This window comes from Pseudoalteromonas sp. BZK2 (assembly GCF_014349195.1).
GTDB lineage: Bacteria > Pseudomonadota > Gammaproteobacteria > Enterobacterales > Alteromonadaceae > Pseudoalteromonas > Pseudoalteromonas simplex.
In genome coordinates this window covers 1-57671 of record NZ_JACSOG010000006.1, presented here as the reverse complement: position 1 = coordinate 57671, position 57671 = coordinate 1, and the positions used below count along the sequence as shown (strand labels likewise).

The window sequence follows — 57671 nt, the reverse complement described above, 5'->3', positions numbered from 1 at the left end:
CATTAAAAGCAGCGATTGCTGAGTGTCGTACCAAAATAGATGAGGTACTGGCAAGCAAATCATACACATGGAATGATTTGGTGCTTCCGCTTGAAGAAGCTGATGACAAGTTATCACGCTTATTTTCACCGGTATCACATATGAATTCTGTCGTTAATAACGACGAGCTACGTGAAGCCTATGAGCAATGTTTGCCGTTGTTATCTGAGTATTCAACCTTTGTTGGTCAGCATCAAGGTTTGTACGATGCTTACAACGCGCTTCACAACAGTGACGAATTTAAAACACTAACGACTGCCCAGCAAAAAACCATTACTAATGCACTGCGCGATTTTGAGCTATCTGGTATTGCTCTAAAGCCTGAACAACAAAAGCGTTATGGCGAAATCAGTGCGCGTTTATCTGAGCTGGCCTCTAAGTTTGGTAATAATGTAATGGATGCCACGCTTGCTTGGCAAAAGCATATTACAGATGAAATCGAACTGGCTGGTTTACCAGAGTCTGCGTTAGCACTAGGTGCTGATACAGCTAAAAGCAAAGAGCTAGAAGGCTGGGTATTCACGCTAGATTTTCCATCTTACTTACCAATCATGACTTATGCTGATAACCGCGAGTTACGTGAAGAGTTTTACACTGCGTTTGTGACGCGTGCCTCTGATCAAGGCCCTAACGCTGGTGAATTTGATAACTCAGCTATTATGAGCGAAGAGCTTGCCCTGCGTCATGAACTTGCCGAGTTACTTGGTTTTAACAGCTACGCTGATATGTCATTGGCGACTAAAATGGCAGAAACGCCAGAGCAAGTTTTCTCATTCTTAGAAGATTTAGCTGCTAAGTCTAAGCCACAAGCTGAGCAAGAGCTTGCTGAGCTAACAGCTTACGCAAAAGATAAGCACGGTGTGACTGAACTGGCTGCGTGGGACTACGCTTACTACGGCGAAAAGCTCAAGCAAGAGAAGTACGCGATTTCTGATGAAGTGCTGCGCCCATATTTTCCAGCCAATAAAGTTCTAAGTGGCTTATTCACTACAGTTAATCGTTTATTTGGTATTAGTGTTAAAGAAGTGACAGAGTTTGATACTTACCACCCTGATGTACGTTTCTTCGAAATTTACGATAACAGCAACACGTTACGTGGTCGCTTTTATCTAGATTTATATGCCCGCGATCGCAAGCGTGGCGGTGCTTGGATGGATGACTGCATGGGTCGAAAAGTACGTGCAAACGGCGAATTACAAACCCCTGTTGCGTACTTAGTGTGTAACTTTAATAAAGCAGTGGGTGATAAGCCTGCTTTGTTTACGCATAACGAAGTGACTACGTTATTCCATGAGTTTGGTCATGGTATTCACCATATGTTGACACAAGTTGATGCTGCGCCAGTGGCTGGTATTAACGGTGTTGCATGGGACGCGGTTGAGTTACCAAGTCAGTTCCTTGAAAACTGGTGTTACGAAGAAGAAGCGCTGAGCTTTATTTCGGGTCATTACGAAACAGATGAGCCATTACCAAAAGAGTTACTAGATAAACTTCTTGCGGCGAAGAACTTCCAATCAGGTATGCAAATGCTGCGTCAGCTTGAGTTCTCGTTGTTTGATTTTACTATTCACCATACTTACAAAGCGGGTGAGCCATGTCATATTCAAGCAACACTTGATGAGGTACGCAGTAAAACGGCTGTTGTTAAAGCGCCAGCGTTTAATCGTTTCCAGCATGGCTTTAGCCATATTTTTGCAGGCGGTTATAGCGCAGGTTATTACTCTTATAAATGGGCTGAAGTACTCTCGGCCGATGCGTTTTCTAAATTTGAAGAAGAAGGCATTTTTAACCCAGCAACGGGCGAAGCTTTCTTAAAGAACATTTTAGAAAAAGGGGGGAGCGAAGAGCCTATGGAGCTATTTAAAAAGTTCCGCGGACGCGAACCACAAGTTGATGCACTACTAAGACATAGTGGTATTGCAGCATAATACACATTACTTAAACTAAAGCGCCGTAAGGCGCTTTTTTATTAATAATTCTTAGCAAATTCAATCTTGCGTACTATTCTTTTTAAAAACAGTTGCAGGAATTAAGTATGTCAAAACTTGTATTAGCCATTGATGATGATAAGTATGTCCATCATGTGATTGAAGAATCACTATCGGGCTTTTGCACGTTGATCCATGCTAAAAATGGTGAAGAAGGATTAAGACAGGCGATAAAGTACAGCCCAGACATTATTTTACTTGATGTTGAAATGCCTGCTAAATCAGGGTACGAGGTGTGTAACGAATTAAAAGCTAACCCGCAAACTAAAGATATTCCTGTGATGTTTTTATCGGGTAAAGCGGACTTACCAGACCGTGTAAAAGGCTATAACGCAGGTGCAGCTGATTACATTGTAAAACCATTTAATGCTGAAGAGCTGATGGCACGTATTCGCGTGTTATATCAGTACCGGCAGCATTCAAAAAAATTAACCAGTGATGTTGAGCGAGCGCAAATAACCGCCGAAATAGCGATGACAGATTCAGGTGATATGGGACGCATCATGCGCTACGTTGGGCAGACTTATCATGCGCATGATATCAAAGCGTTATCTGAGCATATGTTTGAGTTTTTTAACCCGATGGAGCTTGATGTCGTGCTGGCGTTTTGGTATCACGATGTCGGCGTGTTTTGCTGTGCCGAAGGTGGAGTATGTCCTTTAGAGCAGGAGTTACTAGAAAAACATCGTGATGCGAATCGCTTTGTTGATTTTAGCCACCGCACCATTATTAATTACCCTAAAGTGTCAATGTTAGTCAAAAACATGCCACTTGATGATGCCCAACTTTATGGTCGTTATAAAGATTTATTCCCGCACATCCTCGAAGTCACAAACGCAAAAGTTCAAGATATGGAAATTAATGAGCGGGCACTGACTCAGGCACAGCAAATTGGGAATGCCTTTAATGAACTATCTCAACAAATGTATCAAAACAGTGATTCACGCGAACGAGCAGTTGAAAAGCTAGCTGCGCAATTGGATGAGTTAAATAAGTCAGTCGCACAAAGCAATTTGTCGAGTAGTGATGAAGTAACTTTTCATCTACAGCAACTAGAGCAGACTAAGTTATTATTTTCTTCGCTCAATGATGATTTAGCGTTTATAAAATATCAGTTAAAACACATTATTGAAGCGCGTAGTGATCTTCTCGCCAGTTTACAAAAAATGGCAGAGCCTAGTCACACTGAAGATGTCACTTCACAAACGGATATCGAGCTATTTTAAGCCATGCTATACTGACGCCGATTAATATAGCTCGGAGTTTTGTGTGGTAATTCATTGTCCTTTTAAAGAAATGCGTCCTTATTTAGATGCAATAGAGTTGCGTTTTGGTTTAGCTAAGTGGGCTGAGCAGAATGCGGGCTTTTCGCTTCATTATGACGACCAAGGTCTTAGCTTGAAAAAAAAGGACGAACCTAAGCTGGGTGCAATCCACGTTGATTTTGTAACGGGTGCTGCTGCTCACCGCCGTAAGTTTGGTGGAGGTAAAGGGCAAGCTATAGCAAAGGCTGTAGGGTTAAATAAAGGTGCCACACCAGTGGTTCTTGATGCCACCGCAGGCCTTGGTCGTGATGGCTTTGTACTGGCATCACTAGGCTGTAAAGTGATTTTACATGAGCGCCATCCAGTAGTTGCCGCGCTATTATTTGATGGCCTAGAACGCGCCTATAACGATGCAGAAATTGGCCCTTGGATGAAAGAAAACATGAGCTTAGTGTTTGGCTCTAGTCATACGTTACTGGCGCAGTGTAGTGATACTCCTGATGTTGTGTACTTAGATCCTATGTTTCCTCATCGTGAAAAATCAGCCCTCGTTAAAAAAGAAATGCGAGTATTCCAAGAGCTTGTGGGCTCAGATAGCGATGCCGATGATCTATTAGAGTTTGCTTATCCGCTTGCTAGTAAGCGAGTGGTTGTGAAGCGCCCTGATTACGCGCCATTTTTAAATGACAAAACCCCGAGTATGCAAATCAAAACCAAAAAGAACCGCTTTGATGTATATGTAAAAGCGGCAATGGTTTAAATCTAATGTTTTTGGATGTGTATGGTTTTTTTCGTGTAGTTATTTATGGTGGTATTTCATCATATTGTCATAAAAGGTTAATATTCTACGCGCGCAACGTTACTTGGGAATATCGTTTATGCGCGTGTCATCATTTACTCGGCTATTGGCCGTTTTACTTACTCTCGCTAGTATTTTATTAGCAGCCACTCTGTTTTGGGCAAGTCAAACCTTATTCGGTTTAGAGCAACAAGATAACGCTTATAACAAGCTAAAAAACACCATCATTATTGATTTAAAAAGCTACCTTGATGATTATTTAGAACAAGGTGACAGCCAACACTTAAATAAAGCTTCTACGCTGATAAGTGATGTTAAAAAGCAGCATTTAGCTAAGTTGCCTAGTGATCTTGCAAGTCAGCTTAATAGCCAGCTAACAGCACTCGATAAAGACATCAATGGTAAGTACCGCGCTTTAGGTAAGCTGTCTGGTAACGAAATGGCGCTGCTTGATAACTCGTTAAGACAAATGGCAGGTTCAGCTTCATCATTAATTGGCTATGCAAGTAAAGCCGAGCCGCAAACAGCGCTTGCACTTGAGTATTACCAACTAGCTGCTGACTACTACAGCGAAGTCACTTCACTTGCTTTGTACACTTATAAGTTAGTGATCAACTTTGATCAAGACACTAAAAACAGCCTTAATCAAAGTGTTGAAAACCTAAATGCGCTTGGGGCTAAAATCGATAAACTCGAAAATTTAGGTGTAATGAGCGAAGTGGATGAAGACGCTTTATTTTTTGGCGAAGAAGCAGAAGATTTGGCCGGTGACATAAAAGCTGAGTTAAGTAGCTGGCCCAAACGCTTCCCACGTGATTTAGCATCCACTCTTGAGCAAGCAGAGCAGCGTCAAACCGGCATGCAAGCATTGCGCGAGCAAATAGGCGCCTTGTCTACAACGGTGCTCGGTGCAGAGCAAAAGCTAAAAGATGAACAGAGCGACCTTAAGCAGCAAGTGTTTATCGTGTTTTGTGTAGCCATTGGCATGCTGGTGGTTTTAGCAGCTGGTGTGTATTTCGTACAGCGTAACCAAGTGCTTAACCCGCTGCGTCAATTGCGTGATGGCTTTGCTTTCTTAATTGAGAGTAATGAGCTTAAAAACATTGAGAGTAAAAATCCGAAAACTGAAGTCGGTGAAATTGCCCATTACTTTAATCAATTGATTGAGCGCCAGCGTGGTGAAGCAGAAGAACGAGCACAAATGCTTAAGGTTATTAATGACTTTATGCTAGAGATGAGCGAGCACTTACATACGATTGCCCAGCAAACTGATGCTAGCCACTCTCAGGTTGAACAAAACCAAAGTTTACTTACTGATATTCAAGACATTGGTGAACAGGTTAATAACATCAATGGTCAAGTTGCTGATAACGCCAAACAAACCTTTGGTGCGATGGAGCAGAGCCTAGGCTTTGCAGATAGCATGTTAACCGCAAGCTCTCGTACTGAAGAACGCGTTGAGCAAGGCCTAGATAGCTTAAAAGAGCTATTAAAAGGCGTTGATGATGTGGGTCAAGTTATTGAGGTGATTAAAAATATTGCTGAGCAAACAAACTTATTAGCACTGAATGCAGCGATTGAATCGGCGCGTGCAGGTGAGCATGGCCGAGGCTTTGCGGTGGTCGCTGACGAAGTACGAAAACTTGCCAGACAAACGCAGGGGTCACTTGATGATATTAACAATCAGTTAAACCGCTTAAGTGAAAACTCCACCATGGTATCGGAGCAAATTAGCGCACTGGCTAATGATGCCGAGCTACAAACACAAAATGCCCAAGAACTTAAACGTAACTCCGAAGGCGTAGCTGGCAACGCGCAAGATGCAAATAAGGTCGCATTTGATGCTATGGAGCTGGCTAAACAGCAAAACGCCTTACTCGAAAACTTCAGTCAATCAATGCAAAGCATGAAAGGGCAGGTAAGCGAATCAAACTCTCTGGTTAGTGATATTCAGCATCGCCTACAAGAGCAAATGCATACCATTAAAGCCAGCTTAGGTTTATAACCCTCCAAAGGGCGAGCAATGGTTTACGTTGTTTGTCCTTAAAATCATGCTGTATTCAATTTTTTAGGTATATACTCTGTACTCTTATTTTCTTTCAAGGAATTACGATGATCGAACAAGGCCAAACTATACCTACAGCAACCCTTAGTGAATTAACTAGCGAAGGCATGCAAACCTTAACAACAGAGGCATTATTTGCAGATAAAAAAGTAGTGTTGTTTGCCGTGCCGGGTGCATTTACACCAACATGCTCTAATGCTCACTTACCTGAGTTTATTACCCTGGCCGATAAAATTACTGCTAAAGGCGTTGATGCAATCTACTGTGTATCGGTGAACGATGCATTTGTAATGAAAGCATGGGGTGAAGCTCATAACGCTGAGCATATTCGTATGTTAGCAGATGGTGATGCAAGTTTTACCAAAGCACTTGGTTTAGATAAAGACACAGCTGGTTTTGGTGGTATACGTTCTAAGCGTTATGCAATGATCGTTGAAAACCAAACTGTAACAGGGCTGTTTGTTGAACAAGACAAAGAGTTTGTAGTAAGCCGCGCTGAAGCTGTGCTAGAAAAGCTTTAATAGCAATTCATAAATACAAAAAAGCCGGACGTAAGTCCGGCTGAAAGTCCCTGGGGGTGACTTAGGAGATCAACTATTAAGGTTGATATTGCGCATCCAGTGTAACACCCGAGAAAGTACGGTAAGCATTTAAGCTTAAGTGCCAAGTACCTGCTTGTGGATTACTGAACGTACAAGTTTCTGCGTTACCGTTTTTGTAAGGGCGACAGTCATAGCTTGATGATGTTGGTTGGCTACCAAACTTAACGAATAAGTCTGAATCGCCAGTACCGCCTGATGTCGTTACTGTAAAGCTTGCCATACCGGCAGGAACATCAATAGTGTAATGCTTCCATTGGCCTGCACTTGCAGAGATATCTGTTACTGTGCCACCACCTGCTTGTGGTGAACCTGAGCCTGAACCACCGCCAGAAGTTGTTAAATCACCTACTAGGCTAACACCTGAGTATGCAGAGTAACCATTCAGCATTACATGGTATGTACCTGCTGTTGGGTTATCGATAGAACATACTTCGTTGTTACCGCCTTTATACGGGCGACAATCATAGGTTGATGTTGTTGGTGCGCTACCTGCACGAACGTAAAGGTCAGCATCGCCTGAACCGCCACTCATTGTGAAGGTTACGTTAGTCGCACCTGTTGGAACTTCCATTGTGTAGAAAGTTTGGCTGCTAGCAGAGCCACTTAAACCAGTTAGTGCTTGACCATCTTCTAATACGTTACCCGTTGGTGGTGGCGGTGTTGTACCTGAGGCTGCTGCAACCGCGGCTGCCGCATCAACAATACCTGTACCACAGCTAGTACATGTTGCTGGGAAAGAACGAGTTGTCGATTTTAAGATACTTTCGATTTCATCAGGTGTTGCTGATGGCTTAGCTTGTTTGATTAATGCTGCGACACCCGCAACATGTGGAGCTGCCATCGATGTACCTTGTGAGTAGTGGTATGAATCACTGCTAGGGCTTGAAGAGCCTGAGTTGTGAGTAGATAACACACCTTCAGAGTCATTCGCAAAGCTTTGTGCGCCACCCGGTGCTGCAACGTCAATGTTGCTACCGTAGTTTGAGTAGTATGCACGACCACCGTTACGACCAACAGATGCAACGTTTACAACACCATTACAGTTACCAGGGTTGTAGTTTGCAGAGTTATCGTTGTCGTTACCTGCAGCGATTACAATTACAGAACCGTTGTTACGCGCTTGATTGATTGCATTTTGCGTTGTTGAGCTACATGAACCGCTACCACCTAAACTCATGTTAATAACATCAGCAGGGTTAGCATTTGCTGGTACGCCAGAAACTGAACCACCCGATGCCCAGATGATGCCGTCAGCGATATCAGAAGTTAAACCACCACATTTACCAAGTACACGCACTGGCACTACTTTTGAGTTGTAAGCAACACCGGCAACACCTTCACCGTTATTAGTGACTGCTGCAACAGTACCCGCAACGTGTGTACCGTGCCAGCTTGAGCTTTGTGCACTGTGTGTGTAACCACATTCGTTAGCGCTGATTGCATCACCCGGATCGCGTGCATCGCTATCACGACCACCGCCGTCGTTCGCTACAGACACGTTAGAGATCATGTCATAGCCTTGAAGAATGTTAGCATTTAAATCAATATGAGGGCGGTAACCAGTATCAAGTACCGCTACAACGACACCGCTACCCGTTGCTGTATCCCAAGCAGTAGGAAGGTTAAGACCGCCCGCTTGCTCGTAGTAGTGCCATTGGTCGTCATAACGAGGGTCGTTAGGCGTCGCAAACGGCTTTAACATTTGGTCGATTTCGATGTATTCAACATTACCAGAAGCGACCATTTCTTGCATAAATTCTTGGGTTTCTTCAGCTGATAGTTTTTTATCAGCACGCATTACGTGGTGATTACTCATCGCCATTGCACGAACGTATTGTGCTTTTACTTTACCTTTTTTGCTGCTGAAGTTTTTAATAAAGCCTTTTGCTTTTTTGTTCATCATAGTCGGCGTTTGTTCTGCTGCCGACATGGTCATCATTTCATCACTATTGTTTTTATACTTGATGATAAATTGAGTACCGAAGCCTTCTTGGCCTTGTAATTTAGCTGCAGTTTCCTGCATAGATGGTGACATAAGTTGATCTGGAGTAGCCATAGCTGCTGTTGTTCCAAACAACGCAGTCAAGCTCAGTGCAATTGCGCATTTCTTCAAGTTGTTGTTAGTTGTCATAATGATCCCTAGATTGTTATGTAAATCTCCACGATGTTTTTCGTGAAGGGGGACAAAGGTAAAATATATGTTAATTTAGTTAAAATATCGTTTTATTATGGTTGTCTCTATTTTGGTTATAACTAAATGTATAGACGTCTAAATCAGTCTTTTTATGGTGTTTTTTGATTGTTTTCTCATAATAAAGTTATAATTTTATGGTTTTGAGTTTTTGCTTTATTTCGTTTTTTGGATTTATCTTTTTTGTAAAAACATCTCTGAGTTAACACTGCGACGACAATAACTTGTTATAATCAGCTAAATTTTTTTAGTGAGTATGATTAATGACCCAAGTAGATGTAATTGTGATTGGCGCCGGCGCCGCAGGTTTGATGTGCGCTGCACAAGCAGGCTACCGTGGTCGCAATGTTACTGTGCTTGATATGGGCAAGAAGCCGGGCCGTAAAATATTAATCAGCGGCGGCGGGCGTTGTAACTTCACCAATGAAAACGCAAGCCCAGACAACTACTTATGTGGCAATCCTCACTTTGTAAAATCGTGTTTAAGCCGTTATACCCAACATGACTTTATAGAGCTGGTGGACCGTCACGGCTTGGCGTATCACCATAAAACGCTGGGTCAGCTATTTTGTGATAACAGCGCACAAGATATCGTTGACATTCTTTTAACTGAGTGTGAGTGGGCAGGTGTTAACATAGCGCTGCGTAACGAAGTACTCAGCGTGACAAAAACCGATGCGGGCTATGAAGTTATTACCGAGCAAGACAGCTATCAATGTGAGTCGTTAGTTGTCGCATCGGGCGGATTAACCATGCCTAAGCTCGGTGCATCACCAATTGGTTATAAAATTGCCGAGCAATTTGGTTTAGCAGTGCTACCAACCATGGCGGCATTAGTGCCATTTACGTTGCACCAGCATGATAAAGATCGCTTTGATGGGTTATCGGGGATCAGCATTCCTTGTCTGGTTACTAGTGAAGATGGCACCCAGTTTAAAGAAAACATCTTGTTTACTCACCGTGGCCTTTCGGGCCCAGCTATTTTACAAATCAGCTCTTTTTGGCGTGCAGGGCAAACTGTGTACATCAACTTGTTACCCGAGCTCGATTTAAAACAGCAGCTTGAGCAGTGGCGTCAAAGCCAAGGGCAAAAGTCACTAAAAAATACCCTTGCGACAATTTTACCAAAACGCTTTGTTGAAATGCTGCACGACACGAAAGCGATCCCAGATTGCAATGTAAACCAGCTAAGCCATGCGCAAATCGACGCATTACATGACTACATTCACAATTGGCAAATTAAACCTAACGGCACAGAGGGTTATAGAACAGCCGAAGTAACGCTTGGCGGTGTAGACACCGACGAGTTAAGTTCAAAAACTTTCGAAGCGAAAAAGTCACTAGGCCTTTATTTCATCGGCGAAGTCACTGACGTCACCGGCTGGCTAGGCGGCTACAACTTCCAATACGCCTGGAGCTGCGGCTTTGCAGCAGGGCAGTATTGTTGATTTGAGTTGCGAGTTGCTAGGGGAAAGGTGTTAGTGGTCAAGCCAAAGGAGCTAGGCTCTAGGTGCTAGGTTAGCACTTGCTTGTAGGTCCTGCTATAGCGCGTGGCTGTTATTAATGGAGTAATAGATGAATAAAGTATATATATTTTATCCAGAATATGAAGATGAATTTATTACTCCGGTTGATACCTCAGAAACGAGTTTATTATTCTATGAACAGCTTTAAAGCTTACTTATTACTTTGTTTTCTACTGGTGATTACATGTCATTCGCATGCCGACGATGTTAGTTGGCAGTGGCAATCAGATTTGGAAAAAGCGATATTGAAAGCAGATACCTCAGTGCAAAATATAGAGCTTGGTTCTTACTGGGATACACGTTATGGGGCTGCTGTATTTTCTGTTGCAAACTTAATATCAATCGGTTGGTCTAGTAGAGGGTTTAATCCAGAAATATACAATACGGTTTTGAATGATATTTGGAATAATACGAGTCAAAAGCACTTGCTAAATGACAACTTAATTCGCTTATCTTCTTTAACGTGGAGGTTAAACCTTAAGAATAGATGCTTTGATGCTAACGTGAATAAAAGCCGTGCTCGTAAGTACATCATTGAAATGATTAACTCGGATGAGAATGTTTTAAAGGATTCTGCAATCAGTGGGCTCGGGTTATTAGGCGAACGTGAAGATGTTGATATGTTGATTGAGCTATTGATTAACAATCAAAATAACTTTGTTGGATCTTCTGCATTAAGCTCTCTTTTGCTTGTTGAAGGTGATTACGCACTAGAAATGCTTAGGACTAATATACAAAAAGTCTCCAATGATTCTCTAAAGCAGCAGATTAACGAAGAGCTTAGCTTCATACGAGTCAGTGATGATAAGTGCGCTGAATAAAATCTATCGCATTCATAAAAAGTCGAACTATGCTGGTAGCACCTAGCACCTAGCACCTAGCACCTAGCACCTAGTAACTAGTAACTAAACTAGACAACTATTTGGTTACCCATTTATTTTTCATGCATATGATTGGTAACAAGTAGTTAAATAAAACCATTGGGGTTAAGCTAAATTATTTTCTGATGCCATGGGCGAGGTAGTGGCAAAAAGAAAGACCTGACACTATGAGCTCTGGAGTAAAATGATATGACTAATATGCTGAACGTTTATATGGATGATATAGAAGTTATTAGTGATGAAACCCCACAATCATTTGATAAGCTTAAAAAAGGTGTATTATCTGATGATAGTGAAATAAGACAAAGATCATTTTCTAAATTGGCATGCTTTGAGTATACCGAAGAAATTAAAAATATTTTTAACAGAGGATTATTAGATAGCGATGAACTTATTCGCTCTGATTGTATAGAATTTCTCGCTGAACTTGATTTACTTGATAATTTAGAAAAGATTTGCGAATTATTAGATGACCCAAGCCATTATGTCGTTGATTCATGTGTAATTAGTCTAGCTGAGCTAAATTCTAAAAATGAAAAAGTTATTAAACTTTTGATTAATAAGTTAAAAGATAAGCAGCTTAAGAGTGGAACAGTTTTAAGTATTCACTATGCGTTATATAAACTTGATCCAACATACTCAATTGGGAACCTATTAGTTTGCTATTCTGATTCCAGAGATTATCGAGATAGGTGCGCTATTTTAAACTTATTAGCAGAGGGAATCCGAGAAGAGGATATCCCTGTGATAAAAGAGAAACTAGATAAAATTGTAAATCCTAATGATTTTAGATCTGTTCTATCTAAATATGATGAACTTTTAGCTTCATTAGGTTGATCAGAGATTTAAATCCAAAGCCTCGCACTAGCGGGGCTTTGTTTTTTCTAGCTGTGGTGGCTTGGATTTTGTTTTCAAGACTGGCTAAGCTGCTCAATGAAAAGAACCGCTTGCTGGCATGGGTGAGGTAGTGACAAAAAGCAAAACCTGCTCCCATGTGTTTGAAGCGCAGTAAAAGGAGCATGATTTATAATGACTGAAATTACAAAAACTCAAAGATTGGTCTGTAATGAATTTAATGCTGACTTTGTATCATCTCCCGAATATATGAAAGTTGGGATTTCTCGTAACGTCAAGCAAGGGGTTATTCCTATTAATGGACTAAGACACTCCCCTGAAGGAGATACAACAGGTTGGTACATTTGGGGTGGAGAAGAGTTTTCTGAAGAACCTGATTTTTTCGTTCCTCTTCATGTTGCTCATTTAGGTGAGTGGTGTCCTGATATCAAAAAATTTCTTGCGCTACCTCCGGGTTATAGGTTTTTAATCGCAGGAGATTATGTTGATGTTTGGTTTGATGAGTCTTTATTAAATATTTGACGACATAGTTTGAATTCTAAGCTTCACACTCGCGGGGGGTTTTTGTTGTTTTCAACTTTGATGATATTCTCGATAGATTAATTAATTGTGTGGTATCCAATTTAAGATGAAAGGAATAACTCATCTGCTAGAAGTTCAACAGAAGTGTTGTGAACACTATAGTGCACAATATACACCAGTTGACGAGGAGCAAATGGTAGTAATATCTGACGGTGTATATGAGGGGCTGCCTTTAGAAGGAGTTCGTTACCCTTCACCGGACCATATGAGCGGTTGGTGGTTAACCACTGACGAATATAATGGAGATATTTCGAGTTTAAAAACGGTTCACTTTACTCATATTGTAAAATATAGACCTGAAGTAGCTATTTATATGGCTTTGCCACCTGGTTATCGATTCATGCTGGGTGGAGAGCAAGAACAGGTTTGGTTTGATGAAGAAGTAGCAAACGACGAATAGATAATATCTTTTTAATTCAGAGCTTCGCACTCTAGGGTTTCGTTCTTAATAAACAGTGACTCAAAGAAGAAACTCGATATCTTATATTTGCACCTAGCTCCTAGCTCCTAGCCCCTAGCCCCTAAACTAGACAACTATAAGGTTACCCATTTATTTTTCATGCATATGATAGGTGATAAGTAGTTAAATAAAACTATTGGGGTTAAGCTAAATTATTTTCTGACGCCATGGGCGAGGTAGTGGCAAAAAGCAAAAGCCCATGTGTATGTAAACACCTAGATCAGTAAGTATAAAGCTTGAAGAAAATGATTATTGAAATTACGAAGTGGTCCACGGGCTTTAGAAAAATATCTTTTAATAAGGTATTGCGTCGAGAGTTGAAAATGACGATTGCAGAGGCAAAGACCACTGTGAATGAAATTCTTGTGGGAAATACTGTAAGGCTGCCATATACAAAAGAGTTGGAACTTGAGGTTAAGAAAGCAGAATTATCTTACGATCTTATTGATGATTAAAAATTAAGAGGATTCTACCTTAGTTTGAATCCAAATATTTTCTAACAGGAATCTGGGTTTGTTTTCAAAAAACAGCGACTCAAAGAAGTTACTGGATATCTTATATTTGCACCTAAAACCTAGCACTTAGACTTGCCACCATAAATAGCAACCAACATTATCGAACTTATAGCTAACATCTAATGTTACTGTGGCTTCATGCTATTGAGTAATGAGCTGAACTCGAGTGCCTGTAAATCTTAAAGTGCTCTGATAACTCGATTTGAAATAAAAAAGCCGCTAACTTAGCGGCTTTGTTGGTTGCGAAAATATGATACCAATCGACTTAACACGATTGATATAGGGTTAACGTAGGTCGAAGCGATCTAGCGTCATTACTTTAGTCCACGCTGCTACGAAGTCTTCAACGAACTTCTGTTTAGCATCGTCAGAGGCATACACTTCAGCAATTGAACGTAGCTCTGAGTTTGAACCGAAGATTAAATCTACTGGTGTTGCTGTCCACTTAAGTTTGCCTGATTGACGGTCACGGCCTTCGTAAACACCTTCCTCAGAAGACTTAGACCACTTCGTTGACATATCTAATAGGTTAACGAAGAAATCGTTACTTAATGTGCCAGGTTTTTTCGTGAATACACCGTGTTTAGTTTGGTCTGTATTCGCGTTAAGGGCACGCATACCACCTAGTAGTGCAGTCATTTCTGGTACTGATAAGCTTAGTAAATCAGCACGTTCAACTAACATTTCAGCCGGTGATTTCCATGCTGAGCTGTAGTAATTACGGAACGCATCTGCCGTCGGCTCAAGTACTTCGAATGATTCAACGTCAGTCATTTCTAATGACGCGTCCATACGGCCTGGTTTGAACGGTACTGCGATAGAGAAACCCGCGTCGCTTGCTGCTTTTTCGATTGCAGCCGCACCACCAAGAACAATCATATCAGCTAGTGAAATCTCTTTACCGCCAGATGCTTTTTTGTTGAACTTAGTTTGGATTTTTTCAAGTTTGCTAAGTACTTTAGCCACTTCTTTCGGGTTGTTTACCGGCCAATCTTTTTGCGGAGCAAAGCGAATACGTGCACCGTTTGCACCACCACGCATATCTGTGTCGCGGTAGCTTGCTGCAGATGCCCAAGCAACTCGAACTAGCTCAGATACAGATAAACCTGAATCTAAGATGCTAGCTTTAAGTGACGCGATATCTTTGCTATCAACTAGTTTGTGATCAACCGCAGGGATGTAGTCTTGCCAAATTAATACTTCTTCTGGCACTAAGTCACCTAGGTAACGAGCACGTGGGCCCATATCGCGGTGGTTTAGTTTGAACCATGCTTTAGCAAATGCCAGTTCGAACTCTTTCGGGTCGTTTAAGAAACGCTCTGAAATCTTACGAAACTCAGGATCTGCTTTTAACGCGATATCAGTTGTGAACATGATAGGCGCATGACGCTTACCTTTAATGTGTGCATCTGGCACTAGGTTAGACGCTTGACCATTTTCAGGGATCCATTGAGTCGCACCTGCAGGGCTCTTAGTTTTAACCCATTCAAAAGCAAATAAGTTTTGTAGGTAGTTGATTGACCAGCGTGTTGGTGTCACTGTCCATGCACCTTCAAGACCTGAAGTGATGGTGTCTTCTGAGTGACCTTTACCACATTTGTTTTTCCAACCTAAACCTTGCTCTTCGATACCGGCTGCTGCAGGCTCTTTGTCTAAGCAGGTCGCTTTTTTCGCACCGTGTGCTTTACCAAAGCTGTGACCACCGGCGATTAGTGCAACGATTTCTTCATCGTTCATTGCCATGCGGCCGAATGATAAACGGATGTCGTCTGCTGCAAGTAGTGGATCAGGGTTACCGTGAGGGCCTTCTGGGTTTACATAGATTAAGCCCATCTCAACTGCCGCTAATGGGCCTTTAAGTTTGCCTTTTTTGTCACGACGTTCGTCAGTTAACATTTTGCCTTCAGGGCCCCAGTATACGTAATCTGGTTCCCAATCGTCTTCACGACCACCGGCATAACCAAAGGTTTTGAAGCCCATTGATTCAAGCGCAACGTTACCTGTTAACGCCATCAAGTCAGCCCAAGAAATGCTGCGACCGTATTTTTGTTTTATAGGCCAAAGTAAACGACGTGCCTTATCAAGGTTTGCGTTATCAGGCCAGCTATTTAGCGGGTCGAAACGTTGTTGACCACCGCCTGCGCCACCACGACCATCAAACGTACGGTAAGTACCTGATGCGTGCCACGCCATACGGATGAAGAATGGACCATAGTGACCGTAGTCAGCAGGCCACCAATCTTGAGAATCAGTCAATACTTTCTCAATATCAGCTTTCACTGCGTTTAGGTCTAACTTTAAGAATTCTTTTTTGTAATCAAAGTAAGGACCCATAGGATCAGACTCTGCACCATGGGCACGAAGTTGGCTAAGATCTAATTGCTCTGGCCACCAGAATTGGTTTGATTTGATGTCGTTTGTAGCTTGTACGCCTGTTGCCACCAACAGTGATACCGCAACAGCTACTTTAGACAAAGCTGACGTTGATTTTTTAAACATTGTGTAGTCTCCAGTTAGAAGTTGGGTGAAATATAGATTTGTTCAGGTTAACTTTCCACTTACAAACTGGGGTTTAAATCGATTGATAAAATCGAAAAAACAGATGGTTTAATTGATTTTATAGAACAAAGCCAGCGAAAATGCTGGCTCTAGGGGAGGTGTGCAGTAAGCTTAAATTCAGCTTGTTGCTTATTCTTCAATAAAGGGTACGCCGTTTTTGATCCACTCAGCGGCTGGTTTGCCTTTTAAGTAGTGATCAAAATATTCCATCATGCGTACTGAGAAATCCACTTGGTTAGGGAATTTCTTCAGGTGATGTGGTTCACCTTCGTATTGTAAGAAGGTGGCATCTTTACCCGCACGACGAAGTGCTAGGTAGTATTGAACACCTTCGTGCCATGGCACAGCATCATCTTTGTCGCCAAACATAATCAGAATTGGGGTATTCACTTTATCAGCGAAGAACACCGGTGAGTTTTCGATGTATAGCTCTGGCGCTTCGAATAACGTTTTACCAATGCGGCTTTGCCCTGTTTCGTATTGGAACTGACGAGCAAGACCTGATTTTAAGCGAATACCGCTGTATGCACTGGTCATGTTAGATACTGGCGCACCCGATACAACCGCCTTAAACATATCTGTCTGCGTGATCATAAAGGCACTTTGGTAGCCTGCCCATGAGTGACCTTGTAAACCAATTTTATTTGGATCAGCAATGCCTAAATCAATCAACTTTTGAGTGGCGTTGATCATCGTTTGGGTTGACGATTTACCCGGATGACCAATTTCAAAACGGATATCAGGTAAGAAAATCGCATAACCATTTGAAGTAAACATCGGGAAGTTAGGACGATGATTTAATTCCATTTTCGGGAAGTCATACATGCGTTGGCTCATATAGCGGTAGAAGTACACAACCACTGGCACCTTATCGCCTTTTTTGTAGCCCGCAGGCTTAATTAATACGCCTTGTAAATCTTCACCATCAAACCCTTTATAGCTAATAAGCTCAGGTTTTTCGCCCCATGCAAAGTTGCTAATTTGTGGGTTGAGGTTGGTAACACGTTGTGGCTTTTTGAAGCTAAAATCAGTTTGGTAGTAATCAGGGAATTGCTGGTATGTTTGTGCAGTAAATAGGTATTTGTCGGCACTTTTCGCCTTTTTCACCACATCATAGCGCTTTTTACCCGAAAGTACTTTACTTACCTTATTGCTTGTTAAATCAAGTTTTGCAATTTCAGTTTGCTTATCTTGCAGATTGGTTGCGCTTAGTAATAATGTTCCGTCTTTGGCAAAGCCCACTTGGTCTTTATCAAGTTTAATAACACGATATTGGGTATTGGTTTCTTTACCTTGAGTTAGGCGCGTTGCTTTTTGTGTTGCGACATCAAAAGCCCAAATATCAAATTTGCTGTAAACCAATACCTGGCTGCTATCGTTTAACCAGCCAGCAAAACCATAACCCGGTTGAGGTGATGGGTAGTCATGTTTATCATCAGCAAAAATAGCGTTAATTGCTTTAGATAAGGTCGAAACCTTGTTGTTACCTAAATCTTTAAGCTGTACTTGGCTGTCTTGGAAAAATGCCGCAAATTGACCATTAGGCGCAAGGCTTGGTCTAAACGGATAGTCGCTGACGATTGCGGTTTGTTTACCGGTTTTAACATCAACACTGAAGTAATCTGCGTAAAAACCACCATACATAATACGTTCTAGGTAAGGTCGGTCTGAATAGCCCAATAGCGCTTCGCGATGAGTATTAAGTGAAACCTCAGGCATATTCGGCGTGCTTAACTGCACAACTTGCTGACCATTTACATGATATACCGCTTGGTAGTGACGAAGCTTATTTGCTTTGTTCCATTGCTGCTCTTCGCGAGGCTTAATTTCAGCGTCTTTGTTGTGCCAAACGTTAAGGCCCTTTTGGGCGCGAATGGTATCGAAATCATATAAAGAGGCTTCATCTTTGTATTCTTTTAGGGCAACTTTTGCAGCGAGTTTAGGGTGGTTTTCAAAGTATAAACGAGCACCATCTTCAGACCATTTTAGCGATGCTGTTTTGCCAATAGTCCAGCTGCTATCTGCAGAATTAATAGTTGAAAGCGCCCCATTTTGTAAAAGCTGTAAGCTGTGGTCACGACGACGAGTATCATCATTCACATAATTACCAATTAACAGCGCTGCGGTATTGCTGTTTGGCTGCCAAGCAATTTTGTTTGCCACAACGCCCGGCTCATCAATCAGTGCACTCGTTTTAAAGTCATTATTAAGCGCAACTAATACAACTTGGTTGTCGGCACCATCACTGTAGCTTTGGCTTGCTAATAACTGCTCACCGGTGCTGCTAATCGCATAGCTGAATACGTTGTTGAGAGTGTGAGTGGTTTTGTCTTGAAGGTTAACAAGCACTAAATCAAAGCTTTTATCTTTTTTGTCTGGCTTGATTTCGCTGCTGTTTTCGTCTTTTTCTTCGCTGTCTTTTTTATCTGCTTTTTTATCGAGTCGGTAAGTAAGCCATATACCATCATCCGATAATGCATAGTCTTTTACATCGTTAAAGGTCTGTTGCTCACCACTTTTAGTATTCACTAAAACAAGGTTGTTCTTTAGCTCATCTTTTTTCTTGGTGGTTTCTTTTTCAAGTAGGGTTGGTACCTGAGTAAAAGCCACCCAGTTTGCTGCTTTATTAATAGTTGGGCGAGTACCGCGCTCAACGCTAGTTAGTAGGGTGTTGTTGTTTAATGTATAAACCTGACCTAGTGCATTACCGCGATAAGGGTCGGCACTAAAGCTAAGAATTTGGCCATCTTCAGAAAGTTGGGTGCCTTTTGCGTATTTAAAATCAAACACGTCTTTAAATTGCAGAGCTTCTTTCGCACTAACCTGTGCACTACCAAGGCTTGTCACCAAGGCTAAACTCAAAAGTGATAATTGCGCTTTCATTCATCTTTCTCGTTGTTTTAAATTGACGCACCCAGTGTAGCGTTTTTAATAAACAATTCGAGTAGAAACGATAAATCGCATATTTATCACGTTGGTTACGTAACTCTAATACATGAAGTTAAAAAGATACTTTAATAGCGAAGCCATCCTGCGTGTCAAAACTACACTTACCACCTAAAGCAAGCACTCGCTCTTCAATAAATAAAAGGCCATAGCCACCAGATTCTGCGTTGTTACGCACTTGCTCACCATTATCTTTAATTATGAGATCTATGGCTTGTTTATTTACACTCAACTGAACAAATAATTGTGAGGCGCTGCTGTGTTTAATGCAATTGGTAACAGCTTCTTGGCAGATTCTGTAAATAGCCGTTTGGTGTTCATCAGCCAAGGTACTGTTGATATCTAAGTTCGTTTGATACTCGATATCAGCTTTATTTAATAGGGATTTTAATTTGCCATTTTTTAGAGCGTGTTCAAGGCCTAACTCGTCAAGCTCTCTCGGTCTCAAATGATGCATAATTTGATATACAGAGTCATACATAGCTTTGGCATTTTCTCTAAGGGTAGCAATGATTGAATTATTGCTGTTTTGTTGTGAGAGTGATAATACTGCTAAATCTGTTTTTAGCGCTGTGAGATTTTGCCCTAATTCGTCATGTAATTCTTGAGACAGATATTTGCGCTCGTCTTCTTGGATTGTAACCATCCGTTTTGCAAGTTGTTTGTTTTTAGCAAGTAATTGAGAAAGTTGTTCATTGCTTTGTTGTAATTCAGCGTTTTTTAATTTGAGTTCATTTGTTGCAGTACCAATTAAAAGCCCAGTAATTGAGTTTGCTAAGATAAATAACTGACTTATATAAGTATTCGTTGCATCTTGTTGGATGCCTGCTTGTACAACAATTAGACTATTGCTGAGTAAAGCACTCAAAATAGCACCTGTTGTAGCAAACTTATAAGAAAACCAAAGAATAGGCAGTAAAGAGAACAAGCGTAGCAGAGAATATAGGTCAGGCCTATGTATATAGGCTGCAAGGTAAACTATGGTCAGGGCTAACAGCGCAATTACGAGTAAATAGTTGTTTAGCGTAATTTTATGTTTATAGCTTGCCTTAATACTTAGCAATATTGGCGCAACGAGTAGTGTCCCCGTTAAATCACCTAGGGTCATATTGAGTTGGTATTGTAATAACTGCTTACCAGCTAACCATGTAGTGAACTCAAAAGCACTAGCAAACAAAAACCACTTGATAGCGGCTGTTGAAGTAGCCAACAAAACGATTGAGATAATGCCGGTATTAGCATCGATCTTGGGTGGCCAACGACTTTCTTTAAAGCAGTGTACTATTATCATGTAGGTAGCTTCTTGCCAAAAGCCATGTAATAAATCGAAGTGCCAAGCATCGTTATAAAACATGCCGATATAAGCAGCGTAAAGCCTTGAGCTAAACCAAAGAATTGGCCAAAACCTAATTGGGAAGATAATAAAAAAAGCGAGCTTAACTCCCGCAGGCAAGAATATGGCGCTACTTTGCGCCACCGTTTCTAAATGATTACTTACCCAAGAAGAAAAGCATAAGGTAACAAAGTAAATAACAGCGACTAGAGCTTGTTTTGTAAACTCAGCAAAAGCTTGGTTCACAGATACATTCACGAAAGGGAAATTATGCCAGTTCATCAAGCGCAATGAGTCCATTATCTATTGCAATTTTGAGTAAATCGAACGAGTTAGATACTTTTAGTTTTTGGTAAATATTAGCCTTATGCACATGAGCAGTTTTAGGCATCATGTCTAACTGTTGCGCCACTTGTTTTGCGTTAAGCCCTTTTGCAAATAGAGGTAAAGCTTCCTTTTCTCTTGGTGTTAGTAAAGCGAGTTTATTAGAAGGGTCTTTAAAGTTAAACTTCACATCTTCACTTATATACCTGCCGCCCTTAATTACAGAATTGACAGCGTCGATTAAGGCTTCTGATGCTGAACGTTTAGAGACGTAACCTTGCGCGCCCAAGCTAAGAGCGTTGCTTACATAAGGCTCGTAGTCATACATGGAGGCAACAATTGTTTTAATTTCAGGGTAGTAACTATTTAAGTAGCTTAAAAATGCTAGGCCAGTTTCTCCTTCATGCATTGAAATATCAACTATAAAAATATCAGGTTGTTCAATTTCAACGGCAAGTTTAGCCTCGCTAACCGTGCAGGCTTCAATAATTACCTGCCACTCCTGTTGTAGTTCTAGTAACTTTTTAAAGCTATCCCTTACTAGTTGGTGATCTTCAATAATACCAATACGCATGTTTCCCTCCATCAAATTTGATTATATCTCTAATTCAAATGGTTATGTCTAGGAATAATTCTTAGAATTTTGTGCGAACTACATCTTCTTTGTTGCTTACTCCATGAGTTTCAGAAACTTGTATGAATCGCTGTATTATTGATCTTGGACAAGGTTGCGACATTGACTCTGTATGTTAGGGTGATACATTGAAATTGAACTGAAATTCTAGCCAAAGGAGTTGCCCATGTTAGGTGAGAAACACTCGTTATTGAATGAATTCCCTGAGTTTAATGAACTAATCCACAGCCTTGCGAAACACGATGCTCATTTCAAGAAAACCATGCAGCGTTATGATGATATGGATAAAGAAATTCGTGAGCTTGAATTGCAAAACTCGCCGATTGAAGATGCGGATATGCATGAAAAAAAGCATCAACGCGCCGTGCTTAAAGATGAACTTTATGACCTTTTAAAAGCCAATGCTTAATAATTGAATCGAAGCTAATGCTCCTGCTTACTGCATTCTTACGGTAGGAGCTTTTTCTCCCCTCTATTTTTACTCTCCAATTGTATTTAATCGCAATATGTCTTGAGTCAATCAAGGTTATGGTAGTCTTAGCGCGATTTTCTAAGGCAACAATGGAATAGTGCTTTGCACTGACTAGGATTAACATGATTAAAAAAAATATGATTACAACTTCATTAGCACTCATGGGTGTTGTCGCTGTCGGTAGCGCGCACGCTGATGAAGGGCAGTGGCAACCGCATCAATTAAAACAATTACAAAGCGAGTTTGACCGCGTTGGTATTGAATTACCGGCATCACAAGTGGCAGATCTTAACCAATACCCACTCAATGCAGTGGTTGGTTTAGGCTATTGTTCAGCGTCATTTGTGTCACCAAAAGGCTTAGCGGTAACTAATCATCACTGTGCTTATGGCGCGATTCAAAATAACAGCACACCAGAAAACAACTTAATTGAAAAAGGTTTTTTAGCAGCTGATTTATCAAAAGAGCTACCTGCAGGCCCGCAAGAGCGTTTGTATGTAACTGAACAAGTGGATGATGTTACTGAGCGCGTACTGGGTAACTTACCTGCAGAACTACACGGCAAAGCGCGTTATGAAGCAATTCAAGCAAATCGCAAAGCTTTGATCAGCGAGTGTGAGTCAGATCCTAACTACCGTTGTACCGTGCGTGATTTTCACCATGGCTTAGAGTACTTCATGATCAAACAACTGATGATCAAAGATGTGCGCTTAGTGTATGCTCCGGCAGAAGCGCTGGGTAACTTTGGTGGCGACATTGATAACTTTGAATACCCACGTCACACGGCGGATTTTACCTTTGTACGTGGTTACGTTGGTAAAGATGGTAAGCCTGCAGATTACAGCGAAGATAACGTACCTTATGAGCCAAAGTCGTTCTTAAAAGTGAATGCAAGCGGCGTAAGCTTAGGTGATGGTGTGCTGGTGGCCGGTTACCCGGGTCGAACTAGCCGCTATAAGCTTGCAGACGAAGTAAATTATTCTGCGAGTTGGTATTACCCAACATTGCTTAATACTTATAACATGACCCTAGACGTAATCGCCAAGCAGAGTAAAGGCGATGAGCAAGCACAAGTTAAATATGCCTCTCGTGTAAAAAGCACTAACAACCGTTTAAAGAAACTGGAAGGCTTACAAGATGGCTTTAAAGTAACGGATATTCCGGGTATTAAAGCTGCGCAAGAGCAAGAGTACCTCGCTTGGTTTGCGCTAAGTGCTGAACGTAAAGCGTACGCAGATTCATATCACGCATTAAAGTCATTATTAGTAGAAGCGCACGCACAGCAACAAAGCCATTTTTACTTTGATTATGCAAAACAGGCGGATCTACTAAGCACCGCGATTCGTTTATATCGCTTAGCAAAAGAGGGCGAAAAACCTAATGCAGAGCGCGAAATGGGTTACCAAGAGCGTGACCTTCCTATGCTTAAAGCGCGTTTAGAGCGCTTACAAAAACAGTTTACGCCTGAGGTTGATAAAGCCTTATGGTTAAGTTACTTAGGTAACTATTTAGCGCAAGACAAAGCAGCGCAAGTTGCGGCATTAAACGACGGCTTAGGTATCACTGATACCACTACACAGGCTGAGCTTGATGCGATTATTGCTTCTTTTTACGCTAAAACAGAACTTACAGATACAGCAACGCGCGTTGGCTGGATAGGTAAATCTGTTGCAGAGTTTGAAGCATCAAACGACCCATTCATAAAGCTTGCTGTTGCTCTATACGAGACCAACATGGCACAAGAAGCTGATGAAAAAGAAATGGCGGGGCGTTTAGCTGAAATTCGTCCGCAATATATGCAAGCCGTGATCGCCTTTAATACAGCCAAAGGTAAGCCAGTTTACCCAGATGCAAATGGCACATTACGCGTAAGCTATGCACAAGTTGATGGTTACCCAGCAGCAGATGCTGTGTATAAAACGCCATTTACATCACTACGTGGTTTAGTGGCTAAACACACAGGTGAAAAGCCATTTGTTGTTACCGATAAAGTACTTGAAGCATACAAAAAGCAAGCGTTTGGCGCCTACTACCGCGGTGACTTAGGTTTGCCAGGTGTAAGCTGTAGCTTATTTAGTTTTGGTTGTGAGCCACAAGCGGCTAAACCTCTTGAAGTAAACTCAGTTCCAGTCAACTTTTTGAGCAGTGCTGATACCACAGGGGGTAACTCAGGTTCGCCAGTCATGAATGGTAAAGGTGAATTAGTGGGTCTTAATTTTGACTCGACTTATGAATCAATCACCAAAGATTGGTACTTTAACGCCAAGATCACCCGTGCTATTCACGTTGATATTCGATACATGCTTTGGTTAATGGAAGAAGTTGATAACGCAGGTTACCTACTTGATGAAATGACCTTAGTTAAATAGCCCTGCTATTTTGAAAATAACCGCAGCAATTGCTGCGGTTTTTTTATGTCTTTAATTTTTGCCAATCTAACGTTTTTAATTTGTTTATTTTCAATACTTTTGTAATGTACAAAACAGATACTTTTACTTGGGAAAAATAATGAGCGCCAAACAAATAATAAAAGCCATTTCAGTGAGTGTTGTGGCAATAACGGCAAGCTTTAATGCCAGTGCAGCGAATACCGAAGCAATGTGGCCGGGCACGGCTTATAATCAGCAAATACCAACATTTAAACAAGTACTCGGATACGATGTAGGTGAGCGTATCACCAATTACAACGATATGCGTCGTTATCTTAGCGCTTTAGAGCAAGCTGCGCCTGATCGTATTAAAGTGTTTAAGTACGCAAACAGCTGGGAAGGTCGTGAACTGGTTTATGCGGTGGTTGGAACTGCGGAGCATATTCGCTCATTAGAAACTCTCGCCGATAACACCCAAGCCTTGGCTGATCCGCGTACCACCTCTGAAAAAGAAGCTAAATCGCTAATTAAAAATTTACCGACGTCTGTGTGGCTTCAGTATGCCGTGCACGGTAATGAAATTAGCTCAACCGATGCTGCATTATTTACTGCATATCACTTGCTAGCAGCCCCGAATGATGCCGTTAACAGCAAAATTTTAGATAACACAGTGGTGTTTATCGACCCATTACAAAACCCTGATGGTCGTGAGCGCTTTGTTACTCGTTATTATGCAACTGTGGGTCTTGAGCACAGTGCAGATAGGTTAAGTGCAGAGCATAATGAGCCGTGGCCAAGAGGCCGAACAAATCATTATTTGTTTGATATGAACCGTGATTGGTTAGCGCTTACTCAACCTGAAAGTAAAGGCAGAGTGGCTGCAATCAATAAATATAAACCACAAGTGGTGGTTGATATTCATGAAATGGGCGGCGACCAATCTTACTACTTTGCACCAGCTGCTCAGCCATTTAATCCGCATATGACGAAAACCCAAATCGCCAACATGGATGCGATTGGGCAAAATCATGCGAAGTATTTTGATGAATTTGGCTTTGATTACTTTACCCGTGAAATTTTTGATGCCTTTTACCCTGGCTACGGTGATAGCTGGCCTGTTTTTTATGGTGCATCAGCATCAACTTACGAAGTAGGCTCTGCGCGAGGCCATGTTTTTGAGAAAAATACCGGTGAACTACTGACGTATTTTAATACTGTAAAGCGTCAGTTTGTGGCCTCAATTTCGACCGCCGAAGGGGCTGCCAACCAACGTGAAAAACTACTAGGTGACTTTTATCAATATCAAGTTGATGCAATTGATTCGGGTAAAGATAGCAAAGAGCGAGTTTATATCTTACCTAATCAAAGCAATCGTGAGGGCACGCACAAGCTTGCTACCCTAATGGCTGAGCATGGTGTTGAAGTTAAACAAGCAACTGAAGACTTCAAAGCCTGTGGCGTTAAGTATAAAGCGGGTAGCTATTTTATTGATACTGCACAGCCACGCGGGGTATTTGTACGTACCACATTTACAGACCAAGTAGATATGGCTGAAGCATTTGTAAAAGAGCAAGAAAGACGTCGTGCTCGTAACCTAGGTGATGAAATTTACGATGTCACAGGTTGGTCACTGCCGATGATGTTTAATGTAGATAGCGATAGTTGTGGTCGCGCAGTTAGCGCAGATAGCAAAGCCGTTCAGGCCGACGACACATTGCTTGGCAAAGTGAATAATCCAGAAGCCTCAGTAGCTTATATTGTTGCTTGGGGTGATACGGCCGCAGCACGCTTTTTAACAGCAGCACTGCAAGCTGGCATTAAACTGAAAAGTGCTGACCAAGCATTTGTATTAGGTGATAAAACTAACTATCCAGCGGGTAGCTTAGTAATCGAAAAGCGCCTAAACGATAAAAACTTACTGACTAAAATTAGCCAAATTGCCGAGCAAACAGGTGCAATAGTTGATGGTGTTGACTCAAGTTGGGTGATTGAAGGCCCAAGCTTTGGTAGTAACAAAACAGTGCCTATGCTGGCACCTAAAGTGGCGATTGCATGGGATGCAGCTACTCGTGAGCTAAGCGCCGGTAACACTCGTTTTGTTATCGAAAGACAGCTTGGCTACCCAGTCACGGCGATTCGCACGCCAATGCTTGCATGGGCTGATTTAAGTGACTATCAAGTGGTAATTTTACCAGAAGGTAATTACGAGCAAGCATTAGGTAAATCGGGCGCAGCTAATTTAAAAAGCTGGGTTGAGGCAGGCGGCGTATTGATTGCCTTAGGTAATGCTAACCGCTTTACTACTAATGCTGATTACGGTTTGTTAGATGTGAAGCGCGAGCAAGCTTACCGAGAAGATAAAGCAAGCAGCAGCGATGATAAAAGTAGTAAAGTGGCAGGGCAGTTATTCGCTTCTCGCGATGATTTAAAAGCAGCGAGCATTGAGCCACATACATCGCCAGACTATGTAGCCGGTGTACTTGCTAATGTTGAAGTAGACCAAGAGCATTGGTTAACCGCTGGGGTTGATAAAGATCTTGTTGCAGTGGCTTACGGTAATGATATTTACACGCCTATAAAACTGAACTCAGGTAAAAACCTAGCGTGGTTTACAGGTAAGGATGATGTGCTAGCAAGTGGTTATCTATGGCAGCAAAATAAAGCACAGCTTGCATATAAGCCATTGCTTGTTCATCAACCGCAAGGCAAAGGCATGGTGATAGGCTTTACACAATCACCAACCTACCGTGCCTACCTTGAAGGCATGAATGTACTGTTAACTAACACGATTTTCCGCGCTGCAGCACATGCTCAGTAAGGTTAAAGTCTAATCAAAAAGCCCGCCGACGTTGCGGGCTTTTTTGTGGGTAAAGTTTTATAGAGTAAAGCTCTAAAGGGAGTGAACAATGAAATAAAAAAGCCCGCAGGGCAAAGGGCGGGCTTTTAGTTTTTCAGGAGAGAAAGTGTTAAGACACAATTCCTAGAGGCTTACCTGTTTGCCAAGCGCCACGGGTAAAGTCTGGAATTGTTTTACTGTTACTTCTATCAGCAACCGATGCCATACTTTGCGGGAAGATTGATGACCATGCTGCGGCATCGTATACATCTTGATCGAGTGGCTCATTATTGCGTAAGCAGTAGATCATGCGCCAAAGCATAATGAAGTCCATACCGCCGTGGCCACCGTTACGTACTGCTTCTTCACCCATGCGTTTCCACAGTGGATGATCAAACTCAGCACGCCATTTTTCCATATCTTGATCCCAGCTATGGAAGTTTTGCATATGTGGCTTACGCCCCTGTGAACCTGCTTTCTCCCAGGCAGCGAGCTCTGCTTCATATTGCTGTTGGTAAATTTTCGCGATGGCTGGTGGCACATCTTCAAGAGCAATACGATTAGGGAATCCTGCAAATGTGCCATTAGTACCTTGAATTAGGTTATGGCGACTATACGGGCGAGGGCTTGTGGTGTCGTGCTGAACCATAATGCTACGACCTTTCACTGTTTTAATAATGCTGGTATTCATGTCGCCAGCAGTAAATTTCAGTGAACGGCGTTCGTGGCCTGCAGGGAATTCACGTTCTGCGTAAGCTGCACGGCCAAGTGCAGGTGAGCTGACTGAGGTAACAAAGTCAAAGCGGTCACCACGGTTGATATTCATATATTGAGAAACCGGCCCTAAACCATGGGTTGGGTATAAGTTACCGTTTACTTTGGTATGCCAATAAGTACGCCATGAGCCTGTGCTGCGGTCAATTTCTTTCATTTGCCAACGCAGGTCATGAATATAAGCAGCTTCACCATGCAGTAACTCACCAAATACGCCTTTACGAACCATGTTTAAAACCATTAACTCGTCACGGCCATAGTTAACGTTTTCCATCATCATGCAGTTCTTTTGCGTGCGCTCTGCGGTGTTTACTAGTTGCCAACACTCTTCCATCGTGGTTGCTGCAGGTACTTCAACAAAGGCATGTTTACCACTTTCCATGGTCTCAACACTCATCGGTGTGTGCCATTTCCAAGGCGTTGAAATGATCACAATGTCGATGTCATCGCGAGCGAGCATATCTAAATAGGCTTTATCTGAACCCGTATAAGCAGTTGGTTTAGGTAAGCCTTTTTCAACAACATAATTAACAGACTTATCTAGCATTAGCTTATCTGTGTCGCAAATAGCTTTGATTTCAACACCTTCAATATGGCAAAGATGTTTCACATGGCCGCTACCACGTTGACCAACCCCAATAAAACCAACACGCACCACATCCATTGCAGGCACAGCTAAGCCCATTACGCTTTTACCTTGTGCTGCAAGAGGTGTGTTTTGATTATCACCTTGTTGGCTTTTCGCACAGCCAGTCACGACTGTCGCGGCGGTAATGGCTGCGGCAGATTTTAAAAAACTACGTCTATCTATTGTCATAACGATACCTAAATCACTGAGATTATTTTAATAGTGGGTTTCAGTTGTTTCTGTTATATCGCAACTAAAAGTTAATTACAATTAAATGCTTTCAAAATCTTTCAAATTGGTAGCTGTATTACCATTAATGCCTTTTTATGGTTTTTTAGGTCAAATTTCAGCTTTGATTTGCACTTTCGTTTTCTTTCATTTTGTTGCGCGGTGTTTCGCTGTGTGCTACTGTAATTTCAAATCACGTATCTAACCTTTGATGTAAGCTGCTTGGAGAGAACCATGAATGCATTAAAAACGATTATTAATAACAATCGAGTAGGGCAAGCGCAGGGAATTTACTCTGTATGCTGCGCGCATCCACTCGTTATCGAAGCAGCGATGTTGCAAGCTCTTAATGATGACACTGAAATTTTAATTGAAGCTACGGCAAACCAAGTTAATCAGTTTGGTGGCTACACGGGTATGAAGCCTCATGACTTTGTTGAATTTGTTTATGCAATAGCCGAAAAAGTGGGTTTAGATACCCAGCGCATTATTTTAGGTGGTGATCACCTAGGTCCTGTGTGTTGGGTGAATGAGCCTGCAGAGGTTGCGATGGTAAAAGCTGTTGAACTTGTTAAAGCCTATGCGAGTGCGGGTTTTAAAAAAATTCATCTAGATGCCAGCATGCCATGCGCTGACGATGGAGAACGTTTAGCTGATGCAGAAATTGCCAAGCGTGCAGCATTGATGTGCCAAGCTGCCGAGTCGGTCTCAAAAGATAACGATATTCTTTATGTGGTTGGTACTGAAGTTCCCCCTCCGGGTGGGGCAACAGAAGAGCATGAAATTATTGAGGTATCCCATGTTGAAGGGGTACAGCAAACAATCGAATTACATCAGGCAGCATTTGCTAGCTTAAACATAAGTGACGTGTGGTCGCGTGTTATTGCTGTTGTTGTGCAGCCGGGGGTTGAGTTTGATAATCATCAAGTTTTTAATTACCAACGTAATGAAGCGCAAAAACTGAAAGAGTTTATCACTACTGTCGATAATCTTGTGTATGAAGCTCACTCTACTGATTACCAGCCAGATCATTGCTATCGCGAGTTAGTACAAGATCACTTTGCCATATTAAAAGTGGGGCCACAGCTTACCTATGCACTACGCGAAGGTTTATTTGCTTTAACTTATATTGAAGATCAGTTAGTTGAACCTGCTAAGCGTTCTAATTTACGTGATGTCTGTGAGCGCATCATGCTAGAAAAACCACATTATTGGAATAAGTTTTACCCATCGCAGGGTGCTGAAGCTAAGCTGTTTAGGGCTTATAGTTATAGCGATCGCATCCGTTATTACTGGCCTGAAGATGAGATAAAACAAACAGTAGAAACGCTGTTTGAGAACTTAGAAGGGCAAATTATTCCACAGACCTTACTTAGCCAATTTATGCCAATGCAGTACAAAGCATTAACTAAGGGCCAAATTAACTCATCACCGCGTGAGTTAGTACTTAACAAAATAATGGAAGTGACGAATAGCTATTCGCTTGCTTGTAATCAATAAGTGGTGTTGAGAGAGAATTTAATATGACACAGTTTTTATCCTTAAACGAAACAGAACTTAAGCAACAGAACGCTTATTGGACCGCAAGAGAAATCACACAACAACCCAAATCATGGTGTAATACGGCAACAGTGATTGATAACAAGCGAGCTGAGATTAATGATTTTTTAGCGCCGATTTTAGCACTTAATAACTTAAAAGTTGTTTTAACAGGCGCTGGTACATCAGCTTATGTGGGCGAGGCTTTAACACCTCATTTAACTGCGAAAACCGATTTGGACGTATGTGCTGTCAGCACCACTGATATTGTCTCAAACCCATATGGTTTTTTACAAAAGGGCACGCCAACCTTACTTATTTCTTATGCGCGCTCTGGAAATAGCCCTGAAAGTGTCGCAGCGGTCGATATTGCAGAGCAAGTCGTTGATAAATGTTATCACTTGGTTATTACCTGTAATGAAAACGGTGAGTTAGCTAAAAGCGCATCAGTTAAAAGCAATAGCTTAAGTGTGATAATGCCAAAAGAAACACTTGATGAGAGCTTTGCAATGACAAGTAGCTTTACCTCAATGCTGATTTCAACACTGTGTATTTTTACTCCAGATAGCGTTCAATTAGAAAAAGTTGTGGCGCATACTAATCAGCTACTCGATACGCAAATTGATGACATTAAGCGTTTTGCACAAAGTAACGTTGAGCGCTTAGTGTTTTTAGGAGCCGGGTCTTTACTTGGCTACGCCAAAGAAGCTGCATTAAAGTGTTTAGAGTTAACAAATGGTGAATTAATTAGTTATTTTGAAACGCCTTTGGGTTTTAGGCATGGCCCGAAAACCATTATTAATACCAAAACTGCCGTACTATTGATGTCATCAGGAAATCTATACAGCAGTTTATATGACACTGATTTATATAATGAATTAGTCAATGAACAGCAATGCCTGCGAATAGAAAAATTATCGGTAGGTACAAAGCAGCAACCGCTGGATGATGTGTGGCAAGGTCTGTATTATATTGTTTATTGTCAGATTTTTGCATTTTTTAAATCAATCTCACTCGGTTTAACACCTGACAATCCTTGCCCAACGGGCGAAGTTAACCGTGTTGTACAAGGGGTAACTATTTACCCGTTAGCTTCTTGTTAGAAAGTGTTAGGTAGAGTATGGCTGTTTATGGACTCGATATTGGTGGAACAAAAATAGAAACCGCCATTTTTAATAATAATTTAGAGCAACAGCAGAGTTGGCGTATTAATACGCCAACTGATGATTATCAGCAATTTTTGCAGGCAATATATCAGCAGGTGCTAAAGGCCGATGAATTAACAAGTAGCCAAGGTGCGGTGGGCATCGGTATGCCAGGTATCATTAATGATGAAGGTAAAGTGCTGTCGGCTAATGTGCCGTGTGCCACAGGCAAAGTGATTGCCAACGATCTTCAAGCATTATTAAAACGCCCTGTTGCGATATTAAATGACACCCGATGTTTCGCTTTATCAGAAGCAAATGGCGGAGCTGGTGAAGGTTATAGCCGAGTATTTGGTGCCATTGTTGGTACGGGGGCTGCGGGTGGTATGTGTATTGATGGCACTTTGTTTAACCAGGGTTTAGGTATGTCGGGAGAATATGGTCATTTACCGCTTTCTGCGTATCTGCAACAAAAATATCAGCTGCCCGTTTTAAAATGCGGCTGTGGTTTAAATGGCTGCGTAGAAAGCTATATTGCAGGGCCTGGCGTACAAACTCTGTATCAACATATTACGCAATCCCCTAAATCAGCGATTGAATGGGCAAACGATATCAAGCGCTCTGATGAGCAAGCTTTAAAGGTGCTCGCTTGTTACTTAGATATTCTTGGCGAAACCTTTGCTGCCATTAGTAAAAGTTTGCATCCAGAAGTTATCGTACTTGGCGGGGGGTTGTCGCTCATTGATGCAATAGTAGAAGAGCTCCCTGATGCGATTCAAACTCATTTATTTTCAGGTTTTGCCGTGCCCGACGTGAAGCGTGCAAAGTTTGGTGATTCTAGCGGCGTAAGAGGCGCTGCAATAATAGGAAGTGTTCATGCTAATTCCAACGCACCTTAATCGTTATTACTTAAAAGCCGCAAAAGTGGTAACTGCTGAGACGGTTTTACTCGATCATGCGGTCTTGGTCGAGCAAGGTAAAATTAGTGCTATTACCACACAAATTGAGCCAGAGATTAAAGTAATCGATTTAGGTGAGCATAGCTTATTTCCGGGCTTTATCGATTTGCATATTCATGGTCGTGAAGGCTGCGATATTATGGACGGCACCCCAGAATCACTAGAGACTATTTCTCGGTCTTTAGCAAAGCACGGCGTAACGGGGTTTGTTGGCACAACGGTGACTGCAGACTGGGACGTCTCAATTCAAGCTTATAAAAATATGGCGAGTGCCTATAAAAAAGGCTTGGCTGGGGCGCAGTTGCTAGGGGCTTATAACGAAGGTTTATTCTTTGCAGAAGCACATAAAGGCGCACATAACGAGTCATTTTTTTTAGAGCTTACTAAACAGCGATTTGATGAAATTTATGCCGCATGTGAAGGTTGCTTAAGCTCATTTGCGTTGGCGCCAGAACTACTTAAATCCCCCGACATGATCCGCTATATCACCGATAAAGGTGTGCGTGTGATGCTGGGTCATACAGATGCTAATTTTGAGCAAACAACACAAGCTCTTGCTCATGGTGCCTGCGGTGGTGTGCATATTTTTAATGGTATGCGCGGTATTCATCATCGTGATCCCGGTTGTACTGGCGCACTGTTGATGGACAGCGATGCCATGGTTGAGCTTATTCCTGATGGTATTCATTTGCACCCGAGCATCATGAACATGGTTTACCGTTTAAAAGGGGCTGATAAAATTGCTCTGATCACAGACTGCGTAAGCGCCGGAGGCTTACAAGATGGTCGCTACCGCTTAGGTGAGCTTCCTATTGTGGTTGAGCAAGGTGTTGCACGAACTGAGAGCGGCTCTTTAGCGGGCAGTACATTAACCATGGAAGTTGGCGTTGAACGCTTTTATAACCTAACCGATGCAAGCCTAGTTGAAGCAACTAAAATGGCCAGTTTAGTACCTGCTGAGTTTTTAAATAAAGCGGAGCAAATAGGCAGTATTGCGGTAGGTAAACAGGCTAATTTTGCCCTGCTCGATAAAGACTTTTCTGTTCAAGCAACGATCTGTGCGGGTAAGCAAATCTTTTAAAAGTTAAGTGAGAATGCAGGCAAAAGTATTCGATGCCATTGTTATTGGCAGTGGCATTACTGGCGGCTGGGCTGCTAAAGAACTGACCGAAAAAGGACTCAATGTACTGCTACTAGAACGTGGCAGACAGGTTGTGCACGGTACAGACTATATCACTGCGTTTAAAGAAGATTGGCAACTGCCTTTTCGTGACAGGCCCAGCCTTCTAGAAAAGCAGAATCAAGCTAAACAAGCACGCACTGGCTATGCCACCAAACAATCAATAAAACACTGGTTTGTGAATGATTTGCAGCACCCTTATCAAGAATCGCAACGTTTTGATTGGATCCGAGGATATCATCTTGGTGGGCGCTCATTAACTTGGGGGCGGCAATGCTTGCGCCTCAGTGATATAGATTTTGCAGCCAACAAACAAGATGGTCACGGCGTTGATTGGCCTGTGCGCTATCAAGATATTGCGCCTTGGTACGATAAAGTCGAAGCCTACATCGGGGTTATTGGCGAAGCGCTGAACTTACCTCAGCTACCAGATGGACCTTACTTGCCTCCTTTTGCGCTTAATGCCGTAGAGCAGCAGCTTAAACAAAGTTTATTAACTCACTACACTAATCGTCACCTCACCATCGGGCGAGTTGCACATTTAACCAAGGCAAAGCCTGAGCAAGGTCGTGCCCCATGCAGCAAGCGCAACCGCTGTATGCGAGGCTGCCCAGCAGGGAGTTATTTTAGTAGTTTAGCCTCGACCTTACCTGCAGCGATGCGTACTGGGCGACTCACTATCCAGACTCACTCCATTGCCAAAGAGATTATTTACAATCCAGATAGCGGACTAGCTACGGGCGTGAAAGTAATTGATGCTGAATCTAAAAAGGAGCGTATCGCGCAAGCGAAGATTATTTTTTGCTGTGCATCAACGGTGGCAACAACAGCCTTGTTATTAAATTCAACTTCTGCACGTTTTCCTAATGGCTTAGGGAACGATAGTGGAGAGCTTGGTCATAACCTCATGGATCACCATTTTAGGGTTGGCGCCACTGGCGAGCCTAGGGGCTTTGCTGATGACTTTAATGATGGCGACAGACCCGTTGGCTTTCATATTCCGCGTTTTCGAAATCTTAATGATGCCGAGCAGCATAGCTTTATTCGCGGCTATGGCTATCAAGGATACGCAACACGCAAAGATTGGCGACGGGGCTTTAAAGAACTTAGCTTTGGTAAGGCTTTTCGAGAAGGGCTTGCCAAACCTGGGCCTTGGCAAGTTGCATTAATAGGCTTTGGTGAATGCCTGCCTTATCATCGTAATAAAATGAGCTTAGATCCGGTATTAAAAGATCAATGGGGATTACCTTTAGTTAATTTTGATTGCCAATTTGCTGAAAACGAGCAACGCATGCGCGAGGATATGAAAACGCAAGCCGTCGAGATGCTAAGCAAAGCAGGTTATCAAAATGTACAAGCATACGATAAAGGCTCAGCGCCGGGGCAAGCCATCCACGAAATGGGAACTGCGCGTATGGGGCATGATGCTACAACCTCAGTGCTTAATCGTTACAACCAAATTCATAGTGTGCGAAACGTCTATGTCACTGATGGCTCGTTTATGTGCTCGTCGGGTTATCAGAACCCTTCGTTAACCTATATGGCATTTACTGCAAGAGCCGCGGATCACGCTGTACGGCATTATCAAAACGGGGTGTTTCATGGCTGATCTACAAAGGCGAAATGCGATTAAATATTTAGCTGCATTATTCGGTGCGGCTATTACGCCAGTGGCTGCGACTCAGTTATTTGATAAAACGGATGGCAATCATTTTGAGGTGCTTAAAGCAGCGGCGCATCGGGATGTGGTCACGCAAATGCAGGCTGTTATTTTAGAACTGGAGCCAAATGAGCAGCTGTATTTTAATTTAGTCGCTTTCACAGATTTAATGCTAGCAAATACACTAACTCTGACTGAACGTACGGCATGTGTAAAAGGCGCTGAGCTGATTGCAGAAGGTGTTCTTTCATCGTCGCAATTAGCAAATAAACTCACAAGTTTATTTACTATCTCTTCGCAGCAGCAACAGCGTATAATAGCGCAGCAAGCCTTACCTTTTTCAGAAGTGAGCCTTGATAAGCGTGACGAGTATTTAATTTATAAGTGTATTTTTGCCGTGCGTGAATTTTTGCTACTGGGCTATTTCACATCAGAAAAATTGCAGGCTAGTTAAAAATTAAAATAACTAAGCCTGCCTATCTCGTTACTTTCGCCAACTTGTTAGTTTGTGACCAATTAGTGCGTAATAAAGAATAAACGCATAGCAAGGGATCAACAGATAGTAAGCTTGTTGTGCATTGCCTGTATATTCTGCAAATACACCGTATACCAAAGGCAATAGAGCGCCACCAGAAATCCCCATAATCAGTAATGCCGCGCCGGTTTGAGTTTTATCGCCGAGATTTGCAAGGGCCATAGGCCAAATGGTCGGCCAAACTAGCGCATTCGATAAGCCAAGTAATGCAACAAATAACACGGTATCTGGAAAACTGTTATCAGCAAGCCAAAAGAGCACTACGTTTGCAATCGCAGTTTGTTGCGGATCAATCAAAATGATGCCAAGTGAAAACACACAACCACTTAACGCGGAAAATATCAGCGCCTGTTGCTGACTAAAAAAACGAGGAATTAACACGATACCTAACACATAACCTAGCACCATAAAGCCCATGGTGTAAGAGGTGAGTTCAGCGAACTGTAATACCCCTTGTTCTTTGCCGTAAAGGCCAATGGTGTCGCCGGCAATGACTTCTGCACCTATGTAAAAGAATAGGGCGATTACACCTAAAACTAAGTGTGGGAATTGCAGTACTGATTTACTCTCGCTGTTGTTGCTAGTTTTTGGTTGCTCAATATCAGGTAATGGAGCCAGCATAATCAACGCAGCTAATATCGCTAACGCAATTGCCATTACAAAGTAAGGCGTTATTAAACGATTAGCCAATTCTTGCAACTGTAATTGCTTTTGAATGCTGTTCAATTGGGCGAGAGCTTCAGGGCTAAAGCTGGCAATGTCGCTAAATACAATCGCAGAGAAGAGCAATGGAGCAACCACACCTGCGCTCTTATTGAGAATACCCATGATGCTAATGCGTACGGCTGCCGTGTCTTTAGAACCAATTAGCACGATGTAAGGATTCGCAGCGGTTTGTAATAAGGTGAGGCCGCTTCCTAAAGTAAATAAGGCAACCAAAAATAACCAATAAGCCTGAATTTGTGCGGCAGGAATAAACAACAACGCGCCAAATGCCATGGTGCCTAAACCAAATGACATACCATGCTTATAACTAAATAATTTCAATATCTTAGCGCTCGGCAGTGCCATGACGGTATAGGCGATATAAAACACCAATGTCACCATGTAAGCTTCAATATGGTTGAGATCACAGACCATTTGTAGAAATGGAATCAAAGATCCATTGAGCCAAGTTATAAAGCCAAATAAGAAAAACAAGCCACCTATGATCAACATAGGTAGTAATTGTGTACGGTTGGTGTGTTCTGTTTGCTCTAATAGTGAGCTTTGTGTTGTCATTTTTGTCACCAATAAGTTAACGGTAGATTAATGATAAAACATTTTTCGTAAGTTTTGAAAGTTTTATTTTATTTCGAAACTAAGCTTGGCTTTGAAACTGTAAATTGTGTAATATTGAACTACGAATTTGAAAGCAGCTATATAAACAACAGGCCAGCTATGCTAACCACAATAGAAAGAAGACAAAAAATCGTTCTGATGACCGAGGAAAATGGCAAAGTAAATGTTAAAGATCTTGCGAAAACTTTTGATATTTCTGAGGTTAGTATTCGCCATGATCTTAACGAACTGGGTAAGCGTGGTCTGGTTGTTCGTTCTCGCGGCGGCGCAATTGCTTGTGATAAATTGGTCAAAGAGTTATCAGTTAAAGATAAGCATAACGAAAATTATGCTGTGAAAGTTCTACTGGCAAAAGCTGTTGCAAATTTAGTTGATGATGGCGATTCACTAATTATTGATTCGGGCACCACAACCGAAGAAGTCGCGAAAGCATTGACCAACAAACAAGACTTAACCGTGATGACAAACGGCCTCAATATCGCACATGTACTAGCTGATATAGACGATGCCAATGTATTTATGCTGGGTGGGCAATTGCGCAAGAAATCAATGTCTTTTTACTCAAATGAAGTTGAACAAGCACTCAGTAAATATAATTTCAAAAAGGTTATTTTAGGAGTGGATGGCATAGATCCTGAAGCGGGGATCACCACCCATTATGAGCCTGAAGCAATGTTAAACCGAACAATGTGCACACGTGCAGATCAAGTGATTGCTGTAACTGATTCAAGTAAATTTGGTAAACGGGCTTTGTATAATGTATTACCACTAAAATCAATCGATGTGCTAGTAACCGATAAAAACATGCCAGCTGAATTTGTTGAGTCATTGGTTGCTTTGGGGATCGACGTAATCACTGTTTAGAGCTAGTAGCATACTGACAAATTACCTAAACCTTAAGGAGGTTATTATGGCAGGAATAAGTGTTTGGCAATTAGCTATTATTGCCGCAATTGTGGTGCTTTTATTTGGCACAAAAAAACTGTCACGGATCGGTGGTGACTTAGGGACATCAATTAAAGGGTTTAAACGTGCAATGCAAGATAAACCCAAAGACGAAGCCTGATAATCTTTGTCTCAAATAATGTTATTACCTTGCTCTGGGTCGCGAGATTGATCTGCTTGTTCGCGGATATCATCGGCATCACTGCTAACATCATCAAGGCTATGGTCGTCGAGTGATTTTGCTGTTTTTAGCTCTGCGCTTACATTATTGTTTGGCTGTTCGGTATCGTTTTCGCTATTTAAAATAATTCGCTCGCGAGCATCATCCGGCATGCTTATTTGCTCTGCTAAATAGGTATTGACCAGCTCTCGCATTAATTGTGAGGCCACTTTGATAGTACTGTGTTCGTTACTATTTACCCAAAAATAAATGGTTAGATTAAGAGTCGCTGAGCCTAATGAATTAATAAGTACTTGGCTTGGCGGATCATTAATAACAGCAGGGTTTTGATTAACCACTTTCATTGCTAATTGTTGGGCATAGCGAATGTCATTATCGTAGCCAATGCCAACATTAAAGTGGCCCCGCATTTTTGGGTTTGCGGTGAGGTTTTTAATAACGCTTTTATATACGGTCGCATTGGGAATTTGAATATGATTACCGTCAAAGTCAACCAAGGTGGTGGCGCGCGCCGTAACCTTTTTAACTACTCCTAAACGACCATCTACTTCAATAACATCATCAATACGAAAAGGGCGCTGCACGCTAAGTAGCATACTTGAGATAAAGTTTTCGGCGATATCGCGAAAAGCAAAACCTAAAATAAGCCCAACTAAGCCAGTGCCACTCATAATAGCCACAGCAAAGCTGGTTAGCCCTGCAAGACGTAAAAATAAGTACACGCCAAACAAGATAATAATAATGCTAAAAAAGCGCCTAGTCACCACATGTAAAAGTTTGCTTTCGCTCACAAAGCCAAGTGGTTTTATTAATAGATAAGATAAAGGGCGGGCCAACAAGTAACAGATAATGATGGCCGCAATACCAAGTGTCAGTGCAGGTAACATTTGCCATGCAGTATGTAAAAACTGCGTAATTTGAAAGTTTAAGTCTTGCCAAGATAAGCTTTCAGAAACTGTTTGAGATGCTATGGAAATTGATGCTTTTAAAACGTTAGCTAGTTGATTTTCAGTAAGTAAATAATAACTCATTGCACCGCTCCATGGATCTTTAAGTTGCTTCAATAAGTTTAGTTCAATGCAATTCAGGCGCCATAATTACTGGCAAGTTGTTTGCAGCATTGTACTTTTCACAGTCATTCTTTGGGTCACTTATGGCGAATGGTAACCGCGGTTTTCAAGCTCGTTCACCGATGGAAATCCCAATTCGAGGTTGGTGGGATATCTGTAAACGGGTTTATCACAACCTATCACAAGACAATTTATCTTTTGTAGCAGCAGGCGTGGCATTTTATGCTCTTTTAGCTATTTTTCCTGCTTTGGCAGCTATTGTATCCGTATATGCCTATTTTGCTTCTCCCACAGATATCCATGATCAGTTAGATAAGGTGATTGCGATATTACCTGCAAGTAGTCGTGACATCATTTTGCTTCAAGTTAGCGATATCACTCAGCAGTCAAATAAGGTATTGAGTGCAAGTGCCATAGGTACCTTGCTATTAACTATTTGGAGTAGCAGTAAAGGCTGCCAAGCACTTATTACCGCCTGTAATATTACTTATCATCAGCGTAATAAGCGTCAGTTCTTTATGGCATTAGTGGTGCGTTTTTTATTTTCTTTGGGTGCTATTGTAGTTGCGCTGGTGGCATTATTGATCATTGGTGTCTTACCGATTGTACTCAACTTAGTTGGCTTAACAGAGCTTATCGACTTAATGATTCAGCTCATTACTTGGCCATTGTTAGCCATTATTTTTAATCTCGCTTTAGCGTTTTTATATCGTTATGCGCCTCATCGAACTCCAGCTAAATGGCGCTGGATCACGCCGGGCTCAATACTTGCTACGTTAATGTGGATCATCGCATCAATTGGTTTTTCATATTATGTATCTCAATTTGCTAGTTATAACGAAACCTATGGATCGCTAGGTGGTGTGGTGATCATGTTGATGTGGCTTTATATCAGCGCATATATCATCATTTTTGGTGCGGCTATCAATGCCAGTACAGAGCAACAAACTCTAGTTGATAGCACTATTGGGCCAGAAAAAGCTGTAGGGAAACGCGGCGCGATCGTGGCCGATAGATTGACAATTAAACAACGAGAAAATGAGCAATAAGACGCAGTCGAGTTACTCCTAGACTTAAGGTAACCCCTAGGCCCTAATTGACATTTTTAGAATTGACTTCTATTAAATATTTAATCCTAAAGTTCGATTTTGGTTTTTATGACTCGTACTGTGATTTTACGTATCAGTAGGTCAGAAAGTTAAATCTGCGATCTCTAGCTGTAATCATATTTATAGGTCATGAAATGCAAAAAGAGCTCCAACTTAATATTAAGCGTTTATCTTTACTTAATTTGGTTGCTGTAATTCTAGCTGGGTTAACGGCTTTGTCAGTTTATTTAATGTATGGCAGTTTAAAAACCATAGAGGCTGAAACTAAAGTTAGATATCAGTCTTATATTTTGGCTGAGCAAGTCAGACAAAGTTCAGATCAATTAAGTTTAATGGCAAGGGCTTATACGGTAACAGGCAATACTAAATTTTTAGACTTTTTTAACCAAATTCTAGCTATTCGCAATGGTGAAGCTCCACGTCCAGAAGATTATCACCGTGTTTATTGGGATATGTTAATGCCTCATAATGGTAAGGCTCCATTTCCTGACGGTGAAAAAAAATCACTCCAAGCTATGCTAAATTCCATTGGTATAACAGATGAGGAGATGCAACAAATCCGGCTTGCAGAAAAAGCATCAAATGATTTAACAAAAATTGAGTACGCTGCTTTTCAAACTTTAGCAAATAAACCTGACGAGAATATGGAAAAGGAGCAAATTGACGCGATTCTGAGTTTGTATAGTGATGATTACTTTTTGGCAAAGTCAGAAATAATGAGTCACATTAATAACTTTTTGTTTATGTTAGATTATCGAACCGAACAAAACCTTGATATCGCGACGCGAGATCACTACTTGATGTCGCTTTTCTCTTTTTGCTGCTTTATTACCATTTTAATTGTGCTGTATTTTATCGGCCGTTTGCGCAAATCACTTAATCATTTATATGTGTCTTCACTTGAAGCTGAAGTGGCAGAAAAAACATCTTCTTTGACTGAGAAAAACGTGCAGCTTAAAGAATCTATGGATTTAATGGCAAAGACTCAAAAATACTTAATGGAAGCAGAAAAAACAGCAGCACTAGGTCGTCTAGTTGTTGGGGTAGCACATGAAGTCAACACGCCTGTAGGTATATGTATAACAGCTGTCAGTTACCTTGAAGATGAAAATAAAAAGATGGGAAAAGTGCTAGCTGATAAACGCGTTAGTAAAGGCTCACTTGAAAAATATGTACATACTTCAGAAGAAATTAGCTTATTACTTCATTCTAATTTAGATCGATTAGTTGAATTGATAACAAGCTTTAAACAAATTGCCGCTGATCAGCATTGTGATGAATTAAGGGTAATTAACTTGAATCCGCATCTGCATGATATTGTGATGTCGTTTAAGTCAGATTCTAAAAATAAAAATGTTGAGGTGATTTTTAACATACCCGATGATTTAAAAATTCAAAGTTACCCAGGAACATTTAATCACGTTATGACAAACTTGTTTTCAAATGTTTTTTTTCATGCGTTTGATGGGCAGATTGAAGGCGCAAAAATAGAAGTTTCAGCAAGTTTTAAACATAATAATGTTTTTATAAGTGTTAAAGACAATGGCTGCGGCATAAGCGAAGATATTCAAGATAAAATATTTGATCCTTTTTTTACTACTAAGCGTGTCCAAAAAAATACTGGTCTAGGGCTTTATGCTGTTATGAATTTAGTTACGCAAAAATTAAAGGGCTCGATTAGTTTCGAATCTGAAGAACAGACAGGCACCACTTTTTATTTAACTTTGCCAAATCTTCCAAACTGAGCATGAAATAACGCAGAGCGATGATAAAGAACCTCTTTAGTATTCGCTTTTACAGAACGTTATATGCTTATTTTACTCATGGTTGTTAGTTAAAATAGCGCCTAAAATCACTTCATACAATTTACGGGAGTAAAGTTATGAAAGTGATTCAACAATTAAATAGCCATGCCACACAAGATGGTGATGGCGTAAACATCAGCCGTATTCCAGGTTTTGATGGCAAGTACTTAGACCCTTTCTTAATGATCGATGAGCTTAAATCCGATGATCATAGTGATTTTATGGGCGGCTTTCCTGCGCACCCTCACCGTGGTATCGAAACCTTTACTTATATCATTAAAGGTGGCTTTGAGCACCAAGATCAAATGGGTAACAAAAAAGCAATTCGTGCTGGCGATGTGCAGTGGATGAGTACCGGTTTTGGTGTGATCCACAGTGAAATGCCATTAGCAGATGCTAAAGAAGGTATGCATGGCTTTCAGATTTGGTTAAATATGCCAAGTGCCGAGAAGCTAAGAGCGCCGCGATATCAAGATACCACTGAAGCGCCAGCACCAACGACTCAAAATGAGCAAGGTGTTGAGCTAAAAGCATTAGCTGGAAGCTGGCAATTTGCCGGTGAAAAGCAGGACTCTAGCCTACAAGATCTCGCCGCTGATGGCATGCTTGCTGATGTGACTTTACCGGCTGGCACGCAGTTTTACCATACACCGCTTACACAAACGAAGGTGATGATCTATATCCATACCGGAGAAATTCATACTGAACAGGGCGGACCAGTTAAAGCAGGTAGCTTATTGATTTTAGAGCCTGGCAGTGACATTGAGTTTAACTCGCAAACGGGTGCAGGGGCGTTAATTCTAGCCGGTGAGCCGCTTAAGCAACCAATCGCTCATATGGGCCCGTTTGTAATGACAACCCAAGCTGAGTTACAACAAGCAGTACGTGACTATCAGCTAGGTAAATTTGGCACACTATAGGAGGTTATTGTGGGATTACTAGTAAATGGCCAATGGCAAGATAAATGGTACGACACCGATAACAATCAAGGTGAGTTCAAACGTGAGGCAGCCCAGTTACGCAACTGGGTTACAGCAGATGGTAGTGCAGGGCAAAGCGGTGATGCGGGCTTTAAAGCTGAGAAAGATCGTTACCACCTTTATGTCTCTTTAGCTTGCCCGTGGGCTCATCGCACTTTGATTTTTCGCCATTTAAAAGGTCTTGAAGATTATATCAGTGTGTCGATTGTAAGCCCTGACATGTTAGAGCATGGCTGGACCTTTGATAAAGACAATCACAGCACCGGTGATGCACTTTTCGATAGCGACTTTATGCATCAAATTTATACGCGTAACAAAGCCGATTACTCTGGTCGTGTTACGGTTCCCGTGCTTTGGGATAAAAAAACGCAGCGTATTGTTAGCAACGAATCTGCTGAAATTATCAGAATGTTTAATTGCGCGTTTAATTCCCTAACAGGTAATGAACGCGACTTTTATCCGCAATCGTTACGTTCTGAAATTGATGAAGTTAATGAGTTTGTTTATCACAACATTAATAATGGGGTGTATCGTGCAGGCTTTGCGACAACGCAAGAAGCTTACACGGAAGCCTTTGATAATCTCTTTGCCGCTCTAGATAAAATTGAGCAACGATTATCAGCTAATCGTTATTTAGTGGGGGACACACCGACTGAGGCCGACTGGCGTTTATTTACTACTTTAATTCGCTTCGACAGTGTTTATGTGGGCCACTTTAAATGTAATTTGCGTACTATCGAAAGCTATCCGGCGATCAGCAACTATTTACGTGAGTTATATCAAATTGAAGGTGTAAGTAAGACCGTTGATTTTTATCATATAAAACGTCATTACTATTTTAGCCACACCATGATCAACCCAACTCAAGTTGTGCCAAAAGGGCCTGATATAGACTACGCTCGGCCTCATAACCGTGGTTAATAAACCTTGATAACTAACAGTTTAATGACTTGATTGAACTGTTAGTTATAACTATCCATGACCTTGCGGATAGTGTCGATGCCAAACATCACCTTTTGAATAAATGACTCAGAACTTTTCACTAAATTAAAATTAGGGTGCTGAGACCAAACTGCTTGCAGTTTGTCATCAAGCAATATGGCTTGCTGATCAGACTCGTTTCTGACTGGGTTATTAGAATGAATACTTTGCCCAGACTTCGCTGCTGTTTCAAAAAAGATCACTGCATCATATTGATTAAGCTCGGTATGTAGGTTGGTATTCAGATACTCAAAAAACTCATCTTGCTCACCGGGCCAGTAGGCAAGTCCATCTAAGCTACCACGATCGCAAAGCATTAAACGATCTGGGTGCATGGTTCGTTGAATATGTTCAAGGTGTTTTTGTAAGCTGAAGATAGCTTGTTGGTGAGCTTTGATCAGGTGAGTTGCATCACCACGTTCTATACCACCGCTGAACAGCATGGTCGCAGATTCTGGTACAACAACAATTTGATTAGAGAATTCACGTCTTAATAGATCGATGGCTGTTGTTTTACCACCGCCAGGGCCACCAGTTAGTACAATCCTTTTCTTCACCTTACATCCTCACAAATTGCTCGTTTGTGTTTAAGGTAATGAAAATAGGTGGCAAAGAGAAGTAAAAAGCAAACATTACATGATAATGATCACAACAAACGCAGTAACCAGCTGAAGCGGCTGACTTGTTTTAGTTTACTGTCCTTGTGGTCTGAGTTATTAAGTGCTTCATAACCCATACCCGCAGTGAAGGCACTGGCAACACCCACTTTACTTACCGCAAAGCGTTTTAAACGGTATTTGAACGCTTGATGGTGTTGACGTTTAAGCTCATCTTGTAAATCCATTTGCTGGCTTAGCTTAGTTACTCTGTGTTGCGGTTTATTAATAAAATAATCAATTAACATCATTCATCCTTACTAATATTCAATAATTGACGAATACTTTTTAGCGTATGATCAAAACCTATTTTACTGCTGACATAACCAATGTTCTTCCAAAGCCATGCAAGACAAAGCAATTGTAATGCAATCAGTGAAATAGCGGCTAACCACAATGATTGGCTAAAGCTGAATATCGCGATACCGACAGTAGCAAGTAAACCAGCCCAAAGTAACACTAAACCACCGGCAAAACAGACAAGTAATATAATAGTTAAGGCGAGTGAACGTGTTGATAAGCGCCACTCAGCAGCTGCAAGCTTTTTGCAAGTCCCAGTTTGTTTGCGATAGTCAATGTATAGCTGTTTGCCGTAGTCAGATAATTTAGCAAGGTGATCTTGCCACTGATCAGCGTTTAATGGCTGATCAGTGGCATCTTGCGTTTTCTCATCTGTAGATTGAGAAGTTTGCATAACAATTACTTACGACGAATAAGTGCAGTTACTAACATGCCTGCAGCAAATGCAATACCTGCTGTTGCAAGTGGGTTTTCTGATGCAAGTTTACGAGTTTTACCACTGTATTCATTAATTTTAGCGCGTGCTATTGCTTGCTTTTCCGAAAGCGTTTGAGCAGAGCTAGATGCACCCTGACGTACACTATGTTCAGCACTAGCTGCGCGTGTTGATAATGCATCTACTGCGTGGTGAGCTGCCTCTGTCGCTTTTTCTGTGAATGGCGCCTCTACTTGAGCCGCGTTCGAGTTTGCACTGTTACTTGCTGCCGTGCTTGAATTCGATTTTGAAGTTGCGGTAGTCATAATCATTCCTTAAAAATTGCCATTTAATTGGTGATTAACTCATCGCAACCTTCATACCAAAATATAAAATCAATAATTTTCAGTTGTTTATTCTTTTTATTGCGTTCTTGGTTAGTGGTTTTTCGTAACTCTTGCAGGGTGATTAAGTAAAAATTACAGAATAAGATAATTTTGTAATTGTTCATTGGTTATTCATTAACCATTTTTCCCCATTAGATTGCCAATAAAATTGGAAAAAAAATTTTTTTCTATGTTTTCCACTTTTTCCCACGTAATTCAGAGGCTTTGCTTGAGGCCTTATTTTTTCTGGCTTTAGAAGGCACTGAAGATGATCTAGTTACTTGACAAAATAGCTTGTCAAGCCCTAAACTGGAGCACTGTGGTAAAAAGTGGTTTTTAGTGGATCAAATTGGATCAGAGATAGTCAGTTACAATAAATAACCTAATTTAAGGCATGTTATGTTTCGGGGTGCGAGCTCACTGAGTTTGGATGATAAAGGACGTTTTGCGGTACCAACTAAGTACCGAGATGCGATCTTGTCTGAAGATCAGGGAACGGTTATTTGCACTGTTGCTTTAAACGAGCCCTGCTTGTGGTTATACCCGTTAGCCGAGTGGCTTGAAATAGAAGAGCGACTATTAAAAATTTCAAATATGAATCCACGCGCTCGCCGCATGCAACGAATGTTGCTCGGCAATGCCACTGAATATCAATTAGATAAAAATGGCCGAATTTTGCTGGCACCTTCGTTAAGAGCCCATGCAGAACTAGGAAAAAAAATCATGTTGGTTGGCTTGATGAACAAGTTCGAAATTTGGGATGAAGATCGTTGGCATGAACAAATGCGCCAAGATACTGAAATTGAACGCCTAGGCGATTTTGAGGCGAATCCTGAGTTCGATAACTTCTCACTCTAACGACACAAAGAAAAAGGCAAATAATAGCTAATGACAGCGCAATTTGAACATGTCTCTGTACTGATGGACGAAACCATAGATGCTTTGGATATTAAACCTGAAGGCATTTACATGGATGGCACATTTGGTCGCGGTGGGCACTCGGGGCAAATTCTTGCGCGTTTAAGTGAACAAGGTCGCTTACAGGCGATTGATCAGGATCCACAAGCTATTAAAGCCGCCGAAAAATTTGCCGATGATGCGCGTTTTTCAATTGCTCACACTCGTTTTTCAAACTTAAAAGCGGTTGCTGAAGATAACGATTTAATCGGTAAAGTTGACGGTATTTTGTTGGATATCGGTGTTTCTTCACCACAGCTTGATGATGCTGAACGCGGTTTTAGTTTTATGAAAGATGGCCCACTTGATATGCGTATGGATCCAACCAGTGGTCGCAGTGCTGCACAATGGCTAGCTGAAGCTGAACTAGAAGATATCACGCATGTGATTAAAACCTATGGCGAAGAAAAATTTGGTCGTCGAATTGCTCATAAGATCATTGAAACACGTGAGCACACTGCAATCACAAGTACTAAGCAGCTTGCTGATTTAGTCGATGAAGCTGTGCCAGTTAAAGATAAGCACAAACACCCAGCTACACGCACATTCCAAGCGATCCGTATTTATATCAATAGTGAGCTTGAAGAAATTCAAACTGCATTGCAAGCCGCTGTTGAGGTTTTAAAACCAGGGGGACGTTTAGTGGTTATTTCGTTCCACTCGTTAGAAGATCGCATTGTTAAGCAGTTTATTAAAAAACAGAGTAAGGGAGAGGCGATACCCAGAGGTCTGCCTTTGACGGACGCACAAATAAACAAAAACCTGACGTTAAAGGCAGTGGGTAAAGCCATTAAGCCGAGTAAGGCGGAGATTGAAGCAAATCCGCGTTCACGTAGTTCAGTGTTAAGGGTTGCGCAGAGGTTGTAATGAAAGCTAAAGCGACACATCGCCAACCAAATTTATTTACAGAAATTTTCAAAGGCCTAGGAGCTAATAAGCTGATCTTGGCCTTGTTGGTTGTGATCCTCGCATCTAGTTTGAGTGTGGTTCAGGTGACGCATCTAGCGCGTCAGCAATTGATTGAACAAGACAAATTATTGCAAGAGCGTGATGAGCTCGATCTTGAGTGGCGTTACTTGCTCGTAGAAGAAGAGTTTTATTCACAGCATGCGCGCATTGAAGAAGTCGCGACTATGCAATTAGAAATGAAACGGCCAACTAGCCAAGACGAACAGGTGGTAATACTGCGATGAGAAGCAGAGGGAAAAAGCCAACAAATACCTTAATCACATGGCGTTTTTTGCTGGTGTGCTCAGTGGTGTTTTTAGTCTTTATGACGCTGGTTGCGCGTGCCGCTTTTTTACAGGTTATTGAACCAGATAAAGCGCGTTCTGAAAGTGATAAACGAACTGTGCGTGTTGAAAAACAACATGTGCAACGTGGCATGATCTTCGATCGCAATGGCAAAGAGTTGGCGGTCAGCGTACCTGTGGTAAGTGTGTATGCGGATCCGAAAGCGCTGCATAAATCACTGATCAGTAAGGTACTGCGTCAAGCTAGAAAAAATGGTGAAGATCAACAAGCACTGGCTGAAAATACGGTTGAGTTAGATAAACGTATTGCCGCTTATTACAATAATGATATTCGCTGGCGTGAACTTGCGGATGTATTACGTATTGACCCAAGTAAAGTTAACTCTCGCCTTCGTGATAATCCAAAGCGTCGTTTTGTCTACTTAAAACGTCAGGTTACCCCTGCTGTTGCTAACTATATTGGTGATCTTCGTTTACCAGGTATCCACTTACTTGATGAGTCAAAACGTTATTACCCTGCCGGTGAAGTAACAGCCCATGTTATTGGATTTACTAACATTGATGGTCATGGTATTGAGGGAATCGAAAAGCTTTACGAAAAGGCGTTAACGGGTGTTGAAGGTCAGCGCACCATTCGTAAAGATGCCCAAGGCCGTGAAGTAGAAGTGCTTGATGAGCGTGAACGTGTTGAGCCTGAAAACATTCATTTAAGTATTGATCAGCGCATTCAAGCGATTGCTTATAAAGCAGTAAAATCAGCAGTTCTAACCTATAAAGCTACTTCGGGTTCAGCCATGGTTGTTGATGTAAAAACCGGCGAAGTATTAGCTATGGTGAATAGCCCATCGTTTAACCCTAATAACTTGAATGATGCCGCACCGCATAAGCGTCGTAACCGTGCTATCACCGATTTGTTTGAGCCAGGCTCTACTGTTAAGCCACTAGCCATTTTAGCTGGTTTAGACTACGGCGCAATTCAACCGGATTCAATTATTGATACTTATCCTGGCTGGATGCGTGTGGGTGGCAGCCTTGTGCAAGATACCCGTAACCATGGTGAGATGACCTTAAGAGAAATCTTAAAGTATTCAAGTAATATGGGTGTAACTAAGGTCAGTCAAGAAGTACCAAAAGACTATTTTGTAGGGCTTTACCAAAAGGTGGGGTTTGGCAGTGATAGTGGTACAGGCATGGTTGGTGAAAGCAGCGGTTTATTTTACCCAAATCGACGCTGGTCAGATCATGAAATTGCTGCATTATCATTTGGTTATAACTTAGCTGTAAGTACCGCCCAAATGGCTCGTTTTTATGCCATGTTAGGCTCTGGTGGCGTTATGCGCCCGCTAACAGTTCTTAAACAAGAGTCAGTACCAGAGGGTGAACGTATTTTCCAACAAAAAGACGTTGAAGCGGTTGTTCACATGATGGAAAGCGTATTCGAAAAAGGTGGTACTGCACAAAAAGTTCATGTTGATGGCTATCGTGCTGCTGCCAAAACAGGTACCTCTAAAAAAGCCGCTGTGGGCGGGTATGGTGACGAATATGTTGGCTATTTTGCTGGTATTGCGCCAGCGAGTAACCCACGTTTAGCGGTAGTAGTAATGATTAATGAACCGGGTGGAGATGTTTATTACGGCGGTGCGACGGCAGGCCCTGCATTTGCAGAGATTGTCTCCAATGCCTTAAGAATTCTAAACGTTGCACCGGACAAAGATGCGGTTGCGTACGTAGAAGGCAAAGATAACGATGCGTGATTTAAAACCGATTCTTAATCAAATTGATGTTGAGGCCAATAGTTTATTGGTTAACCAACTACGTCTTGATAGTCGAGATGTAAAAGCTGGCGATGTGTTTGTCGCCATTAAAGGCCATCAGCTTGATGGCGGACAGTTTATTGACAAAGCCATTGAAAATGGTGCGGTGGCAGTTATTGCTGACCGTTTATGTGAGTTCGAAAGTGAGTTTGAACCACTTTACTTAGTTACCGATTTAGCGAAAAAGCTGCCAGCACTTGCAGCAGCTTTTTACCAGCAACCATCAAAGCAGCTTGATTTAGTGGGTGTGACGGGCACCAATGGCAAGTCAACAACCACAGCAATGATTGCGCACTTAGCACAGCACTGTCATAAACGCGCAGCAGTGATAGGTACGCTCGGTTATGGGCATCCTGATAATCTAACTGAGCTTGCAAACACCACGCCATCGAGCGTTGATTTACAGCGTATTTTATCTGAGCTTGTCGCAGAGCAGAATGATGTTGTGGCCATGGAAGTCTCATCTCATGGTTTAGTGCAGCATCGCGTTGATAATTGTCAGTTTAAAGCAGCAGTATTTACTAATCTTACACGCGATCACTTAGATTATCACGGCACCATGGATGCTTACGCTGATGCCAAGTTAATGTTAATGCGTGACCATATGCCAAAGCTTGTGGTGCTTAATCAAGATGATGCGCAAGTTGAAGCATGGTTAGAAAAATACGACTTCAATAATCTAATTTGTTACGGCCATAAAAACCTCACGCCTGAAAATGCGCGTTTTGTTTATTTTAGCGATGTAACTTATGATAACAGCGGTATTTCGGCGAAGTTTGATACCAGCTGGGGGCTAGCCGAAGTTAATTGCACACTGTTTGGCGAGTTTAACTTATATAATTTAGCCGCTGCTATGGCCACTTTATTAGGTATGGGTTACCCACTTGATTTACTCGTTGAAGGGTGTAAGTCTTTGCAGCCTGTTGCTGGTCGCATGCAGGCATTTAGTGCACCAGGTCAACCGACTTGTATTGTTGATTATGCCCACACTCCTGATGCATTAGCACTGGCATTACAAGCATTGCAAAAGCACGTTCCAGGTGGCGTTAGCTGTGTGTTTGGCTGTGGTGGTGACAGAGACAAAGGCAAACGCCCGATGATGGCAAAAGCTGCTGAAGGTAATGCAGACCGTATTATTGTCACCAGCGATAACCCAAGAAGTGAAGACCCTGACGCTATTATTGCTGATGTAGTTGCGGGGCTTAAGCAGCCTGAACGCGCACATTGTGAAGCAGACCGAGCGCAGGCTATTAGTTATGCCATTTCGCAAGCGAGTGCTGATGATGTCATCCTTATTGCGGGTAAAGGCCACGAAGATTATCAAATTATTGGCGACCAACGAATCGACTTCTGCGATCGTCAATATGTACAACAACAATTAAAAGAAAAATCGCAAGGGGCGCAGTTATGATCCCTATGGATTTTGATTGGCTAGCTAAAGTTCTAGCAACCGATTACCAAGGTGGTAATCAAACGGTAAAAAATATTAACACTGACACCCGTACTTTGTGTGACGGTGAAGTGTTTTTAGCGCTACAAGGGCCTAATTTTGATGGCCATAAATTTGTTGCGCAAGCAAAAGAAAAAGGCGCGATAGCTGCTATTGTAGCGCGCCCTGTTAATGTCGATATTGTGCAGTTTGTGGTTAGTGACACACGTATTGCGCTAGGTCACATCGGCGCAGCTGTGATGGCACAGGTTGCACCGAAAACAATTGCTATTACTGGTAGCGTGGGTAAAACGACCGTAAAAGAAATGTGTGCGGCGATTTTATCTGGTCATGGTGAAGTACTAGCAACAAAAGGCAACTTTAATAATGACATTGGCGTACCACTCACGTTATTACGCCTTGAACCACAACACCAATATGCGGTGATTGAGTTAGGTGCAAACCACATTGGTGAAATTGCTTACACCGTTGCAATGACGAAACCTGATGTTGCTGTGGTATGTAATGTTGCAGCTTCTCACTTAGAGGGCTTTGGCTCATTACAAGGTGTAGCAACGGCCAAAGGCGAAATCTATGATGGCTTAAAGCCTGATGGTGTTGCTATCGTCAATTGCGATAGCGATTATGCCGATTTTTGGCTTGAAAAGTTAACTAATCGCAATGTAAAACGTTTTTCTACTAGCCAACAATTAGATTATTGGGCAGAAGATGTGGTGCTTGATGAACAAGCCCGTGCTTCTTTTGTGCTTTGCAATAAAAATAAAAAAGTACCTGTCACTCTGGCATTACCGGGCAAGCATAATATTGCTAATGCATTAATTGCCACCGCCTTAACAACTGAGCTCGGTGTAAGCCTCGAAAGTGTCGCATCGGCGCTGGCAACCATGGGTGAAGTTAAAGGTCGTGTAAACGTCCTTAAAGTGTCAGACTCATTGACGGTGATTGATGATACCTACAACGCGAATGTGCAATCGGTTAAAGCAGCAATTGATTTATTAAGTGATATGCCGGGGCGTCGTATTTTTGCGTTAGGTGATATGGGGGAGCTGGGTGAAGAAGCACGTTTTTATCATCAACAAGTCGGTGAATATGCACAGCAAAAAGGCATTGATGAACTTTATAGTCTAGGTGTATTAAGTAAATCAGCCAGTGATGTATTTGAAAAGCCAAACCGCCACTTCTCAAGCCGTGAACAATTATTACAACAATTACAAAGTGAACTTGCTCAATCGACGCAAAAAACCACAGTTGTTGTAAAAGGTTCGCGCAGTTCTCGTATGGAGCTCGTGGTCACAGATTTAGTAAATAGCCAGCAAAATGGCAACAATGGAGTATCGTCATGTTAGTTTGGCTGGCCGAGTATTTAACACAGTATTACAGTGGCTTTAATGTTTTTTCTTACCTAACGCTGCGCGCAATTTTAGGTATTTTAACAGCGCTACTTATCTCACTTTATTTTGGTCCTAAGCTAATTCGTGCATTGCAAAAAATGCAGATTGGTCAGGTGGTTCGTCACGATGGTCCAGAATCTCACCTATCTAAAAAAGGTACGCCAACTATGGGCGGCATTTTGATTTTAGGGGCGATTTTTACCAGCACATTACTGTGGGCAGACCTTTCAAATAAATATGTTTGGGCAACCTTATTTGTCGTGGGCTCGTTAGGTGTGGTTGGTTTTATTGATGACTACCGTAAAGTGATCCGCAAAGACCCTAAAGGGTTAATTGCTAAATGGAAATACTTTTGGCAATCAGTGATTGCGTTAGTGGTTGCCAGCGCACTTTATTTTACCTCGCAGCAAGGCAGCGAAACCTCGTTAGTTGTGCCGTTTTTTAAAGACGTGCTACCACAGCTAGGGTTGTTTTATATCGTGATGACTTACTTTGTAATTGTAGGTACGTCGAACGCGGTAAACCTAACAGATGGCCTTGATGGTTTAGCGATTGTGCCAACCATTTTAGTGGCGGCAGCACTTGCTATTATTGCTTATTTAACAGGTAACGTTAATTTCTCAAGCTACCTACATATTCCGCATTTACCGCTCGCCAGTGAGCTTGTGGTTGTGTGTACAGCAATTGTGGGAGCTGGACTTGGTTTCTTATGGTTTAACACCTACCCAGCACAGGTATTTATGGGTGATGTAGGTTCATTAGCACTTGGTGGTGCACTGGGTATTATTGCGGTGCTTGTTCGTCAAGAACTGGTACTTATCATCATGGGTGGTGTGTTTGTAATGGAAGCATTGTCGGTGATTTTACAAGTAGGCTCTTACAAATTACGTGGTCAACGTATTTTTAGAATGGCGCCTATTCACCACCATTATGAATTAAAGGGGTGGCCTGAGCCGCGCGTAATTGTGCGCTTTTGGATTATTTCAATCGTGCTAGTGCTTGCTGGCCTTGCGACATTGAAGATCAGGTAAATGACAGTTATTAACGAGATTAAAAATAAACAAATTTCAGTGCTCGGACTCGGTGTAACCGGTCTGGGCATTGTGCGTTTTTTATTATCTCAGAATATTAAGCCAATTGTTGTTGATAGCCGCACAGCGCCGCCGGGTGCTGATTGGCTAAATGAGCATGCTAGTGAGTTAACGACTCACTTTGGTGATTTAGAACAGGCCGATTTAGCCTGCAATGACATTATTATTATCAGCCCAGGTTTAAGCCTCGCGACACCCGCTGTAGCAAAAGCGATTGATGCTGGTGTTGAAGTGATTGGTGACGTTGAGCTTTTTGCCCGTTTAACCGATAAACCAATTGTCGCGGTGACAGGTTCAAATGGTAAGTCGACAGTGGTCACATTGGCGTTTGAAGTACTGAAAGCGGCCGGTTATAAAGTTGGCCTTGGTGGTAACATTGGTACTGCGGTACTTGATTTACTATCGCAAGAATATGATGTCTATGTACTTGAGCTGTCGAGTTTTCAACTTGATACCACGCATAGCTTAAAAGCGAAAAGTGCCTGTGTGTTGAATGTGAGTGAAGACCACCTCGATCGTTATTCAAGTTATCAAGCATACATAGACTCTAAACAAAGTATTTATAATGGCTCAGAGCTTGCTGTAGTTAATGCCATTGATGTGGCAACACACACTGCAAAGCAGCCCCAAGTAAGCTTTGCGCTCGCCAATGCAGATTTTGCCTTGGTTGAACATCAAGGCGAACAACACTTTGCAGCACACGGTAAACCAGTATTACCAGCAAGCTGCTTAAATGTTGTTGGTTCACACAATCAACAAAACGCTTTAGCGGTGATGGCATTACTGAGCCCGTTTGATATTGCTAAAGAGTATTACCAGCAAGCGTTTAGTGCTTTTACTGGGCTTGCACACCGTTGCCAGTTTGTCGCTGAAATTAATGGAGTGAAATACTTTAACGATTCAAAGGCGACCAATGTAGGTGCAACTATCGCAGCGATTGAAAGCTTAGCTGATCAAGCAAAGCAATTGGTTGTGATTGCCGGTGGTGATGCAAAGGGGGCTGATTTAGATGCCTTAAAACCATACTTAAACAACAAAGTGAAAGCGCTTATTTGTTTTGGTAAGGATGCTAAAGCTCTCGTAGCATTAACCGAAAAAGGCCACCTAACCACCAACATGCATGAAGCTGTGCAACTAGCAAAACAGTTAAGCAGCAGTGGCGATATCGTTTTATTAGCACCCGCATGTGCCAGCATTGATATGTACAACAATTACATGCAACGTGGTGATGATTTTGCGCAGTGCGTATTGGCGGAGGCAGTATGATTGCATTTGCTGACATCCGTGACGCATTAACACCAAAGCAATCGCCACAGCTTTATGATGTGCCGTTATTGTATTGCATGTTGATGTTGATTGGCGTTGGCTTTGTGATGGTAACCAGTGCCTCTATGCCAACAGCAGAGCGATTATTTGATAATCCTTATCACATTATTATTCGCCACGGCATGTTCTTAATTATGGGCTTTTTCTTATTTTGGATTGCCACAAATGTGCCTATGGATTGGTGGAAGCGCAGTAACGCCTATTTATTGTTGCTGGGTTTAGGTTTGCTGGTTTTAGTGCTGATTGTTGGCCGTGAAGTGAACGGTGCAAAGCGTTGGATACCTATTGGCCCAGTTGGCTTTCAGGTTGCTGAAGCCGCCAAGTTGTATTTCTTTAGCTATATTGCCGGTTACTTGGTACGTAAACGTGAAGAAGTACAAGAGAACTTAAAAGGTTTCTTCAAGCCATTAGCTGTATTTGGTGTGTATGCATTTTTGATTTTGATGCAACCAGATTTAGGGACCGTAGTTGTACTGTTTGTGACGACAGTTGGTTTGTTGTTTTTAGCGGGGGCTAAGTTATGGCAGTTTTTTGGCCTTATTTTAACGGGTATTGCTGCCGTGGTAGTGCTAATTATCGCTGAACCATACCGTATGGCTCGTGTCACTGGCTTTTTAGAGCCGTGGGAAGATCCATTCGGTAAAGGTTATCAGTTAGTGCAATCGCTAATGGCATACAGTCAAGGTGGTTGGTTTGGTCAAGGCTTAGGAAATAGCGTGCAAAAACTGCAATATCTTCCTGAAGCACATAATGACTTTATCTTTGCAGTGATTGGTGAAGAGCTTGGCTTTTTTGGCGTATTAAGTATTTTGATTGTGCTTGCTGTGTTTGTATTCAGAGCCCTGTTAATTGGTCAAAAAGCATTGAAATGCGGCAAAGAGTACGAAGGCTATTTTGCTTTTGCTATTGGTATCTGGTTTGCGTTTCAAACCATGGTAAATGTTGGCGCAAGTGCGGGTATTTTGCCAACCAAAGGTTTAACACTGCCGTTTGTTTCTTACGGTGGCTCTAGTTTATTAATTATGACCATAGCAACAGGTGTACTTTTGCGAATAGATTTTGAGACAAAAATGGCAACTAAGCAGGCAACCTCTCGAGGAGGTAAGCGATGAGTAAAAAATTACTTGTTGTTGCAGGCGGTACTGGTGGTCATATTTTCCCGGGTATTGCAGTTGCTGATTTTTTAAAGCAGCAAGGCTGGCAGGTTAGCTGGATTGGCACGCCTGACAGAATGGAAGCAACGGTAGTACCTAAGCACAACATTGAGATTGATTTTATCAATGTGAAAGGTGTGCGTGGCAATGGTATTAAACGTTTGGTCAAGGCACCATTTATGGTGATGAATGCCATTTTTCAAGCACGCAAAATTTTAAAAGCACAAAAGCCCGATGTTGTTTTAGCTATGGGTGGTTATGTGACTGGACCTACGGGCATAGCAGCAAAGAGCTTAGGTATTCCTTTGGTTATTCATGAGCAAAATGCTGTTGCAGGCATGAGTAATCGTTGGCTAGCAAAGTTTGCCAATAAAGTTTTAGCTGCTTTTCCATCGGCTTTTGCAAAAGAACAATGTGAAGTAGTCGGTAACCCAGTCAGAGCAAGTGTCGCTAATGTCACTGTAAAGCAAACAGCGACACCGATTAATGTGCTAGTAGTTGGCGGTTCACTCGGTGCGCAAGTTCTTAATGATACTTTACCAGCTGTATTCAGTGAACTTTCAGCGCTAACAACGCTTAATATATGGCACCAAACAGGTAAAAATAATGAACCGAATGTGACTGCCAGCTATCAACAGTTAGGGTTAACTGAAAATAGTAAAGTCGCTGAATTCATTGATGATATGGATAGCGCATATCAATGGGCTGATTTGGTAATTTGCCGAGCTGGTGCATTAACGGTGAGTGAGATAGCTGCAGCCGGAAGAATGGCCTTATTTGTGCCTTTTCCGCATGCTGTGGATGACCATCAAACTGCCAATGCAAAGTATTTAGTGACTGAGCAAGCTGCGTTAATTATGCAGCAAAGTGAGTTTAACCAAGCGGCGGTTGTTGAGTTATTAACGCCTTACGTAAATGCACCAGAAAAAATTTCAACAATGGCAAGTAAAGCAAAACAGCTTGCTATTTTAGATGCCACAGCCAATGTTGCAAAACGCTGTGAGCAACTAGCAGATAGAAGAGATTAGTAGTGAAAGAAAGCACGATGAAAGAAAACAACACCCGTCCTGCGATGCGTCGTATCGACACCATCCACTTTGTGGGTATTGGTGGCGCAGGCATGGGTGGTATTGCCGAAGTACTTGCTTTTGAAGGCTACCGCATCACAGGTTCAGAC

Annotated in this window: 50 protein-coding genes (1 of these 50 running past the window's edge); 37 read left to right on the top strand and 13 right to left on the bottom strand. The window is 41.9% G+C overall.

The window, feature by feature from the left end; all coding sequences use genetic code 11:
• The 5 genes from prlC to BIZ38_RS05120 form a co-directional block, all read left to right on the top strand.
• A protein-coding gene (gene prlC / locus BIZ38_RS05140; protein ID WP_187489755.1) for an oligopeptidase A crosses the window boundary here: on the top strand, positions 1 to 1967 show its 3' portion. 85 nt of this gene lie to the left of the window's left edge; 1967 of the gene's 2052 nt are visible here — the last part of the coding sequence; its start codon lies beyond the left edge, outside the window; the stop codon is at positions 1965 to 1967.
• Between the two features lie 107 nt (positions 1968 to 2074).
• Positions 2075 to 3253 carry a two-component system response regulator gene (locus tag BIZ38_RS05135; RefSeq protein WP_054552774.1) on the top strand — a complete coding sequence of 393 codons (1179 nt, stop codon included), beginning with the start codon at positions 2075 to 2077 and terminating at the stop codon, positions 3251 to 3253.
• Positions 3254 to 3296: 43 nt separating this feature from the next.
• Positions 3297 to 4052, top strand: a complete 756-nt coding sequence (locus BIZ38_RS05130; protein ID WP_138599257.1) for a class I SAM-dependent methyltransferase — start codon at positions 3297 to 3299, stop codon at positions 4050 to 4052.
• A gap of 118 nt (positions 4053 to 4170) precedes the next feature.
• Positions 4171 to 6096 carry a methyl-accepting chemotaxis protein gene (locus BIZ38_RS05125; protein WP_166338737.1) on the top strand — a complete coding sequence of 642 codons (1926 nt, stop codon included), beginning with the start codon at positions 4171 to 4173 and terminating at the stop codon, positions 6094 to 6096.
• Positions 6097 to 6203: 107 nt separating this feature from the next.
• The gene (locus BIZ38_RS05120) at positions 6204 to 6677 is read left to right on the top strand and encodes a peroxiredoxin (protein WP_054552771.1); all 474 of its coding nucleotides are present in this window, start codon (positions 6204 to 6206) and stop codon (positions 6675 to 6677) included.
• A 76-nt stretch (positions 6678 to 6753) separates the two neighbouring features.
• On the opposite strand, the gene BIZ38_RS05115 is transcribed toward BIZ38_RS05120, so the two are convergent.
• Positions 6754 to 8889, bottom strand: a complete 2136-nt coding sequence (locus BIZ38_RS05115; protein WP_054552770.1) for a S8 family peptidase — start codon at positions 8887 to 8889, stop codon at positions 6754 to 6756.
• A 323-nt stretch (positions 8890 to 9212) separates the two neighbouring features.
• Between BIZ38_RS05115 and BIZ38_RS05110 the strand changes: the two genes are divergently transcribed.
• The 6 genes from BIZ38_RS05110 to BIZ38_RS05085 all read left to right on the top strand — a co-directional run bounded on the left by BIZ38_RS05110 (position 9213) and on the right by BIZ38_RS05085 (position 13708).
• Positions 9213 to 10397, top strand: a complete 1185-nt coding sequence (locus BIZ38_RS05110; RefSeq protein ID WP_187489754.1) for an NAD(P)/FAD-dependent oxidoreductase — start codon at positions 9213 to 9215, stop codon at positions 10395 to 10397.
• Positions 10398 to 10609: 212 nt separating this feature from the next.
• Entirely contained in the window at positions 10610 to 11296 is a 687-nt protein-coding gene (locus BIZ38_RS05105; protein ID WP_187489753.1) for a hypothetical protein, read from the top strand.
• A 249-nt stretch (positions 11297 to 11545) separates the two neighbouring features.
• On the top strand, positions 11546 to 12193 hold the full coding sequence (locus BIZ38_RS05100) for a HEAT repeat domain-containing protein (protein ID WP_187489752.1): 648 nt from the start codon (positions 11546 to 11548) through the stop codon (positions 12191 to 12193).
• Between the two features lie 192 nt (positions 12194 to 12385).
• On the top strand, positions 12386 to 12733 hold the full coding sequence (locus BIZ38_RS05095; RefSeq protein WP_187489751.1) for a hypothetical protein: 348 nt from the start codon (positions 12386 to 12388) through the stop codon (positions 12731 to 12733).
• A 193-nt stretch (positions 12734 to 12926) separates the two neighbouring features.
• Complete coding sequence (locus tag BIZ38_RS05090; RefSeq protein WP_228290550.1) at positions 12927 to 13193, top strand: hypothetical protein; 267 nt, start codon at positions 12927 to 12929, stop codon at positions 13191 to 13193.
• 296 nt (positions 13194 to 13489) lie between these two features.
• On the top strand, positions 13490 to 13708 hold the full coding sequence (locus BIZ38_RS05085; protein ID WP_187489749.1) for a hypothetical protein: 219 nt from the start codon (positions 13490 to 13492) through the stop codon (positions 13706 to 13708).
• Between the two features lie 345 nt (positions 13709 to 14053).
• Here the strand turns inward: BIZ38_RS05085 and katG are convergent, their stop codons facing one another.
• The 4 genes from katG to BIZ38_RS05065 form a co-directional block, all read right to left on the bottom strand.
• Positions 14054 to 16267, bottom strand: coding sequence for a catalase/peroxidase HPI (katG, locus tag BIZ38_RS05080; protein WP_187489748.1), 2214 nt, complete (start codon positions 16265 to 16267; stop codon positions 14054 to 14056).
• 189 nt (positions 16268 to 16456) lie between these two features.
• Positions 16457 to 19210, bottom strand: coding sequence for a prolyl oligopeptidase family serine peptidase (locus BIZ38_RS05075; protein WP_187489747.1), 2754 nt, complete (start codon positions 19208 to 19210; stop codon positions 16457 to 16459).
• 118 nt (positions 19211 to 19328) lie between these two features.
• Positions 19329 to 20888, bottom strand: a complete 1560-nt coding sequence (locus BIZ38_RS05070) for a histidine kinase (RefSeq protein ID WP_187489746.1) — start codon at positions 20886 to 20888, stop codon at positions 19329 to 19331.
• Complete coding sequence (locus tag BIZ38_RS05065; protein WP_187489745.1) at positions 20875 to 21504, bottom strand: response regulator transcription factor; 630 nt, start codon at positions 21502 to 21504, stop codon at positions 20875 to 20877. Before BIZ38_RS05065 ends, BIZ38_RS05070 begins: the two co-directional genes overlap by 14 nt.
• 226 nt (positions 21505 to 21730) lie before the next feature.
• Between BIZ38_RS05065 and BIZ38_RS05060 the strand changes: the two genes are divergently transcribed.
• The 3 genes from BIZ38_RS05060 (at position 21731) to BIZ38_RS05050 (ending at position 27223) form a co-directional block, all read left to right on the top strand.
• Positions 21731 to 21973, top strand: a complete 243-nt coding sequence (locus BIZ38_RS05060) for a YdcH family protein (protein ID WP_054552759.1) — start codon at positions 21731 to 21733, stop codon at positions 21971 to 21973.
• 185 nt (positions 21974 to 22158) lie between these two features.
• On the top strand, positions 22159 to 24405 hold the full coding sequence (locus BIZ38_RS05055; RefSeq protein WP_262387558.1) for a S46 family peptidase: 2247 nt from the start codon (positions 22159 to 22161) through the stop codon (positions 24403 to 24405).
• A gap of 139 nt (positions 24406 to 24544) precedes the next feature.
• On the top strand, positions 24545 to 27223 hold the full coding sequence (locus BIZ38_RS05050; RefSeq protein WP_187489744.1) for a M14 family metallopeptidase: 2679 nt from the start codon (positions 24545 to 24547) through the stop codon (positions 27221 to 27223).
• A gap of 148 nt (positions 27224 to 27371) precedes the next feature.
• Here BIZ38_RS05050 and BIZ38_RS05045 read toward each other — a convergent pair whose 3' ends face one another.
• Complete coding sequence (locus BIZ38_RS05045) at positions 27372 to 28832, bottom strand: Gfo/Idh/MocA family protein (RefSeq protein ID WP_187489743.1); 1461 nt, start codon at positions 28830 to 28832, stop codon at positions 27372 to 27374.
• 273 nt (positions 28833 to 29105) lie between these two features.
• Between BIZ38_RS05045 and BIZ38_RS05040 the strand changes: the two genes are divergently transcribed.
• From BIZ38_RS05040 to BIZ38_RS05015, 6 genes are read left to right on the top strand one after another with little or no spacing between them, the layout of a single operon-like run.
• Complete coding sequence (locus BIZ38_RS05040; RefSeq protein WP_054552755.1) at positions 29106 to 30371, top strand: D-tagatose-bisphosphate aldolase, class II, non-catalytic subunit; 1266 nt, start codon at positions 29106 to 29108, stop codon at positions 30369 to 30371.
• A 23-nt stretch (positions 30372 to 30394) separates the two neighbouring features.
• Positions 30395 to 31513 (top strand): SIS domain-containing protein, encoded by a 1119-nt coding sequence (locus tag BIZ38_RS05035; RefSeq protein ID WP_187489742.1) that lies wholly within the window; start codon positions 30395 to 30397, stop codon positions 31511 to 31513.
• Positions 31514 to 31530: 17 nt separating this feature from the next.
• Positions 31531 to 32454, top strand: coding sequence for an ROK family protein (locus BIZ38_RS05030; RefSeq protein ID WP_187489741.1), 924 nt, complete (start codon positions 31531 to 31533; stop codon positions 32452 to 32454).
• Complete coding sequence (nagA, locus tag BIZ38_RS05025; RefSeq protein WP_187489740.1) at positions 32432 to 33595, top strand: N-acetylglucosamine-6-phosphate deacetylase; 1164 nt, start codon at positions 32432 to 32434, stop codon at positions 33593 to 33595. Before BIZ38_RS05030 ends, nagA begins: the two co-directional genes overlap by 23 nt.
• 13 nt (positions 33596 to 33608) lie before the next feature.
• A complete protein-coding gene (locus BIZ38_RS05020) occupies positions 33609 to 35303 on the top strand; it encodes a GMC oxidoreductase (RefSeq protein WP_187489739.1) in 1695 nt (564 codons plus the stop codon).
• Positions 35296 to 35808 (top strand): hypothetical protein, encoded by a 513-nt coding sequence (locus BIZ38_RS05015; protein WP_166338754.1) that lies wholly within the window; start codon positions 35296 to 35298, stop codon positions 35806 to 35808. Before BIZ38_RS05020 ends, BIZ38_RS05015 begins: the two co-directional genes overlap by 8 nt.
• Positions 35809 to 35838: 30 nt before the next feature.
• Here BIZ38_RS05015 and BIZ38_RS05010 read toward each other — a convergent pair whose 3' ends face one another.
• The gene (locus BIZ38_RS05010; protein WP_209327275.1) at positions 35839 to 37170 is read right to left on the bottom strand and encodes a sugar MFS transporter; all 1332 of its coding nucleotides are present in this window, start codon (positions 37168 to 37170) and stop codon (positions 35839 to 35841) included.
• 159 nt (positions 37171 to 37329) lie between these two features.
• On the opposite strand from BIZ38_RS05010, the gene agaR reads away from it, so the two are divergent.
• Complete coding sequence (gene agaR / locus BIZ38_RS05005) at positions 37330 to 38094, top strand: transcriptional repressor AgaR (RefSeq protein WP_166338756.1); 765 nt, start codon at positions 37330 to 37332, stop codon at positions 38092 to 38094.
• A 46-nt stretch (positions 38095 to 38140) separates the two neighbouring features.
• Positions 38141 to 38296 (top strand): twin-arginine translocase TatA/TatE family subunit, encoded by a 156-nt coding sequence (tatA, locus tag BIZ38_RS05000; protein ID WP_082389242.1) that lies wholly within the window; start codon positions 38141 to 38143, stop codon positions 38294 to 38296.
• An 11-nt stretch (positions 38297 to 38307) separates the two neighbouring features.
• Here tatA and BIZ38_RS04995 read toward each other — a convergent pair whose 3' ends face one another.
• Positions 38308 to 39387 carry a mechanosensitive ion channel family protein gene (locus tag BIZ38_RS04995; protein ID WP_187489738.1) on the bottom strand — a complete coding sequence of 360 codons (1080 nt, stop codon included), beginning with the start codon at positions 39385 to 39387 and terminating at the stop codon, positions 38308 to 38310.
• A 122-nt stretch (positions 39388 to 39509) separates the two neighbouring features.
• On the opposite strand from BIZ38_RS04995, the gene BIZ38_RS04990 reads away from it, so the two are divergent.
• From BIZ38_RS04990 to BIZ38_RS04975, 4 genes are all read left to right on the top strand, one after another.
• Positions 39510 to 40475: a YihY/virulence factor BrkB family protein gene (locus BIZ38_RS04990; protein ID WP_187489737.1), complete on the top strand. Its 966-nt coding sequence runs from the start codon at positions 39510 to 39512 to the stop codon at positions 40473 to 40475.
• 194 nt (positions 40476 to 40669) lie between these two features.
• Complete coding sequence (locus BIZ38_RS21925) at positions 40670 to 42280, top strand: ATP-binding protein (RefSeq protein WP_187489736.1); 1611 nt, start codon at positions 40670 to 40672, stop codon at positions 42278 to 42280.
• Between the two features lie 137 nt (positions 42281 to 42417).
• Positions 42418 to 43260 (top strand): pirin family protein, encoded by an 843-nt coding sequence (locus BIZ38_RS04980; protein ID WP_054552745.1) that lies wholly within the window; start codon positions 42418 to 42420, stop codon positions 43258 to 43260.
• 9 nt (positions 43261 to 43269) lie between these two features.
• Positions 43270 to 44241, top strand: coding sequence for a glutathione S-transferase family protein (locus BIZ38_RS04975; RefSeq protein WP_187489735.1), 972 nt, complete (start codon positions 43270 to 43272; stop codon positions 44239 to 44241).
• Positions 44242 to 44282: 41 nt separating this feature from the next.
• On the opposite strand, the gene BIZ38_RS04970 is transcribed toward BIZ38_RS04975, so the two are convergent.
• The 5 genes from BIZ38_RS04970 to BIZ38_RS04950 all read right to left on the bottom strand — a co-directional run bounded on the left by BIZ38_RS04970 (position 44283) and on the right by BIZ38_RS04950 (position 46183).
• Positions 44283 to 44858: an AAA family ATPase gene (locus BIZ38_RS04970; protein WP_187489734.1), complete on the bottom strand. Its 576-nt coding sequence runs from the start codon at positions 44856 to 44858 to the stop codon at positions 44283 to 44285.
• Positions 44859 to 44947: 89 nt separating this feature from the next.
• Positions 44948 to 45205 carry a hypothetical protein gene (locus BIZ38_RS04965; RefSeq protein ID WP_054552742.1) on the bottom strand — a complete coding sequence of 86 codons (258 nt, stop codon included), beginning with the start codon at positions 45203 to 45205 and terminating at the stop codon, positions 44948 to 44950.
• On the bottom strand, positions 45205 to 45651 hold the full coding sequence (locus tag BIZ38_RS04960; protein WP_054552741.1) for a hypothetical protein: 447 nt from the start codon (positions 45649 to 45651) through the stop codon (positions 45205 to 45207). The genes BIZ38_RS04965 and BIZ38_RS04960 overlap by 1 nt, the downstream gene beginning before the upstream one ends.
• Positions 45652 to 45656: 5 nt before the next feature.
• Positions 45657 to 45998 carry a DUF883 domain-containing protein gene (locus tag BIZ38_RS04955; protein WP_187489733.1) on the bottom strand — a complete coding sequence of 114 codons (342 nt, stop codon included), beginning with the start codon at positions 45996 to 45998 and terminating at the stop codon, positions 45657 to 45659.
• A gap of 23 nt (positions 45999 to 46021) precedes the next feature.
• The gene (locus tag BIZ38_RS04950) at positions 46022 to 46183 is read right to left on the bottom strand and encodes a hypothetical protein (RefSeq protein ID WP_171043807.1); all 162 of its coding nucleotides are present in this window, start codon (positions 46181 to 46183) and stop codon (positions 46022 to 46024) included.
• A 274-nt stretch (positions 46184 to 46457) separates the two neighbouring features.
• Between BIZ38_RS04950 and mraZ the strand changes: the two genes are divergently transcribed.
• The 11 genes from mraZ to BIZ38_RS04895 form a co-directional block, all read left to right on the top strand.
• On the top strand, positions 46458 to 46916 hold the full coding sequence (gene mraZ / locus BIZ38_RS04945) for a division/cell wall cluster transcriptional repressor MraZ (protein WP_054552739.1): 459 nt from the start codon (positions 46458 to 46460) through the stop codon (positions 46914 to 46916).
• 30 nt (positions 46917 to 46946) lie between these two features.
• On the top strand, positions 46947 to 47882 hold the full coding sequence (rsmH, locus tag BIZ38_RS04940) for a 16S rRNA (cytosine(1402)-N(4))-methyltransferase RsmH (RefSeq protein ID WP_054552738.1): 936 nt from the start codon (positions 46947 to 46949) through the stop codon (positions 47880 to 47882).
• Positions 47882 to 48208, top strand: coding sequence for a cell division protein FtsL (gene ftsL / locus BIZ38_RS04935; protein ID WP_187489732.1), 327 nt, complete (start codon positions 47882 to 47884; stop codon positions 48206 to 48208). Before rsmH ends, ftsL begins: the two co-directional genes overlap by 1 nt.
• Positions 48205 to 50022, top strand: a complete 1818-nt coding sequence (locus BIZ38_RS04930; protein WP_054552736.1) for a penicillin-binding transpeptidase domain-containing protein — start codon at positions 48205 to 48207, stop codon at positions 50020 to 50022. Before ftsL ends, BIZ38_RS04930 begins: the two co-directional genes overlap by 4 nt.
• The gene (gene murE, locus BIZ38_RS04925; RefSeq protein ID WP_187489731.1) at positions 50015 to 51493 is read left to right on the top strand and encodes a UDP-N-acetylmuramoyl-L-alanyl-D-glutamate--2,6-diaminopimelate ligase; all 1479 of its coding nucleotides are present in this window, start codon (positions 50015 to 50017) and stop codon (positions 51491 to 51493) included. The genes BIZ38_RS04930 and murE overlap by 8 nt, the downstream gene beginning before the upstream one ends.
• On the top strand, positions 51490 to 52878 hold the full coding sequence (gene murF / locus BIZ38_RS04920; protein WP_187489730.1) for a UDP-N-acetylmuramoyl-tripeptide--D-alanyl-D-alanine ligase: 1389 nt from the start codon (positions 51490 to 51492) through the stop codon (positions 52876 to 52878). The genes murE and murF overlap by 4 nt, the downstream gene beginning before the upstream one ends.
• Positions 52872 to 53954 carry a phospho-N-acetylmuramoyl-pentapeptide-transferase gene (gene mraY, locus BIZ38_RS04915; RefSeq protein WP_054552733.1) on the top strand — a complete coding sequence of 361 codons (1083 nt, stop codon included), beginning with the start codon at positions 52872 to 52874 and terminating at the stop codon, positions 53952 to 53954. The genes murF and mraY overlap by 7 nt, the downstream gene beginning before the upstream one ends.
• Positions 53955 to 55280 carry a UDP-N-acetylmuramoyl-L-alanine--D-glutamate ligase gene (gene murD, locus BIZ38_RS04910; protein ID WP_187489729.1) on the top strand — a complete coding sequence of 442 codons (1326 nt, stop codon included), beginning with the start codon at positions 53955 to 53957 and terminating at the stop codon, positions 55278 to 55280. It begins immediately after the preceding gene.
• On the top strand, positions 55277 to 56452 hold the full coding sequence (ftsW, locus tag BIZ38_RS04905; protein WP_054552731.1) for a cell division protein FtsW: 1176 nt from the start codon (positions 55277 to 55279) through the stop codon (positions 56450 to 56452). Before murD ends, ftsW begins: the two co-directional genes overlap by 4 nt.
• Positions 56449 to 57522 (top strand): undecaprenyldiphospho-muramoylpentapeptide beta-N-acetylglucosaminyltransferase, encoded by a 1074-nt coding sequence (murG, locus tag BIZ38_RS04900; protein WP_187489728.1) that lies wholly within the window; start codon positions 56449 to 56451, stop codon positions 57520 to 57522. The genes ftsW and murG overlap by 4 nt, the downstream gene beginning before the upstream one ends.
• A gap of 17 nt (positions 57523 to 57539) precedes the next feature.
• Positions 57540 to 57671, top strand: a 132-nt coding sequence (locus tag BIZ38_RS04895) for a Mur ligase domain-containing protein (RefSeq protein ID WP_222938006.1), incomplete at its 3' end; no start/stop codon positions are given.

Bases quoted from the DNA above. Each gene is read 5' to 3' on its own strand.
- BIZ38_RS05135 (WP_054552774.1), top strand. From the start codon at position 2,075: ATGTCAAAACTTGTATTAGCCATTGATGATGATAAGTATGTCCATCAT.
- BIZ38_RS05125 (WP_166338737.1), top strand. From the start codon at position 4,171: ATGCGCGTGTCATCATTTACTCGGCTATTGGCCGTTTTACTTACTCTC.
- BIZ38_RS05120 (WP_054552771.1), top strand. From the start codon at position 6,204: ATGATCGAACAAGGCCAAACTATACCTACAGCAACCCTTAGTGAATTA.
- BIZ38_RS05115 (WP_054552770.1), bottom strand. From the start codon at position 8,889: ATGACAACTAACAACAACTTGAAGAAATGCGCAATTGCACTGAGCTTG.
- BIZ38_RS05110 (WP_187489754.1), top strand. From the start codon at position 9,213: ATGACCCAAGTAGATGTAATTGTGATTGGCGCCGGCGCCGCAGGTTTG.
- BIZ38_RS05105 (WP_187489753.1), top strand. From the start codon at position 10,610: ATGAACAGCTTTAAAGCTTACTTATTACTTTGTTTTCTACTGGTGATT.
- BIZ38_RS05100 (WP_187489752.1), top strand. From the start codon at position 11,546: ATGACTAATATGCTGAACGTTTATATGGATGATATAGAAGTTATTAGT.
- BIZ38_RS05095 (WP_187489751.1), top strand. From the start codon at position 12,386: ATGACTGAAATTACAAAAACTCAAAGATTGGTCTGTAATGAATTTAAT.
- BIZ38_RS05090 (WP_228290550.1), top strand. From the start codon at position 12,927: ATGGTAGTAATATCTGACGGTGTATATGAGGGGCTGCCTTTAGAAGGA.
- katG (WP_187489748.1), bottom strand. From the start codon at position 16,267: ATGTTTAAAAAATCAACGTCAGCTTTGTCTAAAGTAGCTGTTGCGGTA.
- BIZ38_RS05075 (WP_187489747.1), bottom strand. From the start codon at position 19,210: ATGAAAGCGCAATTATCACTTTTGAGTTTAGCCTTGGTGACAAGCCTT.
- BIZ38_RS05070 (WP_187489746.1), bottom strand. From the start codon at position 20,888: ATGAACTGGCATAATTTCCCTTTCGTGAATGTATCTGTGAACCAAGCT.
- BIZ38_RS05065 (WP_187489745.1), bottom strand. From the start codon at position 21,504: ATGCGTATTGGTATTATTGAAGATCACCAACTAGTAAGGGATAGCTTT.
- BIZ38_RS05060 (WP_054552759.1), top strand. From the start codon at position 21,731: ATGTTAGGTGAGAAACACTCGTTATTGAATGAATTCCCTGAGTTTAAT.
- BIZ38_RS05055 (WP_262387558.1), top strand. From the start codon at position 22,159: ATGATTAAAAAAAATATGATTACAACTTCATTAGCACTCATGGGTGTT.
- BIZ38_RS05050 (WP_187489744.1), top strand. From the start codon at position 24,545: ATGAGCGCCAAACAAATAATAAAAGCCATTTCAGTGAGTGTTGTGGCA.
- BIZ38_RS05045 (WP_187489743.1), bottom strand. From the start codon at position 28,832: ATGACAATAGATAGACGTAGTTTTTTAAAATCTGCCGCAGCCATTACC.
- BIZ38_RS05040 (WP_054552755.1), top strand. From the start codon at position 29,106: ATGAATGCATTAAAAACGATTATTAATAACAATCGAGTAGGGCAAGCG.
- BIZ38_RS05035 (WP_187489742.1), top strand. From the start codon at position 30,395: ATGACACAGTTTTTATCCTTAAACGAAACAGAACTTAAGCAACAGAAC.
- BIZ38_RS05030 (WP_187489741.1), top strand. From the start codon at position 31,531: ATGGCTGTTTATGGACTCGATATTGGTGGAACAAAAATAGAAACCGCC.
- nagA (WP_187489740.1), top strand. From the start codon at position 32,432: ATGCTAATTCCAACGCACCTTAATCGTTATTACTTAAAAGCCGCAAAA.
- BIZ38_RS05020 (WP_187489739.1), top strand. From the start codon at position 33,609: ATGCAGGCAAAAGTATTCGATGCCATTGTTATTGGCAGTGGCATTACT.
- BIZ38_RS05015 (WP_166338754.1), top strand. From the start codon at position 35,296: ATGGCTGATCTACAAAGGCGAAATGCGATTAAATATTTAGCTGCATTA.
- BIZ38_RS05010 (WP_209327275.1), bottom strand. From the start codon at position 37,170: ATGACAACACAAAGCTCACTATTAGAGCAAACAGAACACACCAACCGT.
- agaR (WP_166338756.1), top strand. From the start codon at position 37,330: ATGCTAACCACAATAGAAAGAAGACAAAAAATCGTTCTGATGACCGAG.
- tatA (WP_082389242.1), top strand. From the start codon at position 38,141: ATGGCAGGAATAAGTGTTTGGCAATTAGCTATTATTGCCGCAATTGTG.
- BIZ38_RS04995 (WP_187489738.1), bottom strand. From the start codon at position 39,387: ATGAGTTATTATTTACTTACTGAAAATCAACTAGCTAACGTTTTAAAA.
- BIZ38_RS04990 (WP_187489737.1), top strand. From the start codon at position 39,510: ATGGCGAATGGTAACCGCGGTTTTCAAGCTCGTTCACCGATGGAAATC.
- BIZ38_RS21925 (WP_187489736.1), top strand. From the start codon at position 40,670: ATGCAAAAAGAGCTCCAACTTAATATTAAGCGTTTATCTTTACTTAAT.
- BIZ38_RS04980 (WP_054552745.1), top strand. From the start codon at position 42,418: ATGAAAGTGATTCAACAATTAAATAGCCATGCCACACAAGATGGTGAT.
- BIZ38_RS04965 (WP_054552742.1), bottom strand. From the start codon at position 45,205: ATGTTAATTGATTATTTTATTAATAAACCGCAACACAGAGTAACTAAG.
- BIZ38_RS04960 (WP_054552741.1), bottom strand. From the start codon at position 45,651: ATGCAAACTTCTCAATCTACAGATGAGAAAACGCAAGATGCCACTGAT.
- BIZ38_RS04955 (WP_187489733.1), bottom strand. From the start codon at position 45,998: ATGACTACCGCAACTTCAAAATCGAATTCAAGCACGGCAGCAAGTAAC.
- BIZ38_RS04950 (WP_171043807.1), bottom strand. From the start codon at position 46,183: ATGAACAATTACAAAATTATCTTATTCTGTAATTTTTACTTAATCACC.
- mraZ (WP_054552739.1), top strand. From the start codon at position 46,458: ATGTTTCGGGGTGCGAGCTCACTGAGTTTGGATGATAAAGGACGTTTT.
- rsmH (WP_054552738.1), top strand. From the start codon at position 46,947: ATGACAGCGCAATTTGAACATGTCTCTGTACTGATGGACGAAACCATA.
- ftsL (WP_187489732.1), top strand. From the start codon at position 47,882: ATGAAAGCTAAAGCGACACATCGCCAACCAAATTTATTTACAGAAATT.
- BIZ38_RS04930 (WP_054552736.1), top strand. From the start codon at position 48,205: ATGAGAAGCAGAGGGAAAAAGCCAACAAATACCTTAATCACATGGCGT.
- murE (WP_187489731.1), top strand. From the start codon at position 50,015: ATGCGTGATTTAAAACCGATTCTTAATCAAATTGATGTTGAGGCCAAT.
- murF (WP_187489730.1), top strand. From the start codon at position 51,490: ATGATCCCTATGGATTTTGATTGGCTAGCTAAAGTTCTAGCAACCGAT.
- mraY (WP_054552733.1), top strand. From the start codon at position 52,872: ATGTTAGTTTGGCTGGCCGAGTATTTAACACAGTATTACAGTGGCTTT.
- murD (WP_187489729.1), top strand. From the start codon at position 53,955: ATGACAGTTATTAACGAGATTAAAAATAAACAAATTTCAGTGCTCGGA.
- ftsW (WP_054552731.1), top strand. From the start codon at position 55,277: ATGATTGCATTTGCTGACATCCGTGACGCATTAACACCAAAGCAATCG.
- murG (WP_187489728.1), top strand. From the start codon at position 56,449: ATGAGTAAAAAATTACTTGTTGTTGCAGGCGGTACTGGTGGTCATATT.